The sequence below is a fragment of the Ruegeria meonggei genome, from assembly GCF_900172215.1.
Lineage (GTDB): Bacteria > Pseudomonadota > Alphaproteobacteria > Rhodobacterales > Rhodobacteraceae > Ruegeria > Ruegeria meonggei.
The window spans coordinates 1-56,816 of sequence record NZ_FWFP01000004.1; the positions used below are offsets into that span (position 1 = coordinate 1).

The following is a 56,816-nucleotide window of genomic DNA, read 5'->3' on the forward strand; positions in this document are numbered from 1 at the left end:
CACGGCGGCCGAGACGATGTTCTCGGACGCGATCAACTCGATCTCGTCGCGCTGGCGGCCCAGCTCGGATGTGATCGAGCCGAACAGCTCGGGGTCGCGCTCAGACAGGGACTGGGTGAAAAAACCGTCACGTCGATGGGGGGCATTCACGTCGAAACTCCTTGGTAAAAGTCAACCGGTCCAGCCGAGGCCAGCCGAGATGGCGTTCATGGATTGCAAAAGCGGCACCGCAACGGTTCCTACCTGCGGGTCAGTACGGGACTGGCGTAGCAGATCGACCTGCAGCGTATGAATACGGGCTAACTCGGCCCGTTTGCGATCAAACCTTTCGCACAGGCGCGGAAAGCGGTGGCCGATAGCCTGACCGCCGATCAGGAACTGCACGGCGGTACAGGCATTGGCGTGCTCTGCGGTAATGGCCCCGAAAATGCGGGCGCGAATGTCGGAATCCTGCACCAGTCCTGCGTATTGCTCGGCCAGCGCCAGATCGGTTTGATAGAGCGATTTCTCCATCTCATCTACGGCCAGTCGGAACAGGCGCGAATGCCGGAACAGATCCTGCAACACCTCGTCGCCACGTGCGCCGCGAAACTTGCGAAAGCTGACCATTGCAGCGCCAAACCCATACCAGCCGGTGATCAGATGGCGGTTCTGCGACCAGGCGAACACCCAGGGAATGGCCCGCAGATCGTCCAGACTGGCCGCTCCGAACCGGCGGGTCGGGCGCGATCCGATTTTCAGGCGTGCCAATTCTTCAACCGGGCTGGCCTGTTGGAAGTAGTCCAGAAACCCCGGCATCTGCAGCAATGAGACATAAGCCGTCTGCGACAGTTCGGACAATGCATCCAGCGCGTCGTCGAATTCTGGGCGGGCAGGGGTTTCTGCCCGATTGGCGCTGTGGCGCAGCGTGCTGGAGAGCAGCAGTTCCAGATGCGCCGCTGCCGTGCCCCGGTTGGCATACTTGGCCGAGACGACCTCGCCCTGTTCGGTCACGCGCAAACGCCCGGTGATCGTGCCGCTGGGCTGCGCGGCGATGGCGCGGCCAGTGGGTGCTCCTCCTCGGCTAACCGAGCCACCCCGCCCGTGGAAGAACGCCGCGCGAAAGCCCTGAGACGCCAGGGCCGACACGATCCGACGCTGGGTGCGTTCAAGTTCCCAGGTCGAGCAGAAATAGCCGCCATCCTTGCCGCTGTCGGAATAGCCCAGCATTACCTCGATCATAGTGCCGCCGGTCTTGAGGCTGCGGCGGGCGAGGGGCACATTCAGAACATCCAGCAGGATTGCTGGGGCATTGCGCAGATCAGCAATGGTTTCAAACAGTGGTACCACCGAGATATCTAATGTCTCGGACCCGAACCCAGCATAGCGCGCCAGCAAGTAGACGCCCAGAATGTCATCGGCGGAACGGGTCATCGACAGGATGAAGGGCCCCATAGCCTTGGGGTCGGGGCCCGTGCGCGCAGCATACACGAGGGACAGAAGGGCCAGCAATTCCTGGGCCTGATCACTCAAGTCATCGCGCAGGTGGTATTGCAGGTTTTGGTTGGCCAGTTCGGCGCGCAGACGGGTGGACCACTGGGGTGATCCATACTCTGGGGCCTGGCCGGACAGGGCCCAGATCTCGGCCAGAACATCGGTTGTCACGGTCGAATTTTGACGGATGTCCAGCGTTGCGGTACGGAACCCGAATACGGATGCCGCCCGACGCAGTGGCCGGATATGTCGCTGGGCCAGGATATCGGCGTCGACGGCGCACAGGGCCGCGTCCAACGCATCCAAGTCACTCTCAAACTGCGAAATATGATCGTACCCGTCCTCGGTCAGCCGTCGGCGCACGGCGCTGAGCGCCTGCCGGAATGGCTCATTAGGATTGCGGGTGTCGTCTGGCACATAGTCAATGATCGCTTGCAACCGCGCGGCATGGGGGGCGGGCAGGGGCAGGATCAAAGCGCTGATGCTCAGCCGCCCCGCAGCTTGATCAAGGGTCCGCGTATAAAGATCAAGCGCTGTCTCGCGCCCACGTTGCAGGGCGAGGGCGGTCATCTCGGTGGTGACGTTGGGGTTGCCATCGCGGTCGCCACCGATCCAGCTGTGAAAGCGAATATTTGGCGTCACCGGCAGAGTCTGACCCAGAACCTGCAGACAGGCCTGATCGAACCGGTCCATCACCTGCGGTACCGCGTCAAAGATCGCGTCGCGAAAAAACTGCAGCCCCCACTCGATCTCGTCGTGCAGGCTGGGGCGGGACAGGCGCAATTCACCGGTTAGCCACAGCAGGTCGATCTCACCCTCAAGACCAGACAATAGTTCCGCCCTTTCCGTCGGGGTCCATCGCTGGGTTTCAAGGCTCACAAGAGTGCGATAGATGCGGCGGTGAATTTCAAGAACGGTGACGCGCTTGGCCTCGGTCGGATGCGCCGTCAGGGTGGGTCCGGCCAAAAGCTCACTAGCCAGCTTTTCGGTTTGACCGATGCTTGGCGCCAGATCTGACAGAGCTTGGGCAAAACCACCTTCGACGGCCTCGGGCCCTTTGTTGGTTTCGGTTAGGCGGCGGTTCCGGACCTCGGTGTTTTCGTCGATGATGCGCAAAACCTGGAACCAGATCGAAAGCGCTTGAAGATACGGCGTTGCGGCCGGGCCTGTGGGGATGGGTGCCAACGGCGCAGCCTCGGCCCAGCTTGCGACATGAGGCGCGCGCTTCAGCAAAATGTTGTGCCACAATGTCCACAATTCAGCCCTCAACCCGTCGGCATAGACCGATGGGCCGGGCGTAGCTTGGGTATCCCGGGCCAGAGATTGCATCAGATCACCCGATCCCGTGGCGCGCGACCGGCAAAGAAGTCACCCAGATTGTCCAGAACGCGAAAACCCATCGCCTCGCGTGCTTCGCGGGTTGCGCTGCCCAGATGAGGCAGCATCACCAGATTGTCGCATTGCAGAAGATCGGGGCTGATGCGGGGCTCGCCGTCAAAGACATCCAGTGCCGCACCACCGATCATTTCAAACATCAGGGCCTGGATCAGCGCCCATTCGTCGATCACCTCACCGCGCGCGGCGTTGATCAGAAAGGCGTCGGGTTTCATCAGGTTCAGCCGACGGGCATTGATCAGGTTTCGGTTCGCCGCCCCGCCGGGGCAGTGCAAGGAGACAAAATCACACTGGGGCAGCAGCTCGTCCACCGAATCCACCTGTGTGGCATTGCACTGCTGCAGCAGTTCGGGCGCCACGCGGCTGCGGTTCTGCACCACGATCTTCATGCCAAAGCCGTGATGTGCACGGCGAGCCATTTGCTGGCCTATGCGGCCGAACCCGATGATGCCCAGCGTCTTTCCGCTGACCTTGGTGCCGACCAGATGTGTGGGCCGCCACCCCGTCCAGTTGCCCGAGCGCAACTCTCGCTCGCCCTCGCCCGCGCGGCGCGCGACCATCAACAGCAGGGTCATAGCGATATCAGCGGTGCATTCGGACAGAACGTCCGGCGTATTGGTGACCGTCATGCCCAATTCGCGCGCCGAAGGCTCGCAGATATGGCTGTAGCCGACGCCGTAATTTGCAATGATTTTGGTCTGTGCGCCGTCGACGTCCAGCGCCTCGGCATTCAGGGTGTCTGTGACAGTCGGCAGCACCGCGTCATAGCGTTTTAGCGCATCGCGGATATCTGCCGGGGACATCGGTTTGTCCCCGGTATTGAGTACGGTGTCATAGTTTTCGGCCAGCTGCGCCTCGACGGCAGCAGGCCAGCGACGGGTAACAAGAACCGAAGGTTTGACCATTACGCAGCCTTTCTCATGACGCGGGCGATGGTTTCGCCGATGACAGCCGGGTTTTCAGCGACCGTGACACCGGCAGCCGACAGGATTTCCACTTTTTCTGAAGCACTCTCACCAAAAGCTGAGATGATCGCGCCCGCATGACCCATCGTCCGGCCCTTGGGTGCAGTCAGACCCGCAACATAGGCAATCACGGGTTTTGAGATGTGATCGCGGATGTATTCCGCAGCCTCAGCTTCTTGCGGGCCGCCGATCTCACCGATCATGGCGATAACCTCGGTGTCTTCGTCCCATTCGAACCTTTCCAGAATATCGCGGAACGAAGATCCGTTGATCGGGTCTCCGCCAATGCCGACGCTGGTCGAAACACCGATACCGCGCTCTTTCAGTTGTGCGGCGGCCTCATAGCCCAGTGTGCCCGAGCGACCGATTATGCCGACGTTGCCAGGCAAGTAGATATGACCCGGCATGATCCCAAGCAGCGCTTTGCCGGGGCTGATGGTTCCGGCACAGTTTGGGCCGGTCAGAACCATTCGCTTATCCTTGGGATAGCGGTACATGTAGCGTTTGACCCGGATCATGTCCTGCGCCGGGATGCCGTCGGTGATGCACGCGCAATAGCGGATGCCCGCGTCTGCGGCCTCCATGATCGAATCCGCTGCAAACGGGGGCGGGACAAACACAAGACTGGCTTCGGCGCCGGTGGCCTCAACGGCCTGTTTGACGGTGTCGAACACCGGCACGCCTTCGACAGTTTCACCGCCTTTGCCGGGGACAACACCGCCGACAACATTGGTGCCGTAATTCAGCATGTCCATGGTGTGGAATCGCGCCATACGTCCGGTGATGCCCTGAACGATTACGCGAGTGTCACGGTCGAGGAGAATACTCATTACACAGCCCTCATTTTGGTGTTTTGAGTCAAATCGCTTTTCCACGCACCCACGGCGCGCTCAGCGGCCTCCATCAGGGTGGTGGCGCGGATAATCGGCAGGCCGGACTGGGCCAGGATTTTCTGACCTTCCTCCACATTCGTACCGGCCAGGCGCACGACGACGGGCAGTTCGATCTGCAATTCCCGCAGCGCCTGGACGACCCCTTCGGCCACCCAGTCACAGCGATTGATACCCGCAAAAATGTTGACCAGAACCGCCTGCACGTTGTCGTCAGACAGCACCAATCGGAAGGCCTTGGCCACACGTTCTGGTGAAGCGCCGCCTCCGATATCCAGGAAATTGGCGGGTTCGCCACCGGCCAGTTTGATCGTGTCCATAGTGGCCATGGCCAGACCGGCACCGTTCACGATGCAGCCGATATTGCCGTCCAGACCGACATAAGACAGACCGCGATCCGCCGCGCGGCTTTCACGCGGGTCTTCCTGACTTTTGTCGCGCAATTCCGAGATCTGGGGGTGCCTGAAAAGTGCGTTGTCGTCAAAGCTCATCTTGGCATCCAGCGCCAAAACGCGGTCGTCGCCCGTGACAACCAAGGGGTTGATTTCCACCATGGTTGCATCCAACTCGCTGAAGGCGGAATAGCAGCCTTGCAACGTCCGGACCATTTGTTGAACCAGGCGGGGTTCCAGCCCTAGGTTGAAGGCAATCTCGCGCGCCTGAAACTCTTGCAGGCCGACGGCGGGTTCGACGATGGAACGTACGATGCTGTCGGGACGCTCGGCCGAGATTTCCTCGATCTCCATCCCGCCTTCGGACGAGGCGACGATCATCACCCTTTGGCTGGACCGATCCAGCACAAAGCCCAGATAAATCTCGCGGTCGATGGGCACAGCAGATTCAACATAGACACGGTAGATGCCTTTGCCCTCCGGGCCGGTTTGATGCGTCACCAGTTTGCGGCCGAACATCTCGTCGCAGGCGCTATGGATCTCGTTTTCGGTGTTGCACAGCTTGACGCCACCGGCCTTGCCGCGGCCCCCCGCATGAACCTGCGCCTTTACAATCCACTTGTCGCCACCCAACTCGCGGGCACGATAGGCTGCCTGTTCCGGGCTATAGGCCAATGCGCCCGACGGTACGGCGACACCGAAATTCGAAAGAACCTCTTTCGCCTGATACTCATGAATGTCCATCTGCATTCCTCCTGTTGATGCAGCGCGATTACGCGGCGATCGATGTGCCGTAGCGGCTTTCGAGCAGCGCCTCGATTTCTTCGAAATCCACCCGACCGCCCAGCTCACGCAGGGCTTCGGCGAACAAGCGCACGATGCGGCTGACGGCCTGACGATTCAGTTGGTTGAGAATTCCAATGCGCACCTGTACTGGCGCGCTGAGGGTTGGCCAGATGCCAAAACCACGGGCCCGGCAGTTTTGCACCAGCTCCATTTCGCGCCCGACCAGTTCAGGGGGCAAGTTCAACACTACGAGGCTGGGCATATCCGATGTCACCTCGCATCCCAGTGCGGTTACCGCGTCGCGCAGGACCTTTTCGTGAGTCCGGTAAGACGACGACCGCTTGGTCAGCCCCTCTTGCAGGGTCAGGCGTAGTGCTTCGTGGAAGGCGGCGACGGCATATCCGGAATGGGTTCGGTGATAGGTGCCTTTTTCCACGTCCTTTCCATCGACGATGCCCCAGTGGCGGGCTTCAAAAATCGGGTTGTGGACATAGCTGTAAGCGCCGGATGTTTTCAGGCTGTCAATATAGGCGTCTGTGAAACTGACAGGCGCATAGGTCAGCGGCAAACAGCACAGGCCTTTTTGCGGGCAAGAGGCCCAGCCGACAATGCCGGGAAAATCATCAATGCAGAAATCTTCTGCGCCAAGCGAAGATACCGCGTCGATCAGACCCATAGCATCGTGTTGCGTACAGGCATCCGAAAATCCGCGCAGATCATTGACCCGGCCCGAGCCGGTTTCCCAATGTGCCATGAAAGCCCATTTTGGTTTGTGTTCGGCCAGTGCCGCCGCAACCACTTCTCCGGTGACCGTCTGGCCGTGCGGGATTTCGATGACGGTGACGCTTGCGGCTTGCGGGTCCAGCGGGTTGGCCGTGTGTTCCAGCCGCGTTGCGGCTTTGATCCTGAGGGTTAGCGCGTCGATCCCAGAGAAGGTGCCATTTGAAAATGCCACGACCTTGTCGCCGGGCATGACGGCGGAAAACATCGCGTCCAGCCCGCTCCAACCGGTCCCGGCAACTGCGAAGGTGTAGGTGTTGTTGGTACCCCAGATTTCGCGCAGCATATGCTTGCATTCGATCATGCCACGCAGAACATCGCCCTGCATATGATCCGCAACCCCGGCGCTGGAAAACGCGTGTAACACACGGGCATCGGTATTGCCCGGTCCGGGACCTGCCGCCAGCGTCTCGGGGATCTCGAGCGGGGCATAAATCTGGAAAGTCATGTGCGATCCTCCTCAATCGTCGGGGTGGCAACCCACGCCCAAACATCGCGTTGAGGATCAGAAAAGCGCTGCTTGCGTCAGTACGCAACGTAACTTACTACTGCTTTAGGGCATCTATTTGGATGGGAAAAAACCTACCCAATTAGGCCGGAATACCGAAGTATACCGAAAAAGTACCCACCCTTTTGGGTAGAATGTTTAAATTTTGGGCGTAAAAACAATGACCGAGCCTTTGCACCATCCGATTGACGTTATGCTGGCAGACAACAACCCGTTGGTTCTTTCGGCGATGTCAGAGATTTTTGAACGCGATCCGCGATTCTCTTTGGTGGCGACCTCAGCCACGGCCGAAGGGTTTCTGGGCGCAGTGATGCGCGTGCCGGTTCAGGTCTGCGTAATTGCCTGGACCTTGCCTGTTCTGGGCGCGGCCAAACTGATCGAGGTTCTGCGCGAACAGGAAAACGCACCTCGCTTTGTTGTTTATGGCGATGTCGCGGGTGACGTGCCGCGTTTGGCGATGCAGGCTGGCGCGGCCGGGTTCTCGCCGCGCTCGGGCGAGGTCGAGGACCTGTTGGAGACCTGCGCCGAGGTCGCAGCTGGGAAAATGGTGTTCCCGTTCATCGATGTGCGTAAGATGCAGCAGGATCCGATCCATAACCTGTCTCGCAAAGAGCGCGAGATCCTTTTGGCATTATCCAAGGGCATGTCGAACCGAGAGTTGTCCAAAGACCTGCAGATTTCGACCAACACGGTAAAATTTCACCTGTCCAACATTTATGAGAAGTTGTCGGTCAAGAACCGTGCGCAGGCCATCGCGTATTTCTATTCGTCCCAATCTACGTCGGAATAGCCCCGTGGGTTGGGGGAAGGGGTCAGTTCAGCATCCTGCGTGCGACATCTTCCAGAAGGTCGTGCAGATCGAACTCCTGACCCTTTTCGGCAAGACCCTGCTCGCGCAGGATGAAGGACAGCCCGTGAACAAAGCTCCATAACAGGAACCCCCGACGGCGGACTTCTTCGGTGATTCCCGGCTCATCCAAGCATTTTGCGATCTCGGTCAGCAGGATGTTGAAGCTCTGCTGTCCCCCTTCCTCAAGCCGGGGGTCGGCGATCCGGTCTGTGAAGCCGCCGAATTTCAGGCTAAATATACCAGGCTCGCGCAGGGCGAAGGATACGTATTCCATTCCTATCGCGGTCACGCGCTCGGGTGATCCCTCGGGTATACCTTCCAACGCGGCCAACATTCTGGACCGATGCCGGAGCATCCCTTCCAAAACTGCAGCGACCAGCATTTCAGTCTTGTTTTTAAAGTGCTTATAGGGCGCGGCCGTAGACACCCCAGCCAACCTGCACGCATCGGAAACCGAAAAGCTATCGGGCCCTTTTTCCTCGACCAGTTGGCGCGTCGCTTCGATCAGGGCAGCACGAAGGTCCCCATGATGATAGGTCTTCTTGCCAGTCGTCCGGGGCTGTGATCCGGCGTCATAGTCTTGGTTCTTTTGGCCATTGCTCATGATCCAAGATGTTGCAGATCACGTATACCTTGTCAAAGTAAGAAATTCTAACATATGTTAGAGATGCTAACTTTATGAGGTTGCCGCATGCCAAATTCTGAAAACGACATCGCTGCGAATGACAAGCCAAGCCTGGCGTCCCGACTGTTTCGCGGGGGCGTTCGGTTGGGGCTGACCGTTAGTGTCATCGCTGTCGCCGCGGGGACCGTGTATTTCGGCGCGTCCGAGCTGTCGCGCCGCGCGAATGCCGTTCCGGCACCAGATGCAGCGGCCGTGACCCCGGTGTCGGTGACGCCGATCCGGCAGGAAAGCTCTTACTTGGTGGATCGCGTCTTTATCGGCCAGGTCGAGCCTAAACGCGCAGCCGATATCTCATTTGAACTGAACGGCACGCTTAGCGATATTATGGTGGATGAGGGCGACGAAGTGGACCGGGGTCAGCTTTTGGCAACGTTGGATATCGCTTTGTTGGAGGTCGAGCGGGATCGCTTGACGGCGTCGCGCGATGCCATTGCGGCGCAGCTTGTGTTTGCCCAGAAGACCGTCAAACGTAACGCCAAGTTGATCGAGCAGGGATTTACCAGCCAGGCTCGTTTGGATGAGGCCATAGCGCTGCAGGACGAATTGCTGTCCAAGATGGGCGAACTTGACGCCGCCCTGCGTGATGTCACTGTTCGGATAGAAAAATCCAGCATTAAGGCGCCGTTCGCAGGCCGTATTACCACCCGACATGTGGATGGTGGCGAGACATTGAGGTCCGGTGACCTGGTGCTGGGCATGGTTGAAATCGTTTCGCCGCAGGTCCGGATCGGCATCCCGCTGGATATTGATCCTGCGCTTTTGTCTGACGTTCAGATCGAAATAGCTGGCGAAAGCTTCCATGCGCAGCTTGATACATTGCGCCCCGACATTGATCCGCTGACCCGGACGCGGACCGCGGTGTTTGACCTGAAGGATGGGCTGAGGGTCACGTTTGGACAGACAGCCCGCGTGCATATCAATGATCCGGTGGAAAGCGACGGGACATGGGTGCCTACAACTTCGTTGAAAGAAGGGAGCCGGGGTCAATGGACCTTGTTGGTTGCGGACACACAGAAAACAGTCCGCGTGGCAACAGTCGAGGTGCTGCATGCCGAGAATGAACGGGTTTTTGTCCGCGGCGAGTTTCCCGAGGGCACCGTCCTGATCGATCAGGGCCCACAACGCGTGACAGTTGGTCAGCACGTGGCCTTTGACACTCAGAAGTGACGGGGAAGATCATGGAAACGCTTACCTTTCGCCACCCAAGACTTGTTGCGCTGATCATCCTGGTTCTGGTGTCAGCGGGGTTGTCTTCGTTCCTGTCACTGGGTCGGCAAGAAGACCCAACCATCACCAATCTTTTTGCAACCGTTACGACACAGTTTCCTGGCGCAGATCCGGAACGGGTCGAGGCCCTGGTCACTGCCGAAATAGAAGAAGAGTTGCGCAAGATCGCTGAGGTCGACGAAGTCAGATCAGTCTCACGCTCTGGCGTGTCGGTGGTGTCGGTCGAATTGCTTGAGACATTGGACGAGGCCGCAATCGAACAGGTATGGGCCGAAGCCCGGGATGCCGTCGACGATGCGCAGCAGAACTTCCCCGCTGGTGTTTTGCCGCCCGAGTTCGATGCAGAAGGCATCTCTGCCTATTCGGCTGTTATCGCAGTGGCGGCGGAAAGTCCCGCTTATCCGGTCACTTTGCTATCGCGTCATGCCGAAGGCTTGGGTGACAGGTTGCGCGCCATTCCCAGCACGCGCGCCGTCGATTATTTTGGCCAACCCGAAGAAGAGGTTCTGGTCAGCGTCGATATGGACAAGGCCGCGGCGCTAGGGCTAAGCGCGGTTGAGATTTCGCAACGGGTTTCCCAGGCTGATGGCAAGGTTCAATCCGGCAGGCTGCAATCGGATGTGGATCTGACCATCAATATCAGCGGCGAGATTGAAACGCTGGACCGGATTCGAAACATCGTTTTGCGCGAAAGCGCCGAAGGCGCGGTGGTTCAGCTTGGCGATATTGCCCGCGTTGACCGGGGCGCGCGCGATCCAAGGTCCGCTGTCGCGTTCGCCAACGGCAAACCCGCTGTGCTGATCGGGGTTTTGGCGCAGGATGGTGTGCAGATTGATCGTTGGACTGGCTTCTTGCGTCAAGAGCTGGACGCGGGTGCTGCTTCGGTGCCTCTGGGCGTTCAGGAACTCTTACTTTTCGACCAAAGCCAGTACACGACGGATCGCTTGTCAGAGGTCGGTAGAAACATGGCCATCGGCGTAGCGCTTGTGGTGGCCGTGCTGTTCGTCACGCTTGGGGTGAGGGCTGCGGCGATTGTAGCTTTGGTTCTGCCGGTTGTTTCGCTTGCGACGCTTGCAACAATGAACATGATCGGGTTGCCCATTCACCAGATGTCCGTAACTGGCCTGATCGTGGCATTGGGATTGCTGGTTGATGCGGCCATTGTAATGACCGACGAGATCCGACGACGCCTGCAAGAGGGGATGGGCCGTGCCGCTGCGGTGCGCGATGCAGTGCGACGGCTGGCAGCGCCCTTGTTGGCGTCTACCGTCACCACAGCGTTGGCTTTCATGCCAATGATCCTTTTGCCGGGACCTGCTGGGGACTTTGTCGGCGCCATTGCTATCGCCGTAGTGTTGATGCTGATCTGGTCTTTGTTTGTTGCGCTGACCGTCACCCCTGCGGTTGCAGGGTGGTTCTTGTCGGACAAACCCAATGCCGGACCTCTGAGTCGGGGTATCAGCATTCCGGTTCTGGCCCGGTGGTTTGAGTCCTCAATTCGCCTGTCTGTCGCCAATCCGGTGCGGTCAGTTGCGCTGGCTTTGGTCCTGCCAGTGCTGGGCTTTGCGGCCTTTCCCACCCTGACCGCGCAGTTCTTTCCCGGTGTGGATCGCAATCAGTTCTATATCGAAATCGACATGCCCGGGGGCACGTCAATCGCCAGCACGCAGAGAACGGCGCGCCAGATCGACGAAATGCTGTTAAGCGATGCGGGTGTCAAAAGTGTCTATTGGACCGTTGGCGAGTCCGGTCCGGCATTTTACTATAACATCGTTGGCAACCGCTCGCGCGAGCCGGGGTTCGCGCAGGCGATGATCACCACGCATACCGCTGACGACGCGGCGCGTCTGGTGCAAGGCTTGCAAGGCCGCCTTGATACGGATTTCACCAATGCACAGATCATCGTGCGCAATCTGGTGCAGGGTCCGCCGGTCGCGGCCCCGGTTGAGGTCAAAATTCAGGGGCAGGACATCACCGTTCTACGCAATCTGGGAGATGAGGTTCGGTCAATCATGGCCAATCTCGATCTGGTGACCCAGGCCCGCGCCAGCGTCAATGGCGGCAATCCCCAGATCCGGTTCGAGATTGACGAAGTCAAAGCCCGTTTGCTGGGGTTGGACGTTGCAGATATCGCGGGCCAGCTTGATACCGCACTTGTCGGCATCACTGGCGGAACGCTGATCGAAGGCACCGAACAATTGCCCGTACGCGTGCGACTGGGGGACGAAGTCCGCTCGGATCTGAGCGCAATAGTCAGCATGCCGATTCTTCTGCCAGATGCAGCCGTGGTTTCGGCCACCGGGGTCTTCCCTGCAGTGCCGTTGTCCGAACTGGCGGAACCGGTCATGGAACCGGCAGAAAGCGTCATCACGCGAACGGATGGGGTTCGGGAAAACACCATACAGGCCTTTATCGTTCCGGGTGTATTGCCGGAAGAGGCTCTTCAGGACGTGTTGCGGGCTTTGGAGGCGTCGGGGTTTGTGCTGCCGCAGGGCTATACCATGTCTCTGGGCGGCGACAGCGACGCGCGGTCCAGCACTGTAGGCAATCTGATGGCTTCGGTTGGGCTGATTGTCACGCTGTCCATCGCCACCATTGTGCTGACCTTCAACTCATTCCGGTTGACGGTTGTCACTTTGGTTGTTTGCGTTTTGTCGGCTGGTTTGTCGATGCTGTCGCTGGCCATCATGCAGTTCCCCTTTGGCATTCAGGCCATCATCGGGGTGATCGGGTCAATCGGCGTGTCGATCAATGCAGCGATCATCATCCTGACCGGTCTGCAGCAGGACCCGATGGCCAGCCGCGGTGACCGGGCTGCCATGGCACGGGTTGTAACCGGATCAAGCCGTCACATCATCTCCACCACTGTGACGACCTTTGGTGGGTTCTTGCCCCTGATCCTGGGTGGCGGCGCGTTCTGGCCGCCTTTTGCGGTGGCCATAGCAGGAGGGGTGCTGTTGTCGACCGTGGTGTCGTTTTACTTCACCCCGCCAGTTTTCGCGCTGGTATACCGGGGGCGATTCAGGAAAGCTGCGCTGGCCGCGGCGCAGAGTTCAGACTCTGAACGCGGCCACTTACACGTGGCCGCAGAATAAGGGGATGGTCTGCAGGCGCGCGCAGACCATCCGTCATTCTCACCCGATGCGCTGTTTGTAGTACGTGTCCTTGTGAACGATCAGCCCGTCGCGATAGGTCAGGATATCGACGCTGAGAAACGCTTCTGTCGTACCGTCCTTAAGCGTGGCCGTGCGACGGTATTCGCAATAGGCCTTGTTGCCGGAAATGGCGCAATCCAGCGTTTGCCAATGGACGTTTTCCACCTTGTCAAACAGGCCCGCGAACACGCTTCGGATTGTGTCCGCGCCTTCAAATCGCACGCCGTGTTCTTCAGGGCCAACAGCATGATCAAAGGTCGCGTCCGGCGCGAAATGCTTCATTACGGCGTCGATATCATTGGCGTTGAAGGCGTCGCCAACGGAATCCACCAGATCTTGGGTCAGTGCTGTCATAGGTTTGGTCCTTTTCCCTGAAGCATGTAACAGCTGTGTTTGAAGAAGGGGCTTGCCGGATCAACAAGCACGTTCAATTCGTCAAAATGATCGACCTCGGGCACGACATAAAGGCCCATCGGGCGGTCGGCGCCGTAGGTCTCGACATACATGTGGGCCTGGCGATGGAATTCAGCCGTTTCCGCACCACCGACCACAACCAGTTGCGGGGCTTTTGTGACCGGAGGGTGGTTGGTCATCGGGCTTTGCGCCTCAGCCTCGGCCTTGTCCATGCGGATGCCTGCATTCAGCGCCTCGGTCAGGCGCACCGGCTCAAGATAACTAAGCGGAGAAACCGGGATGCCTGCCTTGATCAGATCCGCCGGCAGGTTGGCGGCATAGGTGGGCCAGTCCGTGGCCATCATCATCTGCGTGATATGCCCGCCCGCCGAATGACCCATCACGGTAATGCGGTCAGGGTTTAGCCCAAGCTCCTGCGCGTTGCGCCATATATAGGTCATCGCCTCGCGCGCCTGTTCCGAAATTTGGGTGATCGTGACGGAGGGGCACAGATCATATCCCACCACCACCACGTTAAAACCCCGGTTTACAAAGGGTGGCGCAATAAAGCTGTAGATCGATTTGTCGCCGCGTTGCCAGTACCCGCCATGAAAATAGACCAGCGTTGGCGCCGCGCTGTCACCGCATGAAAACACGTCGAGCTTTTGCTTTTCGCCCGCTCCATAGCGGTTATCAATCTGGCATGTGAGCGTGCTGCGCGCGGTTTCGCTATCGGCGGCCCAGCTGGGAATGATGGTTTCTTCATAATCAGGTCGACCAGCGCGCAGGTTATATTGGGCATCAAACTCAGCCGGGGAAAAGCGGGTGTGATAAATCAGATTATCGCTCATCTCAAAGCCTCCGGCTGGGGCGCGGGGAAAAAGCTACCGCGGCAATAGACAAGGGGGGGCACAGGTGCGTGCGTATACTCCAGCACCCGGCCCAGTAGAATCTCGTGATCGCCAGCATCAATACGGTCATGAACGGTGCAATCGAGATGCGCCGAGGCACCGGGCAGCAAGGGGGCCGCATGGCCAGGGGTCCAGTCCGTATCGGTGAACCGGTTTTCAACATTGCTGGAAAAGTGCAGCGCCAGATCTTTCTGGTCGGCGGACAGGATATTGATAGCGAAGTGATCAGATCCGGAAAGGGTAGGGAACACCCGGCCGGATTTGGCGACGCAGACCGATATCACGGGTGGGTCTAGCGAGACCGAAGTGAACGAGTTCGCCGTCAGCCCCCAGGGTTGGTGGTCGCAGTCATAGGCTGTCACGATTGTGACGCCGGTAGGAAATGAGCCAAGCGCTAATCGATAATCGCGGATATCCATCACAGTACTCCTTCGCTGGCGCAAGCCTCTTCCAAGGCCGCCCACTCATCCGGGTTAGTTCCGAAATGCCGCATGACATGGTCCTGAAAGGCGGGGCGATCCGCCAGGCGCTGATACCAGGCCTCGACATTTGGCAGAGGTGGGCGATCAACCTCGACCGTGAAATAGCGATACACCACGCAGCCAAGGGGGATATCGCCCATCGTAAATGCGTCACCGCAAACATAGGGACGATCCGCCAGATGCCCTTCGGCCACCGACAGTGCCTTGTGCGCCTGATCCCGCAAAGCAGTAATTTTGGCGGAGTCGCGTTGGTTCGGTTGGGTGCGGACCGTGGCGAAAAACAGCTGGATCACCGGCGTGAAGGCCAGGCTTGCCGACCATTCCATCCACTGATCGGCCACGGCGCGGGTTTGGACATCGGATGGGCTCAGCGTGCCCGACCCATAGCGATCACACAGATAGCGCACGATGGCCAGGCTTTCCCACAACGCGAAATCCCCGTCCCGGATCGCTGGGATCATGCGGTTGGGGTTAATCTGCGCGTAAGTGTCCGTGTCCAGCTTGCCAAAGCTACCGCCCGCCAATTGCAGGGTATAGGCCAGACCCAGCTCGTTGGCGGTCCAGATCACCGGGATCACGTTTGACGAATAAGGCCTTCCCCAGATCTCAAGCATCAGCCAGCACCCGTTTCTGAGCGATCGATTCAGTGCCGAATTTGGGCACGACATGTTCGAACAGGCGATGCCAGCTGGCCAGGATCTTCTCGTAAGGAACGCCGGTGTATTGCTGCATCAGCATCAGGTGGTCCAACCCGATGGTCTCTTGTTTTTCGGCAAAGCGTTCGGCCACAAAAGCGGCGTCGCCCACGACGATGATGCCGCGTTTGTTGAGGAAATCGAACCAGTCCATCGCTTCGTCCTCGGCGGTCATCTCCTCGCCGACATCCAGGTAGCCATGCTTGGTCCATTCGCCCGCAGGCCGCGAGCCGCCGAGGAACTCATAATATGCGTTGATCGCCGGGCGGATGGTTCTGTCTGCCTCTTCCATGCTCTCTCCGACATAGAATGCGGTGCAGACTCCCACACCTTCGCCCAGTTTCACTTCACGCCCTTCGCGTTTGGACAGCGCGTCACGGTAGGGTTCCCAACATTTCAGTGTGCTTTTGGGTCCAGCGGACATTGAGATCACGCCCCAGCCTTTCTCGCCCGCAAGCTTGAAGGTCGGCGGTGCGTTCGACATCAACCAAACCGGTGGGTGGCCGTCCTGATAGGGGCGCGGATGCACATACATCGCTTTGTATTCGCCGTCCTCAGCGTGGTAACGCGGGTCCAGAGGTTCGAAAAAGCGGTTGGTTTCCTTCCAGCCTGGCACCGGGAACTCATAGAATTCACCCTTGTGAGTGAAAGCCTCGTTGGTCCAGGCCTTCAGAATGACTTCAAGGCTTTCCTGATACAGGCGCATCACCTTGCCGTTGTCCCGTCGGTCCGCATCCTTGTTGAACTGCAGCGTTGAACGTTCGTTGATGCCTTTTGCCACGCCAAAATCCACACGCCCTAGGGTCATATTGTCCAACATCGCCACATCTTCGGCCACGCGCAACGGGTGCCAATCGGGCAGGATGATCGGTGCCGTTCCGACCCGCAGCTTTTTGCAATGGGCTGCCACGTGAGTGCACATTTGCACCGGATTGGGCGGCGCGTTCATGAACCCGTTATGGGCGAAATGATGTTCGGTGAACCACGCGGTCGTAAACCCGGCCTGCTCGGCCAATGTGCATTGCTCAAGGATCATTTCAAGCGTTCGGGTCCAGGGAATCGTCTCTCCGGGGCTGAAATTGGCAATCAAATCAAAGCGCATGACGATCCCTAAGGTTGTTGCGAGTAGTTGAATTACGTTCTCAATTTCAACTAAGTTGAATTTGGGTAGAAAAATCAACTAAAATCTTTTATTCCGCATGTATGATTAATGACCTTCCCGAAACTGACGCCCAACGGCTGGGCAGCGAAATCCGCGAAGTGCGCAAGGCGCGGGGCCTGACCCTGAAAGGCCTCTCGGACGAGGTGTCTTGTTCAACTGCCTATCTCAGCAGGATGGAACTCGGCTCGGCCAAAGTGTCGGCCGAACTTTTGCGGGAAATCAGCGCCGCGCTGAGCGTGGAACCGGATTGGTTCTTTCCGATACAGGCCGGAACGGGACCCCTGGAGCGCAGGCATGTGGTGCGGGCCGGAAACCGCCGTAACCTTTCTGGTATGTATACCCGAACTGCAACAGAATTGGGGTTTGAGGATGAATTGCTGTCCAGCACCCTATCCGGGGATTGCTATTTGATCCTGTCGCGGTTCCCACCCGGCGCGGGTTCGCTGCCCGAGCTGACCGAAGGTTATACGTTCGAGGGCGAACAGCACGCGATTGTCGTAACCGGTGAGGTTGAGCTGCGTCTGGGGGACGAGGTGATCGTCTTGCGCCAAGGCGACAGTTTCTCCTACCCTTCGGTGATCGCGCACCGGTTTCGGAACCGCACGGACAAAGAGGCGACGATGGTCTGGGCGATGTCACCGGTACGGATCAGCTGGTAGGTATCTTGCGGTGTGTGGCCGATAGATGGATTATCAATTTTCGTCGCGCTGACGGTCCATGATCTTGCGCAGCTCTTCCAGTTCCGGAAGCAGGTTCAGAACGCGATCGGCAGGAAACTCTGCGGCGACACGCTCCAGATCCGGTTTGACCGAGACAATCGCCTGTTCGCGAAAAGCACGCCCCGTGTCGCTGATCCAGACCCGCTTTGACCGCGCGTCTTCGATGTTGGGTCTCATTTCGACGTAACCAGCCTTGTCCAGTCCGGCCAGGGTGTGGGTCATGGTTGTTTTTGCGGTTTGAAAGGCGCGCGCCAGCTCTAGCGGCGTGCGCCCGTCCTGAACGCGGACAAGGTGATTGAGAACGCTAAAATGGGACACAAGAAACCCCGGGGGAAGCTGCGCCTGAAGCAAGGCGCGGCTGAGTTGCTCGATGATCCCAACCTCATTGAAAACTTGGAAAAAAAGAGCAACTTTGTTTTCAGGCATTTCTCATCCGGTTCTCTATGGGCCAACGCGGCGTGCGTGGCGTTCGTGTGCCATACCCGACAAGGCCCAGCATTTGAACCGTCTCACCGTTTGGAGCAAATCGCGCATGTATCTCGTCGTAGTATGACCTTACTTCCGGGTATTCTTGCAAGGCCTGACTGACCGGTCGCAAGGCCAGCCCTGCCCCGGTTGCGGCAAGGTTCAAACGCAACCAGTTTCGCCCTGCCTCGATCTGGTCGAACCGGGTGTTGCCGGGTGTGACGATCAAGGCATAGGCGGGCGCTCCGCGAATGGCCTGTGCGGTGTCTTCAATCGGGGCGCGGGCATTGGGGTTGTTGATGTCCAGCGCCGCCTCACGTGTGACAAGGCCGAACAGGGCCAGCGATTCCACGAAAGATCCGCTGACATCAATCCCGTCCGGGTTGGCGTTAATCTCGGCCTTGCCGATGCGCAGCAGGTCGATGCTTTCTTTCCATGCAGCCGGGGTCTCCACCTCGGCCATCCAGGCGTCATGCGCGATCCGTCGGATGGCATCGCGGTTCTCGCCGTCCAGAAACAACCGGGCATGGGTCCGCAACGGAGTGGCCTCGGGTGCTGTGACCCTGCGATCTTCAAATGCTTCTTTATGCGACCGCCGCAACATCACTTGTGCAAAGAGCGGGTTGGGTGAGGCAGCTTGGGGCACAAATCTGCATTGCGCCACAGGACCGTCGTCGCCGTGAGGGAACAGTTCGGTTTCCACACCAATCCCTTCTTCGGCAGCTGCCATCTCCATCAGTTGCAGGAAACAACCCATTCCAATGGTCAATTGCCGGTCAAACGGGTCAGTCACCGGCAAGTTGCGGCTCTTGTCGCGGTAGATCGCTAGGCCATCATCGGCGATCAGACCTGCCTGCCATGGCTGGCGATTGTGCGGATTGGGTGCCAGCAGGGCGTAGGACAAAGCCCGCATCCGCGGATCGTCATAGGTGCCGGCCTTGGCCCAGGGCTCCAGCGCTTTGGTTGGGGTTCGCGTGGCGAGAAAGCCACCATAAGGCACCGCGGCGGCCAAAATGGCGCCGCCTCCGATCAGGGCAAGTGATTTGCGGCGGGACAGGGGCATGGTTGATCTCCTCATAAAGTACGATATCGTATCAATATAATGCGATATCGAACTAAACAAGAGGGGATGTTGCAAGGCTTTGACAAGTGAACGTACAGCTAAGGTTTTAACATGAGCCAAGATATGGCAGGCAGGAAACCATGAAATGTTTGGTTGTGATCTCTCACCCGCTGCACGGCAGCCTGTGTCGGCATCTGTCTGAAAAGGTTGTGGAACAACTGATCCAATCCGGTCATTCTGTGGTTATAGAAGACCTCTATGATCAGGAGTTTGACCCCGCGCTGTCTACTGAGGAACGTGGGTCGTTCTATGATGTCTATGACGCCTCAAGGGTGGCTGAACAAGTGAAACACCTGCAAGAGGCCGAGGCTCTGGTGCTTGTGTTTCCCACTTGGTGGTTTGGGTTTCCTGCTATCCTGAAGGGCTGGTTCGACCGGGTCTGGGGCCCGGGCATCGCGTTTGACCACTCAAGTGACTTGGGGTCGATTACGCCCCGGCTGAACGCTTTGCGGCACGTGCTGGCGGTCACGACTCTCGGCTCGCCCTGGTGGGTGGACCGGCTGGTCATGCGCCAGCCAGTTAAACGGGTTTTAAAACTAGCTTTGCTTGGTGGATGTGCCAGGCGTAGCAAGTTGGAGTTTCTATCGCTTTACAACTGCGAAAAGCTGACGGAAGGGGATGTGCAGGGGTTTGGCAAAAAGGTGACTCAAACCATTGATCGCTGGCCGGTTTAACGGACCGCTTCCCTTCACACAAAATCACAGCCTGCGGCGCATTGAATGTTGGCTTTTGGTATGTAGATAGTCCAAATATCGGATTTACTTACCGATTAGGGAAAGAAAATGATCGATCGCCGCATCAAATTCCGGCACATTCAATGCTTTGTCGAGATCTACCGGGAAAAGAGCCTTAAACTGGCGGCGGAAAAGTTGTTCCTGACCCAACCGGCGATTTCCAAAACACTGAAAGAGTTGGAAGACATCCTTGGAACGACCCTGTTGATCCGAAACCGCGGGGGTGTTGCGCTGACCCGGCAGGGCGAGGTGTTCCTGCATTTTGCTGAAATGTCTCTGGCTGCGCTGCAACAAGGCTTGTCAGGTGTTGAGCACATTGACGCCAGGGGGCGGACAAAGCTGTCGGTTGGTGCCTTGCCATCTGTGGCCGCGCGACTGATGCCAACGGTTGCGACCGAGTTTTCCGAGCTGGCGAGCACCACAAGTCTGCGCATCATCGACGGCCCGCACGGGTATCTGATGGAGCGGCTGCGGATAGGTGAGCTGGACCTCGTCATCGGCCGCTTGGGGCATCCGGATACGATGCAAGGCGTCACCTTTACCCAGCTTTACGAAGAACGCGTGGAATTTGTTGTGCGAGCAGGCCATCCGTTGCTGGACGGGCCTGACCTGAAGCGCATAGCGGACTGGCCGGTGATCTATCCGCCTGAAGGCTCCGCAATCCGCCCGCTGGTGGACAGACTTCTGATTGCACATGGGGTTGGCGACCTGGAAAATCAGCTGGAAAGCGTTTCTGGGGCGTTCGGGCGCGTGTTCACACGCCGGTCGGACGCGATCTGGATCATATCAGCGGGCGTGGTCGCCAATGAGATCGCGGACGGGCATCTGGTTGCTTTGCCCTTTGACACTACGATCACCCGGGGACCTGTCGGGCTGATGCATCGCCCGGACGACGTGCTATCACCCCAGGCACGTGTGTTTAGTCTGGCCGTCAACAATGCCATCAAGACGTTGGGGCTGATCCCCGTCGAAGAACATTTCTGAGTACCAGAAGATTCCCATTGATTTTTTGCCAGGCGATGTGCTCAATCAATTCTACGAAACCCGACAATAAAGGCATTGCGCGCTGCTGTCTGGGTGAGCGGAGCCACTCTGCTCAAACGAGGACCAGAAGTCCTCAAGCGTGCACCCGGCTCCCTTCAAGTACCAACAGGCGGCGCGCCGCCAGAACCAAAGGGTTTGCCATGCTGCACAATGATCAACTTGAAAATTGGGACCGTGAGAATTTCTTTCATCCCTCAACCCACTTGGCCGATTTCGCACGTGGGGACCTGCCGCACCGGGTCGTGACCGGCGGCAAGGGCTGCCACATCGAAGATCGGGACGGCAACCGCCTGCTGGATGCCTTTGCCGGGCTGTACTGTGTCAACGTCGGGTACGGACGTCCCGAAATTGCCGATGCCATCGCGGATCAAGCCAAGGAGCTGGCGTATTACCATTCTTATGTCGGTCACGGGACAGAAGCCTCGATCACCTTGGCCAAAATGGTGCTGGACCGCGCACCCGCCCATATGTCCAAAGTGTATTTCGGCCTGTCTGGATCGGATGCCAATGAAACCAACATCAAACTGATCTGGTATTACAACAACATCCTGGGCCGACCTGAGAAGAAGAAGATTATCTCGCGCTGGCGCGGCTATCACGGATCTGGCCTGATGACGGGCTCGTTGACCGGTCTGGAGTTGTTTCACAATAAGTTCGATCTGCCGCTGCAACCAGTCCTGCATACCGACGCGCCCTATTTCTTTCGCCGCGCGGACCGCAGCCAAACCGAGGCGCAATTCGTGACACGCTGCGTTGATAACCTTGAGGCGCTCATCGCGCGCGAGGGCGCTGACACCATCGCTGCTTTCATCGGTGAGCCGGTGCTTGGAACGGGTGGAATTGTGCCGCCGCCTGACGGGTACTGGCCAGCTATTCAGGCTGTCCTGGACAAGTACGACATTCTGTTGGTGGCTGATGAAGTGGTCACAGGGTTTGGCCGCCTTGGTACCATGTTCGGGTCTGAACATTATGGCATGCGCCCCGATCTGATCACCATCGCCAAGGGTTTGACGTCCGCCTACGCGCCGCTCTCAGGGTCGATTGTGTCCGACAAGATGTGGTCGGTTCTCGAGCGCGGCGCAGATGAAAATGGCCCCATCGGTCACGGTTGGACCTATTCCGCCCACCCGATCGGGGCTGCGGCAGGTGTGGCGAACTTGCAGTTGATTGACAGTCTGGGACTGGTTGAAAATGCGGGAACCATCGGCGCCTATCTCAATACCACCATGGCAGGGGCCCTTGGGTCACACCCCAACGTCGGCGACGTGCGCGGAGAAGGCATGCTGTGCGCGGTCGAGTTTGTGGCCGAAAAGGATAGCCGCACTTTCTTTGATGCCAGTGCCAAGATCGGGCCCAAGATTGCGGCCAAACTGCTAGAGCAGGACAATGTGATCGCTCGCGCTATGCCGCAGGGTGATATTCTTGGTTTTGCCCCGCCTTTCTGCCTGACGCGGGCAGAGGCTGATCAGGTGGTCGCTGCTACGGTACGTGCGGTCACATCCGTGTTGTCCTAACGCCGGGAGGTACCATGCCATGACTCCGTCAAACGCCCCTTTCAGCCGTGCTGAATACGATCGCCGTTTAAGCAAAACTCGTGCCGCCATGGCCGCTGCTGGCCTTGATGCGCTGTTTGTAACCGATCCGTCAAACCAGGCCTGGCTGACAGGTTATGACGGCTGGTCCTTCTATGTGCATCAGGGGGTGATTGTCACCCCGGAGGGTGAGCCGATCTGGTGGGGCCGGTACATGGACATGCTGGGCGGTCGCCGCACCTGTTGGATGGACCAGTCCAACATTCTGGGTTACGGCGACCATTATGTGCAATCCACAGTCGTACATCCGATGCAGGACCTGGCACAGCACCTGCTTGCGCGTGGTTTCGGAAACAGGCGCATCGGCGTTGAAATGGAGAACTACTACTACTCTGCCAAAGCGCATGCCGTTCTGAGCGCGGAACTGCCGGATGCTGAGCTGATCGACGCGTCGGCGCTGGTAAACTGGCAGCGGCTGATCAAGTCGGACGAGGAATTGGGATTCATTCGCAAGGCCGCACGCATTTCGGACCAGGTCATGCGCACCGCCCTGGAAAGGGCCGAGCCCGGTTTGCGCAAGAACGATCTGGTTGCGGACATCATGCATGCGGGCATCACCGGTGTAGGCGACGACTGGGGAGATTACCCAGCTATTGTGCCCCTGACCCCCTCGGGACTGGATGCGACGGCTGCACATCTGACCTGGGATGGAGCGCCCATGCGTGATGATGAAGCCACGTTCTTTGAACTGTCCGGCTGCTATCGCCGTTACCACGCGCCCCTGTGTCGGACGGTGTTTTTGGGAAGGCCCTCGGATGACATGCGCCGCGCGGAAGAAGCCCAGTTGGAAGGCATCGCCGTGGGGCTTGAGGCCGCCCGCGCGGGCAACCGTACTTGCGACATTGCCAATGCCTTCATGGGTGTCCTTGGCAAATACGGCATCGAACGCTCGGGTCGGATGGGTTATCCGATTGGTCTCAGCTATCCACCGGATTGGGGCGAGCGTACAGCCTCAATCCGAAGTGAGGACGAAACGGTGCTGGAGCCGGGCATGGTGTTTCACTTCATGCCGGCCTTGTGGATGGACACTTGGGGGCTTGAGACCACTGAAACCATCCTGATCCGCGACGAGGGCACCGCCGAGCCATTATGTGAGTTCGACAGGAAGCTGTTCGTCAAAGCCTGATGCTGGAATGATGACCCCGTTCAAGAGGATAGTCCGCAGCGCGTGCGCCTGCGGACCCAACCCTTAACCATTACCGCCGTTTAGGCACTGCGTTCCCGCCCTTAGAGGCTTTTGCCTCTGCCCGGGCCCGGTTCTTCTTGCTGCTGGCCTTGCCTTTGGGCGGTAGGGGGCCTTTGGGTGCGCTGTTGCGGGGTTTGGACTGGGTTTCCTTGCCCGATTTGGCCTCGGGCTTAGGTTTGCCCTTGGGGCTTGCCACAGCAGGTTTGCGGGCTTTCAGCGGTGCGCCTACAACCTTGTCCGTTTCTTCTGCCCTGGGCTTTCGATCCACCAGTTTCCGGGGCTTGCGGTCCTCGGGTTTTGGCTTGCGGCGGCGCGGGTCTGCGGCGTCGTTCCAATCAACCGGCTTGGTGTCCCCTTTACGAGGGCGTGGCTTGCCACCGGGCGCGCGATCAAATTTAGGGCGCTGATAAGCAGGCAGGTCGGGCGCTTTGTCCAGGCGCACGATGTCCTTTGATCCTTCGATCTTCATGGCGGGTCCAATGGCCGCCAGAAAACCGTCCACGCTGGACTTACGGATCTCGATGTAAGACAAATCATCCGCCAGACGGATCGCGCCGATATCGTCTTTGGTGATGTTGCCAGCTTTGCACACCATCGGCAGCAAATGACGAGGTGAGGCGTTTTGATTGCGCCCCTCTGACAGGGAAAACCAAACGCTTGGGCCAAACTCTGCTCTTGGTTTGGGTTTCTCAACGCTGACCGTGCCCAACTCCTCGGGTGCGGAATGGCGGTTTTTGTATTGGCGCAAATAGGCGGCGGCGATCTGTTCCGGCGCGAACTTCTCAACCAGTCTATCAACCGTTGCACGTTCGCTTTCGGTGATGTCGGCCTGCCAGTCATCCTCTGCCAGCATACGTACCTGATCGCGCTCGTTTACCTCGTCAGCCGACGGTGCTGATCCCCAATCGGCGCTCAGCTTGGCGAATTTCAGGATGCGCTCGGCCTTTTTCCGAGACGAGGGCACAACAACCAATGCGCTGACGCCCTTGCGCCCTGCGCGGCCTGTCCGGCCTGACCGGTGCAAAAGGGTTTCGTGACTGTTGGGCAGTTCGGCATGCACCACCAGATCGAGATTGGGCAGGTCGATCCCGCGCGCGGCTACATCTGTCGCCACACAGACGCGTGCGCGCCCGTCACGCATAGCCTGCAGCGCATTAGAGCGTTCGCTTTGAGTCAACTCGCCAGACAAGGCCACAACTGAAAAGCCGCGGTTCGACAGGCGTGCTGTCAGGCGGGACACCATCGCGCGGGTGTTGCAGAACACAATCGCGTTGGGGGCTTCGTAATAGCGCAGCACATTGATGATAGCATTTTCACCGTCGCGCGCGGACACCATCATGGCACGATAGTCGATATCGGCGTGCTGCGTCTGTTCGCCCACTGTCGAAACCCGCTCGGCATCGCGCTGATAACTTTTGGCGAGTTTGGCGATGGCGCTGGGGACCGTGGCGGAGAACATCAGCGTCTGACGATCCGTCGGTGTTTCATCCAGTATGAATTCAAGGTCTTCGCGAAAACCCAGATCCAGCATCTCATCGGCTTCGTCCAGAACCACAGCGCGCACCTGGGTCAAATCGATGGAGCCGCGCATGATGTGGTCACGCAACCGGCCCGGAGTGGCAACAACCACATGCGACCCGCGTGCCAATGCGCGGCGTTCGTCGCGCATATCCATGCCGCCCACGCAAGAGGCAAGAAATGCGCCCGCATCGGAATACAGCCAGCTCAGCTCGCGTTTCACCTGCAGGGCCAGTTCTCGTGTTGGCGCGATGACCAACGCTAGTGGCGCGCCAGATGCCCCGAACGTATCACCCTCACCCAGCAATGTTGGGGCAATGGCCAACCCAAACCCGATGGTTTTCCCCGACCCGGTCTGCGCCGATACCAACAGGTCCCGGCCGTCCAGCTCGGATTGGGTGACCGCTTGCTGAACAGGGGTCAAAACATCATAGCCCTTGCGGGCAAGCGCATCTGCGATGGTTTTTTTCACGGCGGAGGTTCTTTGTATAGGGCAGGTGGCGCGGCCAAGCAGGCTTGCAATCGTCGCATCATCCAAGGTTAAAGAAGGCCCCTTAACGGGTAGCACGTGGTTTGTATAGACGTAGTTTGATATTGTTGTTGGCAACGGCAGGGTCAAATTTTGCCAGAAGTTTGCAATGAATGGAAAGATTTTACGGGCCTGATCAGATCAAAGGTCGCTTGAACTGCGCAGATAGCTGCCGATCACTGCCCGGCAGCCCCTGTCCCAAATTGCGGGCAGCCAATGAGAAAACTCCTGTGCAAACAGGCGGTTTTGCCCCAATTCGCCATAGAGGCCGGTTTGATCGATCCAGGCTTGAGGGTTTTCCTTGGCGACAAGGGCGGTTTTATGCAGCGCGCTCCAAATCGGGTCGTTGGGCGCGATTTCTGTGCCGTCTTCGCGAGTTCCCGCACACATCCGGGCCCAGAGGGCTGCGGCCAGTGCCAGTCCAGCGATAGGCGATCCGGTTACCAAGGCCTCACGTAGTGAGGGCAGCAAGAAGCCGGGATGCCTGGACGACCCGTCAAACGCAACGCGGCGCGTGGTGTCATGAATGGCTGCATTGGAAAACCGGCGCGCGACCAGGTCCAGGTATTGCGCAGGCGATGTGCCGGGCACGGGCGCGACCTGGGGCAGAATTTCGTCGCGTTGCACTTTCACGAAGAAGTCAGAGATTTGTGGGTCTTGCATGCAGTCCGAAATTGTCGGGACGTTCAGGATTTCCCCGACATTCGCAAGCAACTGGTGGCCACCATTCAGGATGCGCAGTTTCATCGCTTCATAGATGTGGACATTGTTTGTCATAGTGACGCCGACCTGTTCCCAAGACGGTCGGCCCGCGCAGAAATCGTCTTCGATCACCCATTGACGGAAGTTCTCATGTGTGACCGGGGCGTGATCCTCAATGCCCAGAGCCAGACACTGAGACAACACCTGATCGGTGGTCGCAGGAACGATGCAATCCACCATAGAGTTGGGGAACGCCCCGTTGTGATTGATCCATTCAGCGAGGTCAGGATCGGACAGCCGCGCAAGGCCGACAACACAGTTGCGCAGGATTGTTCCATTGCCCTGAAGGTTATCGCAGCTTAGCGCGGTAAACGGATTTATCCCAGCATCGCGGCGTTGGCGCAGGGCGGCAACGATGGCCCCAAACGCGGTGCGAGGGTGATGCGGATGTTCTGCGTCGTGGCGAATGTCGTCATGGGTGGCGTCAAACGCACCTGTGTTGGCATCTAGGTAATACCCCCCCTCGGTCACGGTCAGCGAGACGATCCTGATCGCAGGGTCCGACATCTGCCGGATCAAGGGTGCATTTTCAGTCTCGATTGGCAGATAGCTAATCATCGGCCCGATGACCTCGGCCGACATACCCGAAGGGTCAAGCTCGATCAGGGTCGTCAGACAGTCCTGCGCGATCAGCTTTTCGCGCATGCTGGCGTCATAGCCGCGTATGCCAGCCCCGATGATGGCCCAGTCCTGCGCCAGACCCTGCTGCATGAGTTGGTGGATGTACCACGCCTGATGGGCACGGTGGAAATTGCCCAAACCAATATGAACAATACCGGGGGTCAGCTCATCGGTTTCGTAGTTGGGTGTTTTGACCGTCAGGGGAAGGTCATCCAGCCCGCTGCGTTTCAGTTTTGTTGGGGTATGTGCATGCGCCAGAGGGTCCATCAGCTCATCCAGTTTCCGCCGTCTACATTGTAGGTCTGGGCCACGATGTACCGGGCCTCGTCCGAGGCTAGAAATACGGCCATTCCGGTCAGGTCTTCGGCTTGACCCATCCTCCCAAAAGGCACCGAGGCCGCAACTTCGCGCTTTTTTTGGCCCGGTGCCTTGCTTTCGTGTTTGGCGAAAAACGCATCGACCCCATCCCAGTGTTCGCCATCCACAACGCCCGGGGCGATGGCGTTCACGTTGATCCCGTGTTCGATCAGGTTCAGCCCCGCGGATTGCGTCAGAGAAATGATCGCGGCCTTGCTGGCGCAGTAGACGGCGACCAATGGCTCGCCGCGCCGCCCGGCCTGAGACGCCATATTGATGATGTGGCCCCGGACCTTGTTGTCGATCATATGTCGCGCAACAGCTTGCAGGGTGAACAGGGTTCCGGCGACGTTGATGTCGAACACGCGTTGATATTCGCCGCGGTCAATCTCGACAATCGGAGCGGCTGTGAAGATCGCAGCGTTGTTGATCAGAATGTCGATAGGGCCGAACTGATCGGCAGTGCGCGCAATCGCGACATCAATGCTGTTCTGGTCGGTTACATCCATTTCAACGGCAAGCGCAGCTGCGCCGATTTCTTCGGCGGCTGCGCGGGCGCGGTTGATATCGATGTCCGCAATGGTAACACGTGCGCCTTCGGCCACATAGGCTTTGGCAAAGGCCAGCCCGATGCCGCGCGCGGCCCCTGTAATCAGAGCGGTTTTGCCGGCCAGCCGCGTCATCCGATCCGCAACCCCTGTGCGTCGAAGCGATGAATGACATCTGAACGCGGGGTCAGGTGAATTCGGTCGCCGTGGCGGAAGTCGACTTCACCGTCGGCCCGAACAGTCAGCGTTTCCGCCAGTCCGGTCTCGTGGACATGAAAGAAGGTATCAGACCCCAAGTGCTCTGAGACGCTGACAATCCCCGACCATGTGCCCTCGGTGTTGGAAACAGCGATGTGCTCGGGCCGGATGCCAATGGTATGAGCGTTGTGTTTTGCGGCCTCTTCGCCTTCGAAAAAGTTCATTTTTGGCGATCCGATGAAGCCTGCCACAAACAGATTGCGGGGCGTGCGGTAAAGCTCCAGCGGGCTTCCGACCTGCTCGATGACACCGGCCTGAAGCACGACGATCTTGTCGGCCATTGTCATCGCCTCGACCTGATCGTGGGTCACGTAAATCATCGTTGTCTCAAGACGTTCGTGCAGTTCGCTGATTTCCAAGCGCATACCGACGCGCAGGGCGGCGTCGAGGTTGGACAGCGGCTCGTCAAACAGGAACGCTGCCGGTTCACGCACAATCGCGCGTCCGATGGCAACCCTTTGGCGCTGACCGCCCGACAATTGGCCGGGACGGCGATCCAGATAGTCGGCCAGGTTCAGGACGCTGGCAGCACCCTCAACCCGGCGGTCAATCTCTGCCTGATCCAGTTTTGCCATGCGCAGCGGGAACGCGATGTTTTTGCGCACTGTCATGTGCGGATAGAGCGCATAGGACTGGAAAACCATCGCCAGACCGCGTTTCGCGGGCGGCACATCAGTGGCGTCGGACCCGTCGATGTCAATCGTGCCAGAGGTCATGTCCTCCAACCCTGCAATCAGGCGCAATAAAGTGGACTTACCGCAACCCGAGGGGCCGACAAAGACAGTGAATTCGCCGTCTTCGATGGTCAGGTCCAGCGGAGGGATGACCTGCACGTCACCGAAGCTTTTGGTCACGGACTTGAGTTGAATGCGTCCCATGAGGAGTGCTCCTTATTTCACAGCGCCGAAGGTCAGGCCGCGGACAAGTTGTTTCTGGCTAAACCAGCCAAGGATCAGGATTGGTGCAATCGCCATCGTCGAAGCCGCGCTGAGCTTGGCAAAGAACAGACCTTCCGGGCTGGAATAGCTGGCGATAAAGGCGGTCAACGGTGCTGCGTCGACTGCGGTTAGGTTGAGGGTCCAGAACGCTTCGTTCCAGGCCAGGATGAAGTTGAGCAGTACCGTTGAGGCGATGCCGGGTATGGCCATGGGTGTCAGGACATAGAGGATTTCCTCTTTCAAGGTTGCCCCATCCATTCGCGCAGCTTCCAGAATCTCACCGGGAATTTCGCGAAAGTATGTGTACAGCATCCAGACGATGATCGGCAGGTTGATCAGCATCAGCACCACGACCAACCCTCCGCGGCTGTCCAGCAGTCCCAGTTGAATGAACAGCAGGTAAATCGGGTAGAGCACGCCAACCGCTGGCAGCATCTTGGTGGACAGCATCCACAGCAGAATGTCCTTGGTGCGCTTTGAGGGCACAAATGCCATCGCCCAGGCTGCCGGAACAGCGACGATCACACCAAGAATGGTCGAGCCCCCCGCGATGATCACCGAGTTCCAAAGAAACCGCATGTAATCTGAGCGTTCCTGCACGATGGCATAGTTTTCTAGCGTCCAGTCAAAGTTCAGGAAGATAGGTGGGCTGGCAATCGCCTGCGCCTCGGTTTTGAAGCTGGTCAGGATCGTCCACAGGATCGGGAAAAAGATCAGCAGACCAACGGCCCAAGCAAAGGCGGTGTTCAGGGTCTTGCGACGGGTCGTGACGGTGCGGGCCATGTCGTTATCTCCTCACGCGTCCAGGTTTTTGCCGACGATGCGCATCAGGAAGATGGCAACGATATTGGCAAGGATGATGGCGTAGACACCGCCTGCAGACCCCAAACCGACATTCTGACTTTCCAGAACGCGCTGGAAGATCAGGTAAGTCAGGGTGCGGGTGCCAAAGGCGCCACCTGTGGTTACGAAAATCTCGGCGAAGATCGACAGCAGAAAGATCGTCTGGATCAGGATCACGATTGTGATCGCCCGGCCGAGATGCGGCAGAATGATGTGATAAAAGCGTTTCAGTGGCGGTGCGCCGTCCATTTCAGCGGCCTCCAGCTGTTCGCTGTCCAGCGACTGAATCGCGGTCAGCAGGATCAGTGTCGCGAAGGGCAGCCATTGCCACGAAACGATCATCACGATCGAGGTCATCGATGCCTCGGACAGCCATGAGATCGGCTCAGCCCCGAAAAAGCGCCACAGATGGGCCAGTAACCCGTTCACAGGATCCATAAACATGTTCTTCCAGACCAGTGCTGACACGGTTGGCATCACAAAGAACGGCGCGATCACAAGGATGCGGACAACGCCCTGTCCCCACATTGGTTGATCCAGCAGCATTGCCAGCAGGATGCCCAGAACAACCGTGATCGCAAGCACACCGCCAACGATCACCAGCGTGGCCTGAACCGCAGGCCAGAAGGTACTGGAGGATACAAACCGGACGTAGTTGTCGAAACCGACCCAGCCCAGATCACCGCCGCGCAGGGGCAGGTATTTCTTGAAGGAAAAATACAGTGTCATTGTCAGCGGCACGAGCATCCAACCCAGAAGCAGGATCACTGCGGGTGCCATCATAAAGCGTGCTACGGATCGGGAATGCTGAGTAGCCATGACGCAAGACCTCTCTGTTCAGGCTCAACCAGCCTGCGAGAAAAAATCAAATTTTGGAAGTCGGGAGCGGGGGGCAGGAGCCTGCCCGCCCGCTTGGGAGAATGCCTCAGTAGCCTGCGGCTTCCATCTCTTCTGCGGTGAAGGCCTGCGCTTTTGCCAGCGCCTCATCCACCGATTGCTGCCCGGCGTAGACCGCCGAGAATTCCTGGCTTACCTGTGTGGCGATGCCTGCAAATTCCGGGATCGCTGCGAACTGGATGCCGACATATGGCACCGGCTTTACAGTTGGATTATTCGGATCAGCCGACAGGATCGATTCCAGTGTTTTCTTGGCAAATGGAACGGCCTGATAGTCTGGGTTCTCATACAGCGAGGTGCGCGCACCCGGCGGTACGTTGGCCCAGCCTTCGTTTTCAGCCACCAGCTCGATGTAATCCTTGGACGTTGCCCATTCGATGAACTGTTTGGCTGCATCCGCTTGCTCGGTGCCCTCTGGAATGGCCAGAGCCCAGGCCCAGAGCCAGTTGGAGCGCTTGTCGACACCTTCTGCGTTAGGAGCCAATGCAAATCCAACCTTGTCGGCAACGGTCGAGTCGTCAGGATTGGTCACAAACGAGGCCGCAACAGTGGCATCGATCCACATGCCGCATTTGCCTTGCTGGAACAGTGACAGGTTTTCGTTGAACCCATTGGTAGCATATCCGGCTGGACCGGATTCATTCATCATGTCAACGAAGAAGGTCAGCGCATCTTTCCATTCCGGCTGATCAAACTGGGGTTTCCAGTCTTCATCAAACCAGCGCGCGCCGAATGAGTTGGCGGTTACAGTGATGAACGCGCCGCCTTCACCCCAACCGGCCTTGCCGCGCAGGCAGATTCCGTTGATCTCGTTATCGCGATCCGTCATGGCTGCCGCAGCTTCGCGGATGAACTGCCAGGTCGGTGCCTCGGGCATCTCCAGACCGGCCTTCTCCATCAGGTCGGTCCGATACATCACCATCGAACTTTCGCCATAGAACGGTGCTGCATAAAGCGTGCCATCATTGCTAAGGCCGTTGCGCATCGCCGGTAGGATGTCATCGACATCGTATTCAGCAGACAGCCCGTCCAGCGGCACCAGCCAGTCATTTGCGCCCCAGATCGGCGTTTCGTACATGCCGATGGTCATGATGTCGAACTGGCCACCTTTGGTGGTGATGTCGGTGGTCACGCGCTGACGCAGCACGTTTTCTTCCAGCGTCACCCATTCAACGTCGATGCCGGTCGCTTCGGTGAAATTGTCGGTATAGCCCTGCATCCGGATCATGTCGCCGTTGTTTACGGTGGCGATCGTGATGGTTTGCGCATGAGCCGCTGCCGTTGCAACGAATGTCAATGCAGTCGCCGCACGAAGTGCGTTCTTGAGATACATCCCTGTCCTCCCTGAGCTTGGATGTCGTGCAGGAAGCGTAGTTCAGAAATTGTCGCGGCGTCAATAAAAACTTTACGCGCGTTAAGTTTTGATGTCAGGCAGACTCGCGCAGTACCAGCCTGGCAGGGAACAGGGTTTCCGCGCGGTTAGAAAATTTCCCACCACTTTCAATAAGTTCGAACAAGGTTTCGACGCTGCGACCGGCCACGTTGTCATAATCATGCGCGGCCGTTGTCAGGGACGGGCAGGTGAATCGGGCAAAGGGGTGGCCGTCGTTTGACGCCACCCGCAGCGCGCAATCGGCTGTTCGGCCGACGCGAATCCCTTGCTCGTAACAGGCGGACAGAAAGCCAATCGCCAGACGGTCATTGCTGCACAGAACCGAGTTCGTCTTCAACTCTTGACGCTCCAGAACCCTGGCCGCGCCTTGGCGACCAATCTCTTCAAAGGCCCAGCCTTCGCCGTCGATCTTGATGACATGCGGTTCAAACCCGTGCCGCTCCATAACCTCGATATAGGCCTTGCGCCGCTTGTTGGCGTTTGGATTGGCGGGTGTGCGCATTTCAAAGAATGATGGCGGCTCGCCGGTGCGGGTCATGTATTCGACGGTCTGGGATACAAAGCTGAAATTGTCTGAACCGACAAAAGCAGCGCCCAGCCCTTCGAGGTTGCTGTCAAACAGGATGGTCGGCACGTTTTCGCAAAATTTCTCGATCTGCGATCGATCCGAGGCCCGACCCAGTGGGGCCAGCAAGACACCGGCAGGTTTCAGCGACCGCAGGCTGTCGAGGATCTCATTCTCCAGTTTCTGCTCGCCATGTGAACTGAACAGTGACGGTCGGTAGCCCGCTGCGATACAGCTTTGTTCCAGGTATCGGGCAATTTCGACAAAGAACGGATCGGCCAGGTAGGGCACCACGATGCCGATATTCTTGGTCAGCTTCCGGTTCTGGTTTACCGCGAAGATGTTTGGGCGATAGTCGAACCGCTCCAGAGCCTCCTCGATCCGCGCCCGTGTAGTGGCCCGCACGCTGTCAGGATCGTGAAAGTACTTGGACACTGTGGGTCTGGAGATACCGCTGACGGCGGCAAACTCCTCCATATTCTTTATTTTGGTCATGCTCACCAGCCTGCGGATGGACGCCGCCTAAATCTTGTCGCAACTTTACATATTCTTTGCGCGCGCCAAAAAATCAATAGGCTGGGTTCGACAAGCGGCCATCTGCCCGAGCTTGAACGTGGAAGGGACGCATACCTTTGCGCAAGTTCTGGCCCAGGTCGTTCGAATGGGCGATTTTCCCGATCAGAGGTCCGCCGCGCCAAAAATACAGTGTCTAACTGGTAAAGACACTCTGATCATAGCGGTTAAATGCACCGCTGATATCCGGGTTTAGACGCTTTGTTATGTAGATGTTGGCGATCTCAGCTTTTCGACCAGGAAATCCAGAAATACGCGCACCTTGGACAGGACATACTGCCGAGACGGATAGACAGCATACAGCGACGTTTCGTTTGGGGACCAATCTGTCAGCGCTGTGCACAATCGGCCAGACGCCAAATCTTCCGCGACATACATACGGGGAATAAGGCTGAGGCCAAACCCTGCGCGCAATGCATCACGGACAGCCAGGCTGGATGAGACTTTGTAACGGCCCCGAACCGGTACTTTTCTGATCCGCCCAGCTTTGTGGAACGTCCATTCCGTGGCATGGTCGGACAGGCTGAATTGAATGCAATTGTGTTGCACCAAATCTTCTGGTCGTGTTGGCAGCCCATGCATTTCGAAATACGAAGATGCGGCGCAGAGTACATGATCCATCCGCATGAGTTTCCGCGCAATTAGCCCGGAATCTTCGAGGTTGTCGCTGCCCCTGAGTGCAATGTCTACACCTTCCTCCACAAGGTTAACGCGACGATCCTCAAGGCGCAGATCCAGCGACATATCTGGGTAACGGTTCAGGAATTCCGGAATGGCATCGGAAAGACCCACAAGCGTCATCGTCATAGGGGCGCTGACACGCAGCAGGCCCGTGGGAGTGTTTTGAATGGCCTGCAGGGCGCTGTCCGCCTCGTGCAGGTCGTCGAGAATCCGGGTCACACACTCAAAATACTGGGCTCCGGCCTCGGTCAGGCTCATCCGGCGGGTGGTGCGGCTGATCAGACGCGCGGAAAGATGTGCCTCCAGTTCACTGACATTCTTGCTGACAGCGGCGGGGGACAGGCCAAGGTGTCGAGAAGCCGCAGCGAAACTGCCAAGATCAACCACTGTTCGGAAGACGGTAAGTGCGGTCATTCGGTCCATTATTATTTACTAACGGTAAAGAAAGACTTCAGCAATTAGCAAATTATCTACCGCGGGAAGCTGGCGTATCAAGGGGCAGAACTTCAAAAGTTACATCCACGGAAGAGAGCCCGCCATGCATACCGCAAGAACCGCTGACCACCCAATCGAACCGCTTATCCTGTCGCGTTGGTCACCACGTGCCTATGATGCGTCACAGATGCCGCAAAGCGATCTTTTGACCATTCTCGAAGGTGGGCGTTGGGCCCCGTCGGCTTTTAATATCCAACCTTGGCGTTTTCTGTATGCGCGCCGTGAAGACAAACATTGGTCGGCTTTCACTTCAATTCTGAACCCCGAAAACCAGGAGTGGGCGCGGCAGGCATCCGCTTTGATCTTTCTGATTTCAGACACGGTGATGCCTGCAGATGGCAATCGGCTTGATGCAACGTCGAACTATAATAGTTTTGATGCAGGAGCAGCCTGGATGCAGGTTGCGCTTCAGGCCACAGCCCTGGGTTACGGCGCCCATGCAATGGCCGGCCTCAACTTTGATCAGGCCTCGAAAGTGCTGAACCTGCCTGACCGGTTCCGACTAGAGGTGGGGATCACAATCGGGCGCGCAGGTGACACCTCGGGCCTGTCCGACGACCTAAGGGCCCGTGAAGTGCCGAGTGGCCGGATGCCGTTGAAACAGATTTCTTATTCCGGCCCGTTCCCGGTCCGGTTTCACGACATTGCAGCGGAATAGGAAGGTTTCTATGTCCTTTGCTGATAGACCACCTCATAAGGCCGCAGCGAACTGGCAAGTTCAGGGCCTCATGCTGATTGCAACCTTCCTTGTTGCCACGTCCTTTCCGGTTGTCGCTGCCATTACAGACAGCGTTGACAGCAGTGTCCTTACCTTCCTGCGCTTTGCCCTTGCGACCGTGCTTTTTGCACCGCTGGTTGCCTGGCGATACGGGCTCGGGCGACCCGGCCTGTACGATTTGATGCGCTATGGGGTGCTCAGCTTTCTGCTGGTTACGTTTTTCTGGTGTATGTTCGCATCCCTGCGCCTGACATCGCCGTTGAACACAGCGGCAATCTTTTCCCTTAGCCCCGTTATCACAGCGGGCATTGCAGCGGTGCTGTTGCGCGACAGGATAGGGCTGTCGGCACGTATTGCTCTTCCTATCGGAGCAGCAGGCGCAATCTGGGTCGTCTTTCGCGGCGATCTTGCCGCAATGATGGCGGTGCGGATCGGGGCAAGCGATCTGTTGTTTTTTGGCGGTACAATTGCGTTTGCAGTCTATAGCACTTTGGTGAAAGTCTTGCATCGTGGCGAACCCCTGGCCCGGATGACGTTCTGGATTCTGGCAACTGGCACGGTCTGGCTGTTCCTGTTGTCTGTCCCCGACCTGAGCCGCGTAGCATGGACCGAGATACCGGCTACAACTTTTGCGGGGATCGCATATCTGTCGGCCTTCACCACCATTGTGACTTTCTTCCTGTTTCAGTGGGGCACAACACAGATCGGTCCGACCCGTGTGACGTCCTACACGTTTCTGAACCCGGTGTTGGTGCTTTTCATTGGCTTGGCATTTGGCGACGCTTTACCACCCGTCGCGATCTGGCCGGGCATAGGATTAGCCATTTCCGCAACTATCGTTCTGCAGCTGAACGGTGTGCACAAAGGTCTGAAAGAAAAGCCGATTTCAGGTGCTCCAGCGCCGCAAGGCAGGGCATGAACGGCGCAATTCGCGTGCAACCCCGTGGTGTTCACAGCGCTGACATCAGATCACGGGCAACTCGGGGTCCGCGCGTTCAGACAACAGAGCCGCACCGTCGACGCGCACCACGATATTCTCTTCGTGGACCATGATCCGGCCGTCACCGTAGCTAAGCGAGGGTTCCAGCGTCAGCACCATGTTCTCGGTGATCACCGTGTCGTCAAACGCGGCGTGCGAAGGCCATTCAGTCAGTTGCATTCCCAGTCCGTGACCAAGCCGCCCAACGTCGCCCCCCTGATCATCCAACTCGGCGATCACCGAGTTCATGGTTTGAAACAATTCACGGCAACTGGTGCCGGGGCGCGCGGCAGCAATACCGGCCTCGGTCGCGCGCCACAGAACGTCATAGGCGCGTCTTGAGGCGCTGTCGGCTGCACCAATGGCAAAATTGCGGTCGAAATCGCAGAAATAGCCGTCCCAATTGGCCCCGGTGTCCAGCATCAGGATATCCCCGCGCGTCAGCGGTCGCCGAGAGGGTGGTGAAATCACGTCGTGATAACCGCCAGTATCTGCGCCGCCGACTAGGTAAGGCACATCATCGGCCCCTTGCGCCAGTGCTTCGCGCCGGAACTCTCGGAACAGGTCCTCAAGCGGCAGGCCCTCTCGGGCAAGCGCGGGGACGCGGGCAAAACTGCGCGAGCCGATGGCGCAGATATGGGCCAGCTTTTCTATTTCGGCTTCGGATTTCACCATGCGCAGCGCGCGGATCACTGCGGTGGAATCTGCCACTCGCAATCCGGGCACCCCCAGCATCAGCCGTTCATAATCTCCCAGTGGCATGCGCAGCGCTGTTTCGTGCCCCTTCATCACACCAATCGTGTCGCCGCCCTGCGCCAGCGGCGTTAGTAAATCGGTGAGCAGGCTGATGCCGTCGTCTTGTGGTGCCGGGGCGCTCCAAGTCCGGATGTCGTCGATCCAGGTGTGGCGCATCAGCTCCGCGCCGATCTCGGGGATGATCGCAATCGGCTTGCCCGAGGCCGGGACGAACAGGAACCATGGCCGGGTGGGGCTTTGCCAGAACAGCGTTTGAAAGCCACTGAAATACCGCACCTCGGCCTCTGTCATCAGCAGCAGACCAGCCATGCCAGCCGCCGCCATGCGGGTCTGCGCGCGTTGGGTCCGAGCGGCGAATTCGGATTCCGAAAAACCTCTTTCGGGTGCGGTCATCAGTTTGGTCCTTTTCGAACAGGCAGCCGGTCCTGTACCAGCCTTACCCAGAACTCTGCCCCGATAGGCAGCAGATCATCATTGAAATCATAGTCAGACGCATGCAGCGGTTGCCCGTTTGGACCACCCTCGCCATTGCCAAGCAGCAGGAAACAACCGGGTACGGCGGCGCAGAAATGGGCAAAATCCTCGGAAAAGCTCATCGGTGGGCGGTTGCGGATCAGATCACAACCCGCAGTGTCGGCAGCGCGATAAACGGCCTGGGTGGGGGCGTCGGCATTTATGGTTTCGATGAACTCGGTGTTGAACGTCACCGTTGTCAGAACGCCATGGGCTGCGGCGATGCCTTCGGCAATCCGGCGCATATGCGTTTCGATGGCCATCCGATCCTGCGGGGATCGGGCGCGGAAGTCGCCTTTTAACAGGGCCTTACCGGGCAGAACATTGCGTTGCCCGTCTGTCAGAAACTCGGTAACCGAGACAACGGCCCCGGCATCAGGCGCCAATTTGCGCGCCACGATAGTCTGCAGCGACATGACCACTTCGGCACCAACGGTAATTGCATCCACCCCGGCCTGTGGCATCGAGGCATGCCCGCCCTGCCCATCAATGGTGATTTCAAACAATGTCTCGCTGTTGCAGATGATACCCGACCGGGATGAGATCTGACCAACCGGCGCGCCGGGCAGGTTGTGAATTGCGTAGACCTCGTCCAAAGGCAGCTGGTCTAGCACACCTTCGTCGATCATGGCCTGCGCACCCAGCCCGTGTTCTTCGTTAGGCTGGAACAACAAGACCACAGTGCCGTCAAAACCACCCTCGGTCACCAGCCGTTCAGCCGCGCCCAACAGCATTGTCATATGGCCATCATGGCCGCAGGCATGCATGACGCCTGCTGTCCGCGAGGGGTAATCGTGGGCCGAAGTCTCGGTGATTGGCAAAGCGTCCATATCCGCCCGCAGCCCGATGGCGCGGTTGCCTTGTCCGGCGCGCAGCACTCCGACAACGCCTGCGCCTTCGTGCACCTCTACCCCAAGGCGGCGTAATTCTTGCGCAACGATGGCTTTTGTTCGCTTTTCTTGGAACCCCAGTTCAGGGTTACGGTGAAAGTCGTGGCGCTGTTGGATCAGGCGGGTGTGAAAATCGGTCATGGTGTCACGTCATGGATCAAGGTAGCGCATGCTACGACGAACGGACCATGTTGCGGCATATTAAAAGCGACAGACTGCGATAAAATTTATCGCGATCCTTCGATTTCGTGATTCAATTTTTCACACTATGCCGAAAGGCCCACGTCTTTCGCTGGTGATTCAGCGCAGCGTGGGTCCCGTCAAACCGGTATGGACAAGCCGACTTTGGTTCGCTCCATCGCAACGGATGTTCTGAACCGTCGGACATTAGAGTTTTCAAAGAACAACCGATGGGTCAGCGCCTCAAAATCCTGCATGTCTTGCGCGGTGCAAACCAGAATGAAATCAGCATCCCCCGTCACGTAATAGCATTGCTGAACCTGCGGCTCTGCCTTGACCCGTTTGCGAAACAGGTCGAGCTGCTGCAGCGATTCCCGTTCCAGTTCAACCATAACAATAAAGGTCATGTTGTAGTCGAAACTGGACGGGTTGAGGATGGCAACCTCGCGCTGGATGACGCCCGTATCCTTGAGCCGCTTCAGGCGGCGCTGCACCGAGGGCACTGACAACCCACAGCTGTCGGCCAATGCATCCAAACCGATTCGGCGGTCTACCTGAATCGCTTGTAGGATAATCCGGTCGGAATCGTCGATCTCTACATTCATGCAACTTAACCTCGCGGCTTTGCCAAATTTAGAAAAAAGTAGTTACGAGGAAGCTATAACATGAAAAAGCAAATCACAACGATGGTGTAATCCTAATGGGATGAAACACACCGACAGCATTCACTTTGCCCCGGACTTTGAGCGCGCCGTGAAACACTTCAAGGCGCAGGATGACTATACGACCTCTCCGTTGCTGACACTGCAGGCCCCTGGCGGGATCAGTATCAGGGTAAAGGACGAAACCAACCGGATGGGACTTGGTGCCTTCAAGGCCTTGGGTGCCCCTTACGCCGTGGCCCGCATTCTTGAAACCGAATGGGCGGCACAAGCCGGCGAGACGTTGACCCCCGAGCGTATGAACGATCCAGACGTCCGCGCCTATGCCGCAACGCGCACCTTTGTGTGTGCCAGCGCTGGCAACCACGGCATGGGCGTTGCAGCAGGTGCCAAGGCCCTGGGTGCAAATGCGCGTATTCATCTGGCCCAAACCGTCCCGGCCAGCTTTGCCGATCGCCTGAGGGCCTTTGATGCCGAGGTGGTCTGGTCAGGCGACGTCTATGACGAAAGTGTCGCCGCGGCCATTACCGACGCCGACAGTACCAGCGCTACCCTTTTGGCTGACGGAACATGGCCCGGATACACAGAAATTCCAAAATCCGTCATGGAAGGCTACTGCATTATTGCCGAGGAAATGCGCGAAACGTTTGCTGCCTCTGGCGTCTGGCCAACCCATGTGTACCTGCAGGCAGGTGTCGGTGGTCTGGCTGCCGCAATGGCTCATATGATCCGCCTGAACTGGGCCGAGCAACCCACGCTGATCGTCGTTGAACCCGAAGCTGCCGCCTGTCTGAAGGCCAGCCATCTTGCGGGCGCGCCGTCACGGTCGGACGGGCCCGAATCGAATATGGGTCGTCTGGACTGTAAAGAGCCGTCGATCGTCGCGTGGCATACGCTGGAGCGGTGCGACGTGACCTATCAGACAATCAGCGAAGACGAAGCTGAGGCCGCGGCACAAGCCGTCACCAGTATGGGGCTGCCCACCACCCCATCCGGAGCGGCCGGCTATGGCGCGCTGGTGAAACAGCTTTCCGACATTAACCCCGGCAAGGATTTCCGACCTCTTGTCATCATCTCAGAAGGTCCCGCTTAAGCGGACCAAGAAAGGAACTGGTATGAAGAAAACGATCAGAAAGTACATTCTGCCTTCGTTGCTGACCGTTGGTCTGGCCACAGGTGTCAACGCAGAGACGTGGAAATTTGCGTCCGAAGAAGACAAGAACGACGTGCAGGATATCTTTGCTCAGGCGTTCGCAGAGACGATAAAAGAAGAATCCGGCGGCGATATCAAGGTACGGATCTATTACTACGGCCAGCTCGGCACCGAAAATGACATTGTCGAGCTGACCTCGAAAGGAACGGTACAGTTCGTCTCTGTCGGTACCGGCCATCTGGGATCCTACGTGCCCGAAGTACAGGCGCTGAGCGTGCCGTATGTTCTGGGTACCGATGTCGAAGTTGTGCGCAATGTTCTGACCAGCAGTCCGACTATCTATCAGGACCTCAGCGCAAAATTCGAAAAGGTGAACCTAAAGCTGCTGACCATGATCAGTGAAGGCGAAATGGTCTGGGGTGCCAATCAGGCAATTCGCAGCCCCGCAGACTTTGAAGGCCAGAAAATCAGGACTTTCACCTCGACCATTCCGGTTGAAACCTACAAAGCCTTTGGTGCAACCCCGACCCCACTGTCCTGGGGTGAGGTGTATGGTGCACTGCAGCTGAAGACCGTCGATGGCATGGTGAACCCGATCTACTTTGTCTACAATGCCAAGTGGCACGAAGTTCAGGACTACCTGATGTTCCCCGGCCAACAGCCTTATGTCGGCACTGTTTCAACCAACAACGAATGGTTCAACAACTTGTCTGCGGGCAAGCAACAGATGGTCCTTAAGGCGACTGAAGTTGCCGAGCAGGCAGCGCATGAGTATCAACTGAAGATCAACAACGAAAACATGGACAAAATCATCGCGGAACGCCCCGACCTGCAAGTCGTGGTGTTGACCGAAGAAGAGCGCGCCGTGTTTCAAGAGCTGAGCACCACGTTGCATGAGACCTTTTATGGTGTTGTCGAGAATGCCTATGACGATGCTGACAAGGCCAGTGCCCGTGAGAATGCCCAGAAAATTCTGCAAAACCTGATTCAGGAAGTTCAGGCTGCGTCCTGATCCCTGACTGAAAACCTGAGACGCGCGGGCTCAGACGAACCCGCGCGTCTTGTCTTATGAGCTGAGTGGAGACGGCTCATGTCCGACGACATTGGGGGGAGACCATGAAGACATTATTGCTTACGGTAAGCCGAGGCACCGAGCTCATCGAAAAATGCGTCATCATCTGCGCAATCCTTCTGATGATGGTCAACTCGACCGCCAACGCCATCGGCAGATACGCGTTTGACCGCAGCATCTTCTTTTCCGAAGAACTGAACCAGTTCCTGATCGTAGCGGTGACATTCGTGGGCTTTGCCTATGCTGTACGCAAGGGCCGCAACATTCGCATGACGGCACTGTATGATTCCCTGAACGACAGGTCGAAAAAAGCTCTTTTGACCCTGATCTCGCTTGCGACCGGATTGTTGTTGCTGTTCCTGACCTACAAATCCGTCTTCTATGTATTGGAGATCAAGGACATCAACCGCCTCAGCCCGGCGCTGCAATTTCCGGTCTATATCGTTTATTCGATCATCCCCATCGGGCTGGGCATGGCCAGCCTTCAATTCCTGATCGCCTTTGTGATGAACGTGACCCACGAAGGCCGATACCTGTCTTACGAGATCAAAGACGGTGAAGCCGAAGATATCGGGGTGTAACATGTCAGGAATTATGGAGTTTCTCGGCGATGTCATCGCCGGTGAGTTGGATATCTATGTCATGACCTTCACCCTTGTTGTGGTGATGGTTGTCCTGTTGTTTCTCAGCTTTCCGATGGTTGTCCCTCTCGCCATCGGAGCGTTGATCGGATTGCTGCATTTCTCGCAAAGCGACACCGGCGTGATCATTCAGCAGATGGTGACCGGTATTTCACCCAACGCGTTGATCGCGGTGCCAATGTTCATTTTGGCAGCGGATATCATGGCGCGGGGGCATACCGCGAATAACTTGCTGGGGCTGATCGAGGCGTTCTTCGGTCATCGTCGCGGCGGCCTTCCGATCACAGCGTGTATCAGTTGCACCCTGTTTGGGTCGGTTTCCGGTTCAACACAGGCAACTGTAGTGTCCGTGGGGCAGATCATGCGCCCCAAATTGTTGAAGGCAGGTTACAAGGACAGCTTTGTCATGGCGTTGATCATCAATGCCAGCGATATCGCGTTCCTGATCCCGCCCAGCATCGGTCTGATTCTCTATGGCACGCTGGCCAATACCAGTGTCGGAGAGCTGTTCATCGCCGGAATCGGACCTGGGATCGTTCTGGCCTTACTGTTTTCGGCCTATTGCTATGTCTACAGCGTCTATCAGGGTGACCAGATTGCTTTGGTGGAAAAGAAAACCACCGCGGAGCGGCTGCAATCGATCCGCAAGGCGTTGTTGCCGCTGGGCTTTCCGGCGCTGATCGTCGGCGGGATTTATTCCGGCGCGGTGACCCCGACCGAGGCCGCATCCTTTTCGGTTCTCTATGCGTTGATCGTGGAATGTGTGATCTACCGCGAACTCAAGCTGAACGATGTGCTGGATGCCGCTCTCAGCACCGGGTTGATCACGGCTGTTGTCTTTATCCTCGTTGGTATGGGGCAGGCGTTCTCGTGGTACATTTCGTTCGAACAAATTCCACAAGGATTGCTGGAGCCGCTGAACCTTGAGGGCGCGTCGGACGAATACATTCTGTTTGTGATCGCGCTGTGTTTCTTTATTGGCTGCATGTTTGTCGACTCACTGGTCGTACTGGTCATCCTGACACCGATCTTTGTACCCATCGTCGATGCCTCTGGCCTCGATCCGGTTCTGGTGGGTGTCATGGTGACGCTGCAAATGGCCATTGGGTCTGCTACGCCGCCTTTTGGCTGCGATATCTTCACGGCGATCGCAATTTTCAACAAACCATATCTTGAGGTCATTCGCGGAACGTTTCCGTTCATCGTGATCCTGATGCTGATGTCCGCGTTGCTGATTTTCTTCCCCGGCATCGCGCTATTCCTTCGGGATCTCGCGCTGTTGTAAAGACCTCAAGAACCTGACCTCAGCCTGTCACCTAACCTCGGGATGGGCTGAGGTCAGACAAAACCCAAAGCATGGCTTTTCTCGTCGGGCTAGGGCGTTCAGCCCCAATCGAGGGTTTGTCGCGGAACAAGTAGGGCGCGCCATTTGATCCAACTCGATCCGGTGACGTTCCGATTTCGTCAGGTGTTGTCTGGTCTACATCACGACAACCGACTGGTCCCGTTATCGGTCTTTTGCCCTCATTGAAGCCAGACCGCAATTATAAGCAATCTTAATGAGACTGACACAATTCAACCATCCGACCTGACTATTCCATGGATGCGGCGCGCTCCGGGGGTTTAATGATTTAACGAGGGGGTATGAGTTCAGCGCGCCGTACCTCTGTTAAACCGGGATGCATTTGGGGTACAAACCTCTACGAGGTCAGGAAATCGTACAGGTCAATCGCGTTTTTAGGCAGGCTAACGTTTTGTTTCCGGCATAGAAAATAGGCGCTTTTTGGCCTTAGGCTTTGCTGTCCAATCCTGACCAACGCTCCGCTTGCAAGCTCTTGTTGCATCATCGCCTCGTTCACCAGTGCAACACCGGCGCCGTCCAGCGCTTTGCCAACAGATTGTACGTAACTGCTGCAGTCAATCTTTGACCAATTGCCAATGCCGGGAAGGTCAAGTTTCTTTAACCAGATCTGCCAGTTGATCCAATCCGGTGCCAGACTGGGGAACTCCAGTATCGGCGGCGCCTGACTGAATTGAGGGTTGGCGGAAAACATCCCTGATTGCACCGCCTGTCTGGCAACCTCGGACGTGGCAACGGGAACCATCTGGACGTCCAGTAAACGGGTACTCTCCCACCCGGGAATGTGGCCGTCACAGTAAACAACGGCCATATGATGCACGTCCGACAGCAATTCCGATGTCGCCTCGGTCGTTCGAATGTTCACGTCACATGCCGCATCGCCGAAGGAAAAGGCGCGCAGGCGTTGATGCAGCCAAAACATTGACAGCGCCGTGTTGGCCGCGATCTGGACAGCCGGTTGCTCAGGGGATTTGATCTTTTGGATTGCGCGATCCAGAAACTCCAGCGCCATCTCCACGTCAGACGCCAGTTCACGGCCCGTTTCAGTCAACTCCAAATTTCGCCCGTCGCGGGAAAACAGCGGCGATCCCAACCATTCTTCCAACCGGTGAATGCGTTTGCTGACCGCAGCCTGAGTGACAAACAGAGTGTCAGCGGCATGTGTCAGGCTTTTGCTGCCCGCAGCTGCTTGAAAGAATAGTAGATTGTCCAGCGGCGGCAGCGACTTGCGATAGTTTTTCATTCCAAAAGGTTATGAAAATCTCCGGCGTATTTCAACAATGTGCAGTTAGCTCGGTCCAGGCGCCATATTGCGACAAGAAAACCTGACCATTCAGCTTTTTGGGGAAATCTGTGCGGTTCAGCCTGTCCATGACCGGGCCTTTGACCTCGGACAGATGCAGCCCCACACCCATATCGGTCAGACGCCTATTGATTGCCTCCAGGCTTTCCAGAGCCGAGAAATCTACTTCGTTCACAGCTGAAAACAATAGGATTACATGTCGTAACGTGCACCCTTCGGTGACGCGCTGTTGCACCATATCCTCAAGAAATCGCGCGTTCACGAAATAGAGGCTTTCATCCACACGCAACGTCACCACCGCCGGGTTGGTTTCCACATCGTGACGCAGCACGTTGCGGAAATGCTGGGTGCCGGGAACAAGGCCCACCTCTGCCACATGCGGGCGCGATGTTTTATACAGGTGCAACAGAACCGAGATCACGACCCCCGATGCCACCCCGGCCTCGATCCCCAGGCCCAATGTCAAAAGGATGGTGACTGCCACGGCGGTGAAATCGGCGCGGGAATAGTCCCAGGTCTTTTTCAGGATCGACAGGTCAACAAGACTAAGGACCGCGACGATGATGGTTGCCGCCAGCGTTGCCTTTGGCAGATAATAGACGAGGGGCGTCAGAGCCACCGCGGCTATGGCCAAGCCAACGGCGGTGAATGCTCCGGCGGCGGGTGTCTCTGCCCCGGCATCGAAATTGACAACGGACCGGGCAAAGCCGCCGGTGACAGGATAACCGCCGGTAAAGGCCGCCCCAAGATTGGCTGCACCCAGACCGATCAGTTCTTGGTCCGGGTCGATCCGCTGGCGTTTCTTTGCCGCCAGTGTCTGCGCGACCGAAACGCTTTCGACAAAGCCGATGATTGAAATCAGGATGGCAGGAACGACAAGCGCGCGGAACAGATCAACAGAAAAGCTGGGCAAGGTGAGGGGCGGCAGGCTTTGCGGCACGGCCCCGACGATTTTCACGCCCTGACCTGTAAGGTCCATGCTCCAAACAGCAACTGTTGTCGCAATTACGGCGGCCACAGGCCCGGCCTTGGTCAGAAAATCTGCCAAAACAGGTGGTGTTCCCAATCCGCGCAGGAAGGGTTTCAGGCTTTTGCGGACCCAAAACAGAAATCCAGTGGCCAGAATGCCGAGTGTCAGCGTGATGATGTTGAGTTCGGGTAGGTGGGACAAGAGCGATCCCAGCATTTCGGGCAACGTATGTCCGTGCGCGCTCACGCCCAGAATGTGTTTGAGCTGACTGGTAGCGATCAGGATGCCCGAGGCGGTGATAAACCCCGCGATCACCGGATGGCTCAGGAAGTTGGCCAGAAATCCCAGCCGCAGTATACCCATCAACAGCAGAAACCCGCCGGACAGGAACGCCAGCGTCAGGGCTGCCACCGCATACCCCGCCGTACCCTGTTCGGCGATCTGCCCGATGGTTGCGGCAGTCATAAGCGACACGACGGCCACAGGGCCCACCGCCAGCGAGCGGCTGGTGCCAAATATTGCATACAGCACGATCGGCACGATTGAGGCATAAATGCCGGCCTCGGGCGGCAAGCCAGCCAGCAAGGCATAGGCCAGCGACTGCGGGATCAGCATGATCGTCACGATCAAGGCCGCGATCAGATCGTTAGAAAGGGCCGCGCGCGTGTAGCTGCGGCCCCAATCCAGAACCGGGACAAAGGGGCGGAGTCGTTCGATCATGTATCTATTCCGGGAAGTAATACAGAAGGTGCCGGGCGTGTGCCACTGAAGCCCCTATTTAGGTGCGACTTTCAGCTTTTCCGGGCGGGCCATCCATTCCTTTCCGCGCAGCATCGCCTTCCAGTAAATCGGCGGCAGAAGCGTTTCCTTAAGGAACCATGCCGCACGGCTGGGCTTTGTGCCATCGATTAGAAAACGCGGAAAACTGGGTTTGAGCGCGCCGCCATAGCCGAACTCGGCCAACACGATCTTGCCGCGCTCAACTGTCAGCGGGCAAGAGCCATAGCCGTCGTATTGCGCCACTGCCGATCCTCCGGCGATGTCGGCAACAATATTGTCAGCAACGGTTGGTGCCTGTTTCCGCGCTGCTGCGGCAGTTTTGGCATTGGGAGCATTCATCACGTCGCCCAGTGACCAGATGTTGTCAAAGCTTTGGTGGCGCAGGGTCGCCTGGTCCACGTCGATCCAACCTGCTGCGTCCGCCAAAGGTGAGACGCGTATGAAATCCGGCGCGGTCTGGGGTGGGCAGACATGGATCATGTCAAACTCGGTCTCAATCAAGGTTGGTGCTGTATCAGGTTTGACAACCTCGAAGACGGCCTTTTTGGCGGGCCCGTCGATAGACACCAGATTGTGGAAGAAATTCAGCGATGCGCCGTATTTCTCAATATACCTTTCCAGCGCGGGGACATAATCCTTGACGCCGAACAACACGCCGCCCGCATTCATGAACTGGATGTCGATGTCCTTTAGCACCCCACTGCGGAACCACGTATCACCGGACAGGTACAGGGCCTTTTGCGGCGCGCCTGCGCATTTGATTGGCATGGGAGGTTGGGTGAAGAGAGAGCGTCCCGTCTTCATCTCTTGCACCAGCTGCCAGGTATAGGGCGCGAGGTCATAGCGATAGTTTGATGTCACGCCGTTGCGGCCCAGCGTTTCTTCCAGACCCGCAACTTTGCCCCAATCCAACTTGAGGCCGGGGCAGACAACAAGGCGGTCGTATTTTACTACGCGGCATCCATCCAGCACGACTGCATTGTTCTCAGGCTCAAACGCCGCAACAGCAGATTTGATCCAGTGCACACCTTTTGGAATCAGGCTGCCCATGGTCTTGGCCGTTGCTTGGGCGTCAAAGATACCGCCGCCGACCATGGTCCAGCCAGGTTGGTAGTAGTGGATATCGGCCGGGTCGATGACCGCGATATCAAGATCCGGTTTCCGCGCCTTCAGGCTGGCCGCAACCGAGATTCCACCGGCACCGGCACCAACAATCACGACTTGGAAATGCGCATCCCCGGTATCAGTCGGTGTCCTGCCGCCGTTGGCAATTCGGCGCGCAACGCCGTTCATATCATAGCCTGCCGCCTTGGTGGCCAACAGGATGTCCGACATCGGGCGTTTCTTGGATTCGTGAAAGGACCAAAGCGTGGCCGAGCGTGTCCCGGTCCGGCAAAAGGCCAGGATCGGGCGTTGCAAATCTTCCATCGCCTCCCCAAACGCTGCAACATCGTCGTCTTTCACTATGCCGGATTGCACCGGAACATAGCGCGCCTCGATCCCGGCGGCCTTGGCTGCGGCGTCGATCTCTTTGAACGACGGCTGATCTGCACCTTCCCCGTCTGGCCGGTTGCAAAGGATTGCACGAAAGCCCTGCGCCGCGATGGTCTTGACGTCCTCAACAGTGATCTGCGGACTGACGGTAAACTTGGATGAAATGTTGCGAAGTTCCATGTCTCTCCTCCCTGATGCGGATTACAGCGTATTGACCGGTACTTTTAGCATCGGGTTCCCATCCGCATCGGTCGGCACTTCACCCGCCCGCATGTTCACCTGCAGGGACGGAATGATGAGAGTGGGCATCGCAAGGATCGCATCGCGTTCAGAGCGGAACTTGACGAAATCCTCTTTCGTCTTGCTGCTGCCCACATGGATGTTGTGAGCTTTCTCTTCTGCCACGCTGGTTTCCCAGGCAATGTCGCGTCCGTTCGGGCCATAGTCATGGCACATAAACAGCCGCGTCTCATCAGGCAGAGAGAGCACTTTCTGAATGGAATCGTACAGAACACCAGCATCACCGCCGGGGAAATCAGCCCGGGCCGAGCCACCGTCCGGCATGAACAGCGTATCGCCGACAAAGGCCGCGTCGCCCATCACATGCACCATACAGGCCGGGGTATGGCCGGGTGTATACATAGAGAAAGCCTGCATTGTGCCGATCATGTAAGTGTCGCCATCCTCGAACAACGCATCGAATTGCGAGCCGTCCCGCTGAAACTCAGTGCCCTCGTTGAAGACCTTGCCGAACGTATCCTGAACAACGGTGATCTTGGAGCCAACGCCAATTCTTCCGCCCAGTTGCTGCTGTATATAGGGCGCAGCCGACAGATGGTCGGCATGGACATGGGTCTCGATGATCCATTCCAGTTTAAGCTGTTTTTCCTTAATGACGCGGATCAGTTCGTCGGCATGATCAAAGGTGATGCGCCCGGCGGCATAGTCGATGTCCATGACGCTGTCGACAACCGCACAAGCGTCCGAGGCCGGGTCCTTTACAATATAGCTGATGGTGTTTGTTGCATCGTCGAAAAAGGCGAAAACCTCTGGTCTCACGGCCAAATTCACAGGGTAGGTGGTCATTTTGGGTCTCCTCCAAAAAGTATTCAGGTTCGGGATTTCAGATCGGGTGCGGCCGCAGATTGCAGGAGCTTTGCCAAGGCGATTCCGATCACCAGCGCGCCGACGAAAGCAAAAACCTCCCATCGGCTGGTTCCGAGCGCGGGTAGCGCACCGCCCGGGCAAAATCCGGCAATGCCCCAGCCGATACCGAAAACCGCCGATCCCCCAACAAGCCTGGCGTTGATATTTGCGGACGTAGGCAGGTGAAACGTAGGTTCAAATACCGGCGCTTCCCGACCAAACACCAGTTTGTAGCCGACAAAGGTGGTCACCAGGGCTCCGCCCATCACAAAGATCAGGGAGGGGTCCCAAGCGCCAAAAACATCGAAAAAATTCAGCACCTTGGCCGGATTTGACATGCCGGACAGTGAGATGCCCAGGCCAAAAATCAAGCCGATCAGGTAGGTTGCAAGCAGTTTCATCCCTTATCCTCCGATCACATGGCGGATGATGAAAACCGTGGCAAAGGTGAACCCCATGAAGGTCGCGGTTGCAATGATGGATCGCGGGCTAAGCCGCGCCATGCCGCATACGCCGTGACCCGACGTGCAGCCAGCACCAAAGGTGACGCCGATACCAACAATGACGCCGCCTATTACAAAGGTGAGGGTGGATATCGGAACCTCAACCGCTGGCATCTCACCCGAGATCAGCCAAAGAACCAGCGGGCCGGTGGCCATCCCGACCAGCAAGGTGGCGCGCCAGGTGAAATCACTGCCAGAGGACGGTTGGACAAGGCCCGCAAGGATACCTGTAGCGCCCATCACGCGGCCCATCAGCAACATCAGCAAAACGGATGCCACCCCAATCAGAATGCCACCTGTCAGCGATGCCCAAGGTGTGAACGCGGTTTCGATCATCCGCAGTTCCTGCAGGTCTTCAGGCCGATGATGTGGTAGATTGGGCAGTTGCCCACAAAGGCCGTCAACGTAAAGACAGCGGCAACGGCCAGCGCCACCCAGAACAGAATACCCGATTCCAGGGTGCCAGTGCCAAAGGCCAGAACTGCAAGGGTGGCAGCGATCAGGATGCGCAGGGCGCGGTCGAATTTTCCCATATTGGTGGTCATGTCTCACTCCATCGAGAATCGATGAATTGACCATTGCATGTGCACCGTCATGCTTTTGGTGACATGGTCACCAAACTGTCAAACAAACGGGTTCAGGTGGTGATCACACCTCGGCGCCGGCCGATTTCACCATACGTTCCAGCCCTTCGCGGCCGGTCAGGCGCACTTCACCGCGGGACTGTTCGATCCAGCCACGGCGCTGGAATTCCGAAAGGGTGCGCGAGATCACCTCGCGCGCGGTGCCCAGTTCCGTCCCCAGAAAGGCATGTGTTGCGCGCACCACGTTGTCAGCATTGGCCAATTCCAGCAGGCGCGACGCCAAACGTACATCCATGCGCTGAAACACGATGTCGTCAATCAGAGTGAACAGGTCGGTGATCCGACGGGAATAGGCGGTAAAGATAAACTCGCGAAATATCGGGGATTTGGCAGCCAGATCATCAAAGGTCTTTCGCGGGATCGCCACGGCGGTCACATCGGTTTCCGCTATGCCATCCGCGGAATAGTCTTCGAACGCCAGCATACAGGCCGTTGTCAAAACGCAGCTTTCTCCGGCATGGACCCGGTACAAAAACACTTCTCGCCCGGTATCGGATTTCTGCTGCACCCGCACTGTGCCATCCAACAGCAGCAGAAGATTGTCAGCTGTCTGGCCCGGGGCAAAAACCTGCGTTCCGGCGGGAACGGTGACGATCTGACTGCCCGCAACAAGCGCGGTGCGGATGTCGTCCGGCAGTCGGCTGAGACCTTTGAATTTGTCGATCCACGAGGTATTCATAGCGTTCCGCTTATCCATGGGCTGCTACGCGGCTGTAAACGATGGCTGCCACGCATGCAAGATTGTGAAAGCGTGTAGGGTCTGCCTTGTTACCCTCTTGGGGGTGACCCGCGACATTGTGGGGCATGTGAAGAGTTTTTTGACGTTATTCAAACCAGAAGTAGTTGATTTTTGAGTTGAATAATACCTATAATCACATCATGCCCCCCATCTGGAAATCGCAGCACTGGCCAAATTTCGGGTACGACCATGAAAGGGTAGAGCCATTTTTGGCGTCATCCTCGCAATTGATCGGCGAAATCACCGGTCTTGTCGATGGGTTGCCCGACAGCGACCGGGAGGAATTTCATCTCGCGCAAATCGCGCAGGAGGTCATGTCATCTTTTGGGATTGAGGGTGTTCCGCTGGACGCATCCGAAATTGAGGCCTCAATCGTCGCGTCTCTGAAGCACCGAAACCAGCATGCCATAACGCGCAGGTCCGATGCCGTTGCCGCATTGATGTCGGCGGCGCGCTCGACGCCGGGGCCGCTCACGGCAGACACGTTGTTTGAATGGCACCGGTTGCTGTTCTTTGGCATTGAGGTTGAGGATGTTGGCCAATGGCGGCGCTTTGATCTGGAGATTGTCCGCTCGGCGGTGGCCGGGTCAAATGACGTTTTGTACAAGGCCCCACCACCCGATCGGCTTGGGCAGGACATGAGCGTGTTTCTGAAATGGTTAGCGCAAGACCAGGGCGTATCGCCACCCATAAAGGCCGCCTTGGCACATCTGTGGTTTGAATCGATCCATCCCTTCTCGGATGGAAATGGGCGGATCGGCCGGGCCCTTATCGAATTTGTCTTTGCCCAAAGCGGGGCGCTGTCCTTTTCGCTGTCTCGCCAGATCGAGCGTGACAAGAAAGCCTATTACCATGCGCTTCAGGCCGGGCGACAACAGGGTAGGGGCGTGATTGACGCAACTGAATTTGTGATCTGGTTTTTGCAGGCTTTGGGAAATGCAGCTCGGTTCGCGCGGGAAGAAGCGCAATTTATCTTACGACGCAATCGGTTCTTCTTGCGATTTGCCGCGCAGCTCAACACGCGCCAAGAGCAAGTGCTGCGCCGATTGTTCAAACAGGGCCCGTCTCGGGTTGAGCTTGGCATCAGTGCCAAGATCTACCGCAAGATCAGTGGCACCTCTGCTGCTACCGCGACCCGAGACCTGCTGGCCTTGGAAGCCGCAGGCGCGTTGAAACGATCTGAGGCGGGTGGGCGGTCAACGGTGTATTGGATGAGTTACTAGCGGTCTGCAAAGGGTATAGATGTGCCAAGTTCAGCGCCATTCTGGTTCAATACAAGATCGGCCTGCTGACTGTTCCTGAGAACCAGCTGGGCATTTGGAATATCGTTCCGCATCGCGCGGCGCAGTGCGGAGTCCGGATCAAAGCCGTGCCTGATCCAGCGCTCTTGCAGTCGCGCTTGGAGGGTCTCCAACGTTGGGCTGACAAAAATTGTTGCCGAAAACAGATTGTTCAGAGACGCCCAGGGCTCTTTGTCCAACAGAAGATAGTTACCCTCAACAACAATGACCGGAGTTTCGGGGTGAACGGCAATTGCATTTGCAATCGCCAGATCCATCTGGCGGTCGAATTTGGGGAAAAAGCACTCATGTTTGGCGGATGCCAGAGTTTTGATGGCAGCGCAGAATCCGACCGCATCGAAGGTCTCGGGCGCGCCTTTTCTGGCTAGAAGACCGCGCGTTTCAAGAACGTGGTTGTCCAGATGATAGCCATCCATCGGCACAAGCGTGGCGGGCGGAACAGCCGATGTCTGCTGCTGGTTAAAAGCGTTGACTACTGCGTCTGCCAGGGTCGATTTGCCCGAAGCAGGCGGCCCGGAAATCCCCACAAGTGTTCGCGCACCAGGTTGCATCCGGGACTGGATCAGGTCGCAAACACGTTGTGTGTCACGCGTGATCACGCGGCGTCCTCTGTCGGCGGCTCCTTGGCGCCGGTCATGAACGCAACCGCATCGGACATGGTGTAATCCTTGGGATCAATGGTGCAGAGCCGTTTGCCGAGGCGATGCACATGGATGCGATCGGCAACTTCAAAGACATGGGGCATGTTGTGGCTGATCAAAATGATCGGAATGCCCCGCGCCCGCACGTCTTGTATCAGTTCCAGTACCTTGCGGCTTTCTTTAACGCCCAAGGCTGCTGTTGGCTCATCCATGATGATGAACTTTGTTGCAAATGCTGCTGCGCGCGCAACGGCGACGCCTTGACGCTGACCCCCAGACAGCGTTTCCACTGTCTGGTTGATCGACTGAACTGTCATCAGACCAAGCTCTGTCAGTTTCTCACGGGCAAACCTTTCCATCGCAGGCCGGTCAAGCTGTCGCAAGTATTTGCCCATGAACCCCTGTTTGCGGATTTCGCGCCCCATGAACATGTTGTCCGCAATCGACAAGGCAGGCGACATGGCGAGCTGCTGATAGACAATCTCGATACCCATATTGCGCGCGTCGATGGGTGAAGAGAAGTTGACCTTCTTCCCCTCGATCAGGATTTCGCCTTCATCCGGAATGGTCGCGCCGCAAATCGCCTTGACGATTGAGGACTTGCCAGCACCGTTATCCCCGATGACCGCCAGAATTTCTCTCTGGCGCAGTTCAAAGTCGGAATAGTCGATGGCGGTCACATGGCCATAGCGTTTAACGATGCCGCGGCCCTGGACGACTGGTGTTGCCTCTGACATTAGCCCGATACCTTTCTGATCCACTGGTCAACAGCGACCGCTGCGATGATGAGAAGCCCAATCAGCAAGAAGGTCCACTGTGCATCAGCACCCAATAGCCTGAGGCCGAGCGTGAACACTCCAACAATAAGCGCTCCGAACAAAGACCCAAGGATCGATCCGCGTCCGCCAAACAGCGAGATCCCCCCGATTACAACCGCCGTGATGCTTTCAATGTTGGCCAATTGGCCGGACGTTGGCGAGACAGAGCCAATACGCCCGATCAGGGCCCATCCAGCAAAAGCGCAGATCAGGCCTGACAGCATGTAAACCGACATCAGGGTTCTGTGGACATTCACTCCGGACAATTCTGCGGCTTCGGGATCGTCGCCCACGGCATAGACATGCCGCCCCCAGGCCGTGTGTTTCAATGAATAGGCAAGAACCGCGATCAGGATCAGCATGAACATGACCCCAACAGTAAAGGTGGCCCCTCCGACGCTGAATTTGGTCCCGAAGAACTGAAGGAAAGAGGCATTCGCTTCGATATCCTGACTGCGGATCGTTTCGTTGGCTGAGTACAGAAAGTTTGTGGCAAGGATGATCTGCCACATCCCAAGGGTGACAATAAAAGGTGGCAGCTTTACCCGGCTGACAAGCCAGCCATTGATGGCCCCGATGCCGGTTCCAACAGCCAGCCCGCACAGCACAGCAACCGGAACCGGAATGCCATAGCGGAAGGTAAATTGCCCCATGATCACCGACGAAAAGACCATGATTGCACCAACACTCAGGTCAATGCCGGCGGTCAGGATGACCAGACTTTGCGCCGCAGCCACGATGCCGACGATCTGAACCTGTTGCAGGATCAAGGTCATCGCGAATGGTGAGAAGAACTTGGACCCCAGAAGCAGGCCAAAAATCACAATCGCACCGACCAGAACGATTAGTGGCACCAAGGATGGATTAACGTGAAGCAGGTGCTGCAGCTTGCCTAACACGCCACCCCGGGTGTCCTCAAACTCTGCCACAGATTCAACGTGGCCGGCCGCGGTGTCATATTCCCGAGCCTCTTGGTTTGCTTCAGACATATCTCCCCCTTTTCGTGGCAGGTTCCGCAGCCAACGTGGTCAGTTTACAGGAATTTTTAATTTTCTCACGAAGGGATTGGTGAGGCGCGCGAACGCGCCCCACTTGGGAGAAGGGGGATTAGCCCCAGCAGAGGTCCAGACCTTCGGCGACCGAGATCGATTCCACGCCTTCGGCAGGTTGATCGGTGATCAGTGCAACGCCGGTGTCGTAGAATTCCTTGCCCGGGGTGTTTTCAGGTTTCACACCTTCATCGGCCCATTTTTTGACCGCTTCAACGCCCAGCGAGGCCATCAACAGCGGATACTGCTGGCTGGTGGCGCCAATAACCCCGGATTCCACATTCTGAACGCCTGGGCAGCCGCCATCCACTGATACGATCAATACATCGTTTTCACGCCCAATGGATTTGAGGGCCTCGTAGGCGCCTGCTGCAGCAGGTTCGTTGATTGTGTGCACGACGTTAATGGATGAATCCTTGGCCAGAAGGTTCTCCATCGCGCGGCGGCCACCTTCTTCGTTGCCATCAGTGACATCGCTGCCGACCAGACGTGGATCGTCTTCATCGCCGATCACATTGGGATCAGCCAGATCCACGCCAAACCCGTCAAGGAAACCCTGATTGCGCAGGACATCCACGGTCGGCTGGCTGACATTCAAATCAAGCGTGGCGATCTTGGCATCCGCTGCCGCGGCACCCATTTTGGCCTTGGCCCATTGACCGATCAGCAGGCCGGCCTTGTAGTTGTCCGTCGCAAAGGTCGCATCCGCCGAGTCGATGGGGCTGAGCGGGGTGTCCAGCGCAATAACCAGAACCCCAGCATCACGCGCCTGCTGCACTGCCGGAACGATTGAGCTGGTATCAGATGCCGTCAAAAGGATGCCCTTGGCCCCGTCCAGAATGCAGGTCTCAATTGCCTGCACTTGCGTTTCATGGTCGCCGTCTACCTTGCCAGCAAACGCTTTTAGCGTCATGCCCAGCTCTTCTGCCTTCGCGGTTGCGCCTTCTTTCATTTTTACAAAGAAAGGGTTGGTGTCGGTCTTTGTGATCAAGCAGACCGTTTCGCCCGCCGCATGTGCGGACCCGGCGGCCACGGTGATCGCAGCAGCAGATGCGGCAAGTTTGAATAGATTCTTCATGTCATCCTCCCAGATTTTTGCATTCGTCTTGCTAGGATTCCAAGCGAGACCTACCTCCATCCTCCAATGCAGGCATTAGCCAAGAAGATGCGATTCCCCCTTAGTTGTCAATAAATAAATAAAGTTTATTTATTAATTTGACTGAGCGCCTTTCCATAAGGAAAAGAGGTGGTTATGTTGAGTTTTATGGAGAAGGAAGCGCTAAAAACGCTAACCGGAGGGGTCAGCCAAAGCGGTGTTCGCGATCACAACGAACGTCTGATTTTGACCGTTTTACAAAGACATGGACCCACGGCCGGTGCGGATGTGGCGCGTCTGACGGGGCTTTCTCCGCAGACGGTTTCGATCATCTTGAGGAAGCTGGAAAAAGATGAGATTCTCAAGCGCGGCACACCGCTGCGGGGGAAAGTCGGTAAACCTTCGGTCCCGATGGAGCTGAACCCCGAGGGTATTCTTTCGGTCGGAATGAAGATTGGGCGCCGCAGTGCCGACCTGTTGTTGATCGATTTCACCGGCAAGCCGCGCCATCAGTTGACGACGACTTATGACTACCCGCTGCCCGAAGCGGTGTTTGGATTTCTGGAATCCGGATTGGAAACGCTTTTGTCGCGTGAACCGCACAAGCTGCGGGACCGTGTGTGTGGCATAGGTATCGGTACGCCATTTGAGCTTTGGAAATGGCACGACCTGACGGGCATTGCCGCGAAAAAGTTCAGTTCCTGGAGGAATGTGAATTTCTTCTCTGAAGTTGCCAAGTTCAGTGACCTTCCGGTGTTTGTTGTCAACGATGCGACAGCGGCCTGTCATGCCGAGCATCTTTACGGTCGTGGAGGTGA

Annotated in this window: 53 protein-coding genes and 1 pseudogene (1 of these 54 running past the window's edge); 16 read left to right on the top strand and 38 right to left on the bottom strand. The window is 57.4% G+C overall.

What is annotated here, in order from left to right; genetic code table 11:
- The 6 genes and pseudogenes from glyA to RUM8411_RS07275 all read right to left on the bottom strand — a co-directional run.
- Positions 1-150, bottom strand: a pseudogene (gene glyA, locus RUM8411_RS22485) (serine hydroxymethyltransferase); the annotation flags it as partial.
- A 21-nt stretch (positions 151-171) separates the two neighbouring features.
- Positions 172-2,802, bottom strand: coding sequence for a phosphoenolpyruvate carboxylase (locus RUM8411_RS07255; protein WP_085822035.1), 2,631 nt, complete (start codon positions 2,800-2,802; stop codon positions 172-174).
- Positions 2,802-3,773, bottom strand: a complete 972-nt coding sequence (locus RUM8411_RS07260) for a 2-hydroxyacid dehydrogenase (RefSeq protein ID WP_085822036.1) — start codon at positions 3,771-3,773, stop codon at positions 2,802-2,804. The genes RUM8411_RS07255 and RUM8411_RS07260 overlap by 1 nt, the downstream gene beginning before the upstream one ends.
- On the bottom strand, positions 3,773-4,663 hold the full coding sequence (gene sucD / locus RUM8411_RS07265) for a succinate--CoA ligase subunit alpha (protein WP_085822037.1): 891 nt from the start codon (positions 4,661-4,663) through the stop codon (positions 3,773-3,775). The genes RUM8411_RS07260 and sucD overlap by 1 nt, the downstream gene beginning before the upstream one ends.
- A complete protein-coding gene (locus RUM8411_RS07270; protein WP_085822038.1) occupies positions 4,663-5,859 on the bottom strand; it encodes a malate--CoA ligase subunit beta in 1,197 nt (398 codons plus the stop codon). Before RUM8411_RS07270 ends, sucD begins: the two co-directional genes overlap by 1 nt.
- A gap of 28 nt (positions 5,860-5,887) precedes the next feature.
- Positions 5,888-7,129: a pyridoxal-phosphate-dependent aminotransferase family protein gene (locus RUM8411_RS07275; RefSeq protein ID WP_085822039.1), complete on the bottom strand. Its 1,242-nt coding sequence runs from the start codon at positions 7,127-7,129 to the stop codon at positions 5,888-5,890.
- 220 nt (positions 7,130-7,349) lie between these two features.
- On the opposite strand from RUM8411_RS07275, the gene RUM8411_RS07280 reads away from it, so the two are divergent.
- On the top strand, positions 7,350-7,979 hold the full coding sequence (locus RUM8411_RS07280) for a response regulator transcription factor (protein WP_234995162.1): 630 nt from the start codon (positions 7,350-7,352) through the stop codon (positions 7,977-7,979).
- Positions 7,980-8,001: 22 nt separating this feature from the next.
- Here RUM8411_RS07280 and RUM8411_RS07285 read toward each other — a convergent pair whose 3' ends face one another.
- Entirely contained in the window at positions 8,002-8,643 is a 642-nt protein-coding gene (locus RUM8411_RS07285; RefSeq protein ID WP_085822040.1) for a TetR/AcrR family transcriptional regulator, read from the bottom strand.
- An 87-nt stretch (positions 8,644-8,730) separates the two neighbouring features.
- On the opposite strand from RUM8411_RS07285, the gene RUM8411_RS07290 reads away from it, so the two are divergent.
- Together RUM8411_RS07290 and RUM8411_RS07295 are read left to right on the top strand one after the other, a co-directional pair.
- Positions 8,731-9,891, top strand: coding sequence for an efflux RND transporter periplasmic adaptor subunit (locus RUM8411_RS07290; protein ID WP_085822041.1), 1,161 nt, complete (start codon positions 8,731-8,733; stop codon positions 9,889-9,891).
- A gap of 11 nt (positions 9,892-9,902) precedes the next feature.
- Positions 9,903-13,046, top strand: coding sequence for an efflux RND transporter permease subunit (locus RUM8411_RS07295; protein WP_085822042.1), 3,144 nt, complete (start codon positions 9,903-9,905; stop codon positions 13,044-13,046).
- Positions 13,047-13,085: 39 nt separating this feature from the next.
- Here RUM8411_RS07295 and RUM8411_RS07300 read toward each other — a convergent pair whose 3' ends face one another.
- From RUM8411_RS07300 to RUM8411_RS07320, 5 genes are read right to left on the bottom strand one after another with little or no spacing between them, the layout of a single operon-like run.
- Positions 13,086-13,460 carry a nuclear transport factor 2 family protein gene (locus RUM8411_RS07300; protein WP_085822043.1) on the bottom strand — a complete coding sequence of 125 codons (375 nt, stop codon included), beginning with the start codon at positions 13,458-13,460 and terminating at the stop codon, positions 13,086-13,088.
- Positions 13,457-14,350, bottom strand: coding sequence for an alpha/beta hydrolase (locus RUM8411_RS07305; RefSeq protein ID WP_085822044.1), 894 nt, complete (start codon positions 14,348-14,350; stop codon positions 13,457-13,459). The genes RUM8411_RS07300 and RUM8411_RS07305 overlap by 4 nt, the downstream gene beginning before the upstream one ends.
- The gene (locus RUM8411_RS07310) at positions 14,347-14,829 is read right to left on the bottom strand and encodes a flavin reductase family protein (protein ID WP_085822045.1); all 483 of its coding nucleotides are present in this window, start codon (positions 14,827-14,829) and stop codon (positions 14,347-14,349) included. Before RUM8411_RS07310 ends, RUM8411_RS07305 begins: the two co-directional genes overlap by 4 nt.
- Positions 14,829-15,506, bottom strand: coding sequence for a glutathione S-transferase family protein (locus RUM8411_RS07315; protein WP_085822046.1), 678 nt, complete (start codon positions 15,504-15,506; stop codon positions 14,829-14,831). Before RUM8411_RS07315 ends, RUM8411_RS07310 begins: the two co-directional genes overlap by 1 nt.
- Entirely contained in the window at positions 15,499-16,689 is a 1,191-nt protein-coding gene (locus RUM8411_RS07320) for an LLM class flavin-dependent oxidoreductase (RefSeq protein ID WP_085822047.1), read from the bottom strand. Before RUM8411_RS07320 ends, RUM8411_RS07315 begins: the two co-directional genes overlap by 8 nt.
- A gap of 101 nt (positions 16,690-16,790) precedes the next feature.
- On the opposite strand from RUM8411_RS07320, the gene RUM8411_RS07325 reads away from it, so the two are divergent.
- The gene (locus tag RUM8411_RS07325) at positions 16,791-17,408 is read left to right on the top strand and encodes a helix-turn-helix domain-containing protein (RefSeq protein WP_085822048.1); all 618 of its coding nucleotides are present in this window, start codon (positions 16,791-16,793) and stop codon (positions 17,406-17,408) included.
- 33 nt (positions 17,409-17,441) lie between these two features.
- Here RUM8411_RS07325 and RUM8411_RS07330 read toward each other — a convergent pair whose 3' ends face one another.
- Positions 17,442-17,894: a MarR family winged helix-turn-helix transcriptional regulator gene (locus tag RUM8411_RS07330; RefSeq protein WP_085822049.1), complete on the bottom strand. Its 453-nt coding sequence runs from the start codon at positions 17,892-17,894 to the stop codon at positions 17,442-17,444.
- Positions 17,887-18,996, bottom strand: coding sequence for an Acg family FMN-binding oxidoreductase (locus RUM8411_RS07335; protein WP_234995163.1), 1,110 nt, complete (start codon positions 18,994-18,996; stop codon positions 17,887-17,889). The genes RUM8411_RS07330 and RUM8411_RS07335 overlap by 8 nt, the downstream gene beginning before the upstream one ends.
- Before the next feature lie 140 nt (positions 18,997-19,136).
- Between RUM8411_RS07335 and RUM8411_RS07340 the strand changes: the two genes are divergently transcribed.
- The 4 genes from RUM8411_RS07340 to RUM8411_RS07355 all read left to right on the top strand — a co-directional run bounded on the left by RUM8411_RS07340 (position 19,137) and on the right by RUM8411_RS07355 (position 23,552).
- Positions 19,137-19,730 carry an NAD(P)H-dependent oxidoreductase gene (locus RUM8411_RS07340; RefSeq protein ID WP_085822050.1) on the top strand — a complete coding sequence of 198 codons (594 nt, stop codon included), beginning with the start codon at positions 19,137-19,139 and terminating at the stop codon, positions 19,728-19,730.
- 108 nt (positions 19,731-19,838) lie between these two features.
- Positions 19,839-20,774 carry a pca operon transcription factor PcaQ gene (gene pcaQ, locus RUM8411_RS07345; RefSeq protein WP_085822051.1) on the top strand — a complete coding sequence of 312 codons (936 nt, stop codon included), beginning with the start codon at positions 19,839-19,841 and terminating at the stop codon, positions 20,772-20,774.
- 200 nt (positions 20,775-20,974) lie between these two features.
- A complete protein-coding gene (locus tag RUM8411_RS07350; protein ID WP_085822052.1) occupies positions 20,975-22,348 on the top strand; it encodes an aspartate aminotransferase family protein in 1,374 nt (457 codons plus the stop codon).
- A gap of 19 nt (positions 22,349-22,367) precedes the next feature.
- Complete coding sequence (locus RUM8411_RS07355) at positions 22,368-23,552, top strand: M24 family metallopeptidase (protein ID WP_085822053.1); 1,185 nt, start codon at positions 22,368-22,370, stop codon at positions 23,550-23,552.
- 70 nt (positions 23,553-23,622) lie between these two features.
- On the opposite strand, the gene RUM8411_RS07360 is transcribed toward RUM8411_RS07355, so the two are convergent.
- The 9 genes from RUM8411_RS07360 to RUM8411_RS07400 all read right to left on the bottom strand — a co-directional run bounded on the left by RUM8411_RS07360 (position 23,623) and on the right by RUM8411_RS07400 (position 34,509).
- Entirely contained in the window at positions 23,623-25,602 is a 1,980-nt protein-coding gene (locus RUM8411_RS07360) for a DEAD/DEAH box helicase (protein WP_085822054.1), read from the bottom strand.
- A 198-nt stretch (positions 25,603-25,800) separates the two neighbouring features.
- Positions 25,801-27,309 (bottom strand): mannitol dehydrogenase family protein, encoded by a 1,509-nt coding sequence (locus tag RUM8411_RS07365; protein WP_085822055.1) that lies wholly within the window; start codon positions 27,307-27,309, stop codon positions 25,801-25,803.
- The gene (locus tag RUM8411_RS07370; RefSeq protein WP_085822056.1) at positions 27,309-28,082 is read right to left on the bottom strand and encodes an L-iditol 2-dehydrogenase; all 774 of its coding nucleotides are present in this window, start codon (positions 28,080-28,082) and stop codon (positions 27,309-27,311) included. The genes RUM8411_RS07365 and RUM8411_RS07370 overlap by 1 nt, the downstream gene beginning before the upstream one ends.
- Positions 28,079-29,083, bottom strand: a complete 1,005-nt coding sequence (locus tag RUM8411_RS07375; RefSeq protein ID WP_085822057.1) for an ABC transporter ATP-binding protein — start codon at positions 29,081-29,083, stop codon at positions 28,079-28,081. The genes RUM8411_RS07370 and RUM8411_RS07375 overlap by 4 nt, the downstream gene beginning before the upstream one ends.
- A gap of 12 nt (positions 29,084-29,095) precedes the next feature.
- Positions 29,096-29,926, bottom strand: a complete 831-nt coding sequence (locus RUM8411_RS07380; protein WP_085822058.1) for a carbohydrate ABC transporter permease — start codon at positions 29,924-29,926, stop codon at positions 29,096-29,098.
- A 12-nt stretch (positions 29,927-29,938) separates the two neighbouring features.
- Positions 29,939-30,805, bottom strand: coding sequence for a carbohydrate ABC transporter permease (locus tag RUM8411_RS07385; RefSeq protein ID WP_085822059.1), 867 nt, complete (start codon positions 30,803-30,805; stop codon positions 29,939-29,941).
- 106 nt (positions 30,806-30,911) lie between these two features.
- Positions 30,912-32,216 carry an ABC transporter substrate-binding protein gene (locus RUM8411_RS07390; protein WP_085822060.1) on the bottom strand — a complete coding sequence of 435 codons (1,305 nt, stop codon included), beginning with the start codon at positions 32,214-32,216 and terminating at the stop codon, positions 30,912-30,914.
- 94 nt (positions 32,217-32,310) lie between these two features.
- Positions 32,311-33,336, bottom strand: a complete 1,026-nt coding sequence (locus tag RUM8411_RS07395; RefSeq protein ID WP_085822061.1) for a LacI family DNA-binding transcriptional regulator — start codon at positions 33,334-33,336, stop codon at positions 32,311-32,313.
- 282 nt (positions 33,337-33,618) lie between these two features.
- On the bottom strand, positions 33,619-34,509 hold the full coding sequence (locus RUM8411_RS07400; RefSeq protein WP_200818547.1) for a LysR family transcriptional regulator: 891 nt from the start codon (positions 34,507-34,509) through the stop codon (positions 33,619-33,621).
- Between the two features lie 124 nt (positions 34,510-34,633).
- Here RUM8411_RS07400 and RUM8411_RS07405 point away from each other — a divergent pair, with 124 nt between their 5' ends.
- Both RUM8411_RS07405 and RUM8411_RS07410 read left to right on the top strand, forming a co-directional pair.
- On the top strand, positions 34,634-35,248 hold the full coding sequence (locus RUM8411_RS07405) for a nitroreductase family protein (RefSeq protein ID WP_085822063.1): 615 nt from the start codon (positions 34,634-34,636) through the stop codon (positions 35,246-35,248).
- 10 nt (positions 35,249-35,258) lie between these two features.
- Positions 35,259-36,227, top strand: coding sequence for a DMT family transporter (locus RUM8411_RS07410; protein WP_085822064.1), 969 nt, complete (start codon positions 35,259-35,261; stop codon positions 36,225-36,227).
- A gap of 45 nt (positions 36,228-36,272) precedes the next feature.
- Here the strand turns inward: RUM8411_RS07410 and RUM8411_RS07415 are convergent, their stop codons facing one another.
- The 3 genes from RUM8411_RS07415 to RUM8411_RS07425 form a co-directional block, all read right to left on the bottom strand.
- The gene (locus tag RUM8411_RS07415; protein ID WP_085822065.1) at positions 36,273-37,436 is read right to left on the bottom strand and encodes a M24 family metallopeptidase; all 1,164 of its coding nucleotides are present in this window, start codon (positions 37,434-37,436) and stop codon (positions 36,273-36,275) included.
- The gene (locus tag RUM8411_RS07420; protein ID WP_085822066.1) at positions 37,436-38,587 is read right to left on the bottom strand and encodes an amidohydrolase; all 1,152 of its coding nucleotides are present in this window, start codon (positions 38,585-38,587) and stop codon (positions 37,436-37,438) included. Before RUM8411_RS07420 ends, RUM8411_RS07415 begins: the two co-directional genes overlap by 1 nt.
- Positions 38,588-38,766: 179 nt before the next feature.
- Positions 38,767-39,231, bottom strand: coding sequence for an Lrp/AsnC family transcriptional regulator (locus RUM8411_RS07425; RefSeq protein ID WP_085822067.1), 465 nt, complete (start codon positions 39,229-39,231; stop codon positions 38,767-38,769).
- A 100-nt stretch (positions 39,232-39,331) separates the two neighbouring features.
- On the opposite strand from RUM8411_RS07425, the gene RUM8411_RS07430 reads away from it, so the two are divergent.
- The 4 genes from RUM8411_RS07430 to RUM8411_RS07445 all read left to right on the top strand — a co-directional run bounded on the left by RUM8411_RS07430 (position 39,332) and on the right by RUM8411_RS07445 (position 43,439).
- Positions 39,332-40,381 carry a pyridoxal-phosphate dependent enzyme gene (locus tag RUM8411_RS07430; protein ID WP_085822068.1) on the top strand — a complete coding sequence of 350 codons (1,050 nt, stop codon included), beginning with the start codon at positions 39,332-39,334 and terminating at the stop codon, positions 40,379-40,381.
- 22 nt (positions 40,382-40,403) lie between these two features.
- On the top strand, positions 40,404-41,453 hold the full coding sequence (locus RUM8411_RS07435; protein ID WP_085822069.1) for a TRAP transporter substrate-binding protein: 1,050 nt from the start codon (positions 40,404-40,406) through the stop codon (positions 41,451-41,453).
- A gap of 104 nt (positions 41,454-41,557) precedes the next feature.
- The gene (locus RUM8411_RS07440) at positions 41,558-42,094 is read left to right on the top strand and encodes a TRAP transporter small permease (protein WP_085822070.1); all 537 of its coding nucleotides are present in this window, start codon (positions 41,558-41,560) and stop codon (positions 42,092-42,094) included.
- 61 nt (positions 42,095-42,155) lie between these two features.
- Positions 42,156-43,439: a TRAP transporter large permease gene (locus tag RUM8411_RS07445; protein ID WP_200818554.1), complete on the top strand. Its 1,284-nt coding sequence runs from the start codon at positions 42,156-42,158 to the stop codon at positions 43,437-43,439.
- 415 nt (positions 43,440-43,854) lie between these two features.
- Here RUM8411_RS07445 and RUM8411_RS07450 read toward each other — a convergent pair whose 3' ends face one another.
- The 8 genes from RUM8411_RS07450 to RUM8411_RS07485 all read right to left on the bottom strand — a co-directional run bounded on the left by RUM8411_RS07450 (position 43,855) and on the right by RUM8411_RS07485 (position 51,033).
- The gene (locus RUM8411_RS07450) at positions 43,855-44,757 is read right to left on the bottom strand and encodes a LysR family transcriptional regulator (RefSeq protein WP_085822072.1); all 903 of its coding nucleotides are present in this window, start codon (positions 44,755-44,757) and stop codon (positions 43,855-43,857) included.
- 31 nt (positions 44,758-44,788) lie between these two features.
- Entirely contained in the window at positions 44,789-46,507 is a 1,719-nt protein-coding gene (locus RUM8411_RS07455; protein WP_085822073.1) for a SulP family inorganic anion transporter, read from the bottom strand.
- Between the two features lie 54 nt (positions 46,508-46,561).
- Positions 46,562-48,241, bottom strand: a complete 1,680-nt coding sequence (locus tag RUM8411_RS07460; RefSeq protein WP_085822074.1) for a bifunctional protein tyrosine phosphatase family protein/NAD(P)/FAD-dependent oxidoreductase — start codon at positions 48,239-48,241, stop codon at positions 46,562-46,564.
- A 21-nt stretch (positions 48,242-48,262) separates the two neighbouring features.
- The gene (locus RUM8411_RS07465) at positions 48,263-49,147 is read right to left on the bottom strand and encodes an MBL fold metallo-hydrolase (protein WP_085822075.1); all 885 of its coding nucleotides are present in this window, start codon (positions 49,145-49,147) and stop codon (positions 48,263-48,265) included.
- Positions 49,148-49,170: 23 nt separating this feature from the next.
- The gene (locus RUM8411_RS07470) at positions 49,171-49,608 is read right to left on the bottom strand and encodes a DUF6691 family protein (protein ID WP_085822076.1); all 438 of its coding nucleotides are present in this window, start codon (positions 49,606-49,608) and stop codon (positions 49,171-49,173) included.
- A 3-nt stretch (positions 49,609-49,611) separates the two neighbouring features.
- Entirely contained in the window at positions 49,612-50,046 is a 435-nt protein-coding gene (locus RUM8411_RS07475; protein WP_085822077.1) for a YeeE/YedE family protein, read from the bottom strand.
- Positions 50,043-50,255 carry a YgaP family membrane protein gene (locus RUM8411_RS07480; RefSeq protein WP_085822078.1) on the bottom strand — a complete coding sequence of 71 codons (213 nt, stop codon included), beginning with the start codon at positions 50,253-50,255 and terminating at the stop codon, positions 50,043-50,045. Before RUM8411_RS07480 ends, RUM8411_RS07475 begins: the two co-directional genes overlap by 4 nt.
- 103 nt (positions 50,256-50,358) lie before the next feature.
- Positions 50,359-51,033, bottom strand: coding sequence for a Crp/Fnr family transcriptional regulator (locus tag RUM8411_RS07485; RefSeq protein ID WP_085822079.1), 675 nt, complete (start codon positions 51,031-51,033; stop codon positions 50,359-50,361).
- A 200-nt stretch (positions 51,034-51,233) separates the two neighbouring features.
- On the opposite strand from RUM8411_RS07485, the gene RUM8411_RS07490 reads away from it, so the two are divergent.
- Positions 51,234-52,316, top strand: a complete 1,083-nt coding sequence (locus tag RUM8411_RS07490) for a Fic family protein (RefSeq protein ID WP_085822355.1) — start codon at positions 51,234-51,236, stop codon at positions 52,314-52,316.
- Here the strand turns inward: RUM8411_RS07490 and RUM8411_RS07495 are convergent.
- From RUM8411_RS07495 to RUM8411_RS07510, 4 genes are all read right to left on the bottom strand, one after another.
- Positions 52,313-52,993 carry a nucleoside triphosphate hydrolase gene (locus RUM8411_RS07495; RefSeq protein WP_085822080.1) on the bottom strand — a complete coding sequence of 227 codons (681 nt, stop codon included), beginning with the start codon at positions 52,991-52,993 and terminating at the stop codon, positions 52,313-52,315. The two genes, RUM8411_RS07490 and RUM8411_RS07495, sit on opposite strands and share 4 nt — an antisense overlap.
- The gene (locus RUM8411_RS07500; protein ID WP_085822081.1) at positions 52,990-53,772 is read right to left on the bottom strand and encodes an ATP-binding cassette domain-containing protein; all 783 of its coding nucleotides are present in this window, start codon (positions 53,770-53,772) and stop codon (positions 52,990-52,992) included. The genes RUM8411_RS07495 and RUM8411_RS07500 overlap by 4 nt, the downstream gene beginning before the upstream one ends.
- Positions 53,772-54,842 (bottom strand): ABC transporter permease, encoded by a 1,071-nt coding sequence (locus RUM8411_RS07505; protein WP_085822082.1) that lies wholly within the window; start codon positions 54,840-54,842, stop codon positions 53,772-53,774. The genes RUM8411_RS07500 and RUM8411_RS07505 overlap by 1 nt, the downstream gene beginning before the upstream one ends.
- 118 nt (positions 54,843-54,960) lie before the next feature.
- Entirely contained in the window at positions 54,961-55,980 is a 1,020-nt protein-coding gene (locus RUM8411_RS07510) for a sugar ABC transporter substrate-binding protein (RefSeq protein ID WP_085822083.1), read from the bottom strand.
- 186 nt (positions 55,981-56,166) lie between these two features.
- On the opposite strand from RUM8411_RS07510, the gene RUM8411_RS07515 reads away from it, so the two are divergent.
- On the top strand, positions 56,167-56,816 hold the 5' portion of the coding sequence (locus RUM8411_RS07515) for an ROK family transcriptional regulator (RefSeq protein ID WP_085822084.1). Its footprint extends 550 nt past the window's final position; only the first 650 of its 1,200 coding nucleotides appear in the window; its start codon is at positions 56,167-56,169; the stop codon falls past the right edge of the window.

Coding starts and splice junctions, on each gene's coding strand:
- RUM8411_RS07255 (WP_085822035.1), bottom strand. CDS start 2,802: ATGCAATCTCTGGCCCGGGATACCCAAGCTACGCCCGGCCCATCGGTC.
- RUM8411_RS07260 (WP_085822036.1), bottom strand. CDS start 3,773: ATGGTCAAACCTTCGGTTCTTGTTACCCGTCGCTGGCCTGCTGCCGTC.
- sucD (WP_085822037.1), bottom strand. CDS start 4,663: ATGAGTATTCTCCTCGACCGTGACACTCGCGTAATCGTTCAGGGCATC.
- RUM8411_RS07270 (WP_085822038.1), bottom strand. CDS start 5,859: ATGGACATTCATGAGTATCAGGCGAAAGAGGTTCTTTCGAATTTCGGT.
- RUM8411_RS07275 (WP_085822039.1), bottom strand. CDS start 7,129: ATGACTTTCCAGATTTATGCCCCGCTCGAGATCCCCGAGACGCTGGCG.
- RUM8411_RS07280 (WP_234995162.1), top strand. CDS start 7,350: ATGACCGAGCCTTTGCACCATCCGATTGACGTTATGCTGGCAGACAAC.
- RUM8411_RS07285 (WP_085822040.1), bottom strand. CDS start 8,643: ATGAGCAATGGCCAAAAGAACCAAGACTATGACGCCGGATCACAGCCC.
- RUM8411_RS07290 (WP_085822041.1), top strand. CDS start 8,731: ATGCCAAATTCTGAAAACGACATCGCTGCGAATGACAAGCCAAGCCTG.
- RUM8411_RS07295 (WP_085822042.1), top strand. CDS start 9,903: ATGGAAACGCTTACCTTTCGCCACCCAAGACTTGTTGCGCTGATCATC.
- RUM8411_RS07300 (WP_085822043.1), bottom strand. CDS start 13,460: ATGACAGCACTGACCCAAGATCTGGTGGATTCCGTTGGCGACGCCTTC.
- RUM8411_RS07305 (WP_085822044.1), bottom strand. CDS start 14,350: ATGAGCGATAATCTGATTTATCACACCCGCTTTTCCCCGGCTGAGTTT.
- RUM8411_RS07310 (WP_085822045.1), bottom strand. CDS start 14,829: ATGGATATCCGCGATTATCGATTAGCGCTTGGCTCATTTCCTACCGGC.
- RUM8411_RS07315 (WP_085822046.1), bottom strand. CDS start 15,506: ATGCTTGAGATCTGGGGAAGGCCTTATTCGTCAAACGTGATCCCGGTG.
- RUM8411_RS07320 (WP_085822047.1), bottom strand. CDS start 16,689: ATGCGCTTTGATTTGATTGCCAATTTCAGCCCCGGAGAGACGATTCCC.
- RUM8411_RS07325 (WP_085822048.1), top strand. CDS start 16,791: ATGATTAATGACCTTCCCGAAACTGACGCCCAACGGCTGGGCAGCGAA.
- RUM8411_RS07330 (WP_085822049.1), bottom strand. CDS start 17,894: ATGCCTGAAAACAAAGTTGCTCTTTTTTTCCAAGTTTTCAATGAGGTT.
- RUM8411_RS07335 (WP_234995163.1), bottom strand. CDS start 18,996: ATGCCCCTGTCCCGCCGCAAATCACTTGCCCTGATCGGAGGCGGCGCC.
- RUM8411_RS07340 (WP_085822050.1), top strand. CDS start 19,137: ATGAAATGTTTGGTTGTGATCTCTCACCCGCTGCACGGCAGCCTGTGT.
- pcaQ (WP_085822051.1), top strand. CDS start 19,839: ATGATCGATCGCCGCATCAAATTCCGGCACATTCAATGCTTTGTCGAG.
- RUM8411_RS07350 (WP_085822052.1), top strand. CDS start 20,975: ATGCTGCACAATGATCAACTTGAAAATTGGGACCGTGAGAATTTCTTT.
- RUM8411_RS07355 (WP_085822053.1), top strand. CDS start 22,368: ATGACTCCGTCAAACGCCCCTTTCAGCCGTGCTGAATACGATCGCCGT.
- RUM8411_RS07365 (WP_085822055.1), bottom strand. CDS start 27,309: ATGGACCCTCTGGCGCATGCACATACCCCAACAAAACTGAAACGCAGC.
- RUM8411_RS07370 (WP_085822056.1), bottom strand. CDS start 28,082: ATGACGCGGCTGGCCGGCAAAACCGCTCTGATTACAGGGGCCGCGCGC.
- RUM8411_RS07375 (WP_085822057.1), bottom strand. CDS start 29,083: ATGGGACGCATTCAACTCAAGTCCGTGACCAAAAGCTTCGGTGACGTG.
- RUM8411_RS07380 (WP_085822058.1), bottom strand. CDS start 29,926: ATGGCCCGCACCGTCACGACCCGTCGCAAGACCCTGAACACCGCCTTT.
- RUM8411_RS07385 (WP_085822059.1), bottom strand. CDS start 30,805: ATGGCTACTCAGCATTCCCGATCCGTAGCACGCTTTATGATGGCACCC.
- RUM8411_RS07390 (WP_085822060.1), bottom strand. CDS start 32,216: ATGTATCTCAAGAACGCACTTCGTGCGGCGACTGCATTGACATTCGTT.
- RUM8411_RS07395 (WP_085822061.1), bottom strand. CDS start 33,336: ATGACCAAAATAAAGAATATGGAGGAGTTTGCCGCCGTCAGCGGTATC.
- RUM8411_RS07400 (WP_200818547.1), bottom strand. CDS start 34,509: ATGACCGCACTTACCGTCTTCCGAACAGTGGTTGATCTTGGCAGTTTC.
- RUM8411_RS07405 (WP_085822063.1), top strand. CDS start 34,634: ATGCATACCGCAAGAACCGCTGACCACCCAATCGAACCGCTTATCCTG.
- RUM8411_RS07410 (WP_085822064.1), top strand. CDS start 35,259: ATGTCCTTTGCTGATAGACCACCTCATAAGGCCGCAGCGAACTGGCAA.
- RUM8411_RS07415 (WP_085822065.1), bottom strand. CDS start 37,436: ATGACCGCACCCGAAAGAGGTTTTTCGGAATCCGAATTCGCCGCTCGG.
- RUM8411_RS07420 (WP_085822066.1), bottom strand. CDS start 38,587: ATGACCGATTTTCACACCCGCCTGATCCAACAGCGCCACGACTTTCAC.
- RUM8411_RS07425 (WP_085822067.1), bottom strand. CDS start 39,231: ATGAATGTAGAGATCGACGATTCCGACCGGATTATCCTACAAGCGATT.
- RUM8411_RS07430 (WP_085822068.1), top strand. CDS start 39,332: ATGAAACACACCGACAGCATTCACTTTGCCCCGGACTTTGAGCGCGCC.
- RUM8411_RS07435 (WP_085822069.1), top strand. CDS start 40,404: ATGAAGAAAACGATCAGAAAGTACATTCTGCCTTCGTTGCTGACCGTT.
- RUM8411_RS07440 (WP_085822070.1), top strand. CDS start 41,558: ATGAAGACATTATTGCTTACGGTAAGCCGAGGCACCGAGCTCATCGAA.
- RUM8411_RS07445 (WP_200818554.1), top strand. CDS start 42,156: ATGACCTTCACCCTTGTTGTGGTGATGGTTGTCCTGTTGTTTCTCAGC.
- RUM8411_RS07450 (WP_085822072.1), bottom strand. CDS start 44,757: ATGAAAAACTATCGCAAGTCGCTGCCGCCGCTGGACAATCTACTATTC.
- RUM8411_RS07455 (WP_085822073.1), bottom strand. CDS start 46,507: ATGATCGAACGACTCCGCCCCTTTGTCCCGGTTCTGGATTGGGGCCGC.
- RUM8411_RS07460 (WP_085822074.1), bottom strand. CDS start 48,241: ATGGAACTTCGCAACATTTCATCCAAGTTTACCGTCAGTCCGCAGATC.
- RUM8411_RS07465 (WP_085822075.1), bottom strand. CDS start 49,147: ATGACCACCTACCCTGTGAATTTGGCCGTGAGACCAGAGGTTTTCGCC.
- RUM8411_RS07470 (WP_085822076.1), bottom strand. CDS start 49,608: ATGAAACTGCTTGCAACCTACCTGATCGGCTTGATTTTTGGCCTGGGC.
- RUM8411_RS07475 (WP_085822077.1), bottom strand. CDS start 50,046: ATGATCGAAACCGCGTTCACACCTTGGGCATCGCTGACAGGTGGCATT.
- RUM8411_RS07480 (WP_085822078.1), bottom strand. CDS start 50,255: ATGACCACCAATATGGGAAAATTCGACCGCGCCCTGCGCATCCTGATC.
- RUM8411_RS07485 (WP_085822079.1), bottom strand. CDS start 51,033: ATGAATACCTCGTGGATCGACAAATTCAAAGGTCTCAGCCGACTGCCG.
- RUM8411_RS07490 (WP_085822355.1), top strand. CDS start 51,234: ATGCCCCCCATCTGGAAATCGCAGCACTGGCCAAATTTCGGGTACGAC.
- RUM8411_RS07500 (WP_085822081.1), bottom strand. CDS start 53,772: ATGTCAGAGGCAACACCAGTCGTCCAGGGCCGCGGCATCGTTAAACGC.
- RUM8411_RS07505 (WP_085822082.1), bottom strand. CDS start 54,842: ATGTCTGAAGCAAACCAAGAGGCTCGGGAATATGACACCGCGGCCGGC.
- RUM8411_RS07510 (WP_085822083.1), bottom strand. CDS start 55,980: ATGAAGAATCTATTCAAACTTGCCGCATCTGCTGCTGCGATCACCGTG.